We start from the raw sequence: 57,671 nt of genomic DNA, 5'->3' as shown, positions 1-57,671 counted from the left end.
GCCGCCGGTCATGTCATTCACCTTCTTTGCAAAGTCATTTGCGTACTCATGAAAAATGTCTTTGCTCGGCCAGGTACTCTGGAATCGGAACTGGGTTGGTGTTTGTGCCGTAGCGATCATCGGCATAGCTAGCGCTGTCGTGCCGGCGGCAGCAGTTCCAAGAAAGCGGCGACGTGAGGGGGCTTGACCGGGTTTCTTACCGTTCTTCATGCTGTGTCTCCTGTTTTAGCTTTAGGTTATGAATGTCGTCCTTAGCGCCGGGAAGCATTGCGCGGCGCATGTGACGAACCCTACAAGATTGCGCCGCCTATATCCGATGTCAAGCCGCATTGCAACATTGAATTGCCGTTACAATAGTAAGCTTGGCTGTTCAAATCGATATGCCGAGAAACGCCGAGGTCGGCAATCCTGCTCACCACGGCATGGGACCACAAGACGACTTCCAAGCGCTGTTGAAATGATGTATTACAGAATTGGTTTGCTGTTCCGCACTTGCGGGAAACATCGGTAAAGTCTGGTCCTAATGGGGTGGAAGCGAGTCGCCTTACTCATCATCGTCGCCCATCAGTCCTCCCAACGCACCAAGGCCACCAAGCCCGCCTAGTGCCCCGGCACCGAGCAATGCGCCATTGCTGGATGTGGTGGTCGTCGATGCCGCAGCCATCAGGCGATTTGCCAAGCGCGACAGGGGCAGCGATTGCAACCAGACCTTTCCCGGTCCACGCAGCGTGGCGAAGAACAGGCCCTCGCCGCCAAAGAACGCGGATTTGATCTTTCCGACGAACTTGATATCGAAATCGACTTGCGGCTGGAATGCGACGACGCACCCCGTATCCACACGCAGCACCTGGCCCGGCGCCAGTGTTTTTTCAATCAGTGTGCCGCCGGCATGCACGAACGCCCAGCCATCTCCTTCGAGCTTTTGCATGATGAAACCTTCGCCGCCGAAGAGGCCTGCGCCTAGCCGGCGCTGCAGCGCGATCCCGAGCGAAACGCCCTTGGCTGCACAGAGAAATGAATCCTTCTGGCAGATCAGGCTCCCGCCGATCTCGGCCAGATGTACCGGCACGATCTTTCCGGGATAAGGAGCCGCGAAGGCTACACGGGACTTGCTTCTGCCCTCGTTATGGAAAACCGTGGTGAACAGGGACTCGCCTGTTAGCAAACGCTTTCCCGCGCCCAACAGTTTGCCGAACACGCCGCCCTGTTGCGAGCCGTCACCGAAGACCGTATCCATGTCGATACCTTCTTCCATGAACATCATCATTCCCGCTTCGCCTATCGCCGCCTCGCCTGGGTCGAGTTCAACTTCAACGTATTGCATATCGGTGCCAAAGATCTGATACTCAATGTCGTCCATTGCCATATGGTCCTCGCTTTCGTCGTTAGAGTCTGATTGTCCGTGGACCCAGGAGAGCTCACGGAAACTGTTGCTTGCTCACCGGCTTGTTCATGCTTCACACGCCGATGGGAAACTGCGGTCATGGATTGCAGGTCTACAGCTATTGTAAAGCGATGCCTTGGTTTTCAAGCCATAACCTGATGACACAGCCTGAGAGGAAGCATAATGGAGACCGGTCCTGATTTCGAATTGCTGAAAGACGCTTATGCGATCATCGATGGCATTCCCGAGAATGCCATTTCGCTTGAAAAGCTTCAGACTACACGCGGTGAAACGCTTGATCATGGGACCATCTGTTCGCCCCCAGGCTGGCTGGCGCTGCATCCCAGATTCAATGAACTTGGGTTGTCGATGTCGGATGACGGCGAGCATCTGATGCTGAACGGAAATATCGTGGACGATGCATCGCCAGGCCTCGTCATGACGCAATTATTCGGCCTGCCGCCAAGCGATGCTGAACATCTCTTTGGCAAGCGGGATACCTATACGCTGGGGGATGATTCGGGCTTGAGCGACAAGCGGCTTTGGCAACGTGAGCTGCGCGACTATCTCAAGTCGCACGGCCAGCTTGACTCGGATTTTGAGGAACGGCTTGAGACCAGAGGGCCATTTGCCGACCCGGTAAATCCGTCGGAACTGCGGGCGCTGTAAGGCGATTGCATGGCTGACGTGCCGGCGATACCATGCGCCGCAGCCAATCATAGCTGGCAATAAACTTCGCTTATCACCTTGTCGTCGCGCCGGTAATCCGGGCGCGCGATAAACGTTGTTTCGGTCAGGTGCAGGACTACCGCGTCCCGCACCTTCAGCATTTTCCAGCCGGCCCGTTCCCCGCTCGCGCTGCCGCCGGCAAGCTGGTAGCAGCGCACCAGCTCATCGCCGTGTTTATCCCTTCCATAAATGTGCGGCTCGACGATGCGCGAGAAACCGTGGTAGCGCAGTTCTACCACTCTTAACTCGCGGATTGCCTGGCAGATTGTTTCGTTCATCTCGAAGACGTCCATTTCCGGTATAAGAAATTATCGGCAAGACCGAGGCGGCGGCATGACAGCACTGCGGGACTGTGGGCCATAGGTATCCGGTCTGCCGCTCGCCCGGCTTGCGTCACCAGAGCCCTTTGCCATGAGGGAAAGTGCCAATGCATATCGAGCCCAAGCACGCCACGTACCGGTTTCGGCACCAGGTGCACCGCGGCATTTAACAGAAAAGGCTGGAGCCTCGATAGTGGCGGCGGCAATAGCGGAGTTTTGGCCATAATGCTCAAAAACTCGTGAACGATGTCCGAAGATTCAAGGATCGGTAGTATGTTCTCGCAGAGCGCTTTACATGCAGCGTCGGATGACGGCGCATTGTTTGCTCCATAGAGTCTGGCGGAGGTTTTTCCTTCCGCATAGAACGCATCGCGCTGCGGGTCCCCGAGAGGGTGAACGAAGGCATGATAGGCTTCAAGAAAGCCGTAGGCAGCGGTCGCATGGACCCATGTGAGCAGATCCGGATCGTCAGCGCGATATTCCACTCCCGATGGAGTCACGCCCCGTATCCGGCGATGCATGACTCCGACAGCTGCGATCATTTCTTCAGCGCGGCTTCGCGCTGCATAGACGGTCACCATTGCAGCAAATCCTGTCCGCTGTATGCGTTGCCGGGGATGAGTACGAAAACTTGTATGCTCCCATACGCCGCTTCGGACTGAAGGATGCGCCAGTTCCAGCAACACGGCCGAAATTCCACCGATAAACAATGCGACTGGATTTTTAAAGATGTGCCACGATACCGAATCCGCGCTGACCAGCGCCGGCTCGCCAATCGGCGTCAGAAAGTAGTCCGCCGATGATGGTGCGGGATAGAGCAGTTGGCTTGCCTGGCCATCAAGCCAGTCTCGAAGTGAAGAAGGCAGCCATATCATCTTGCCGAAGTCCTTGCCATCGACTGCTTGCCGCACAATGTGCGCTAGGCCGGTTTGACCGGCGATGCCGGAACCGACTGTGTGCCCGTTCCGGTTATCTCTACCGCTTCAGCGGTTTCAGCAGGTTCTGTGGTTTCGGTCGATTCCGTCGAATCTAAAGGGCCGTTAGCTTGAACGGCCTCCGGCGTGACACCTTCCAGTTCGGCTTCACGCGCCAGATCAATCATCAGTTCATCCGCGATGACGAGCATCAGCTTGAGTTCGCGTGGACTCAGCGTGCGCGGTTTTTTATCCATTACGCATAAGCTGCCAATCACATGACTACTTTCGGTGCGCAGCGGGACACCGGCGTAAAAACGGAATCCATGGCCGCGCAAGAATTCATTACGGGCAAAGCGAGGGTCACGCGCAATGTCCTCGACCACCAACGGGGCATTGCTTGCGACAACATGGGTGCAGATTGATGAATCGCGAGAAGCCTGGCGAGACTTAAGCAACTCCTCCGAAAGACCAAACGCTCCTTTCCACAACTGCAACGAATCGTCAATCAGCGAGACAAGGCCAATAGGCATGTCCACGGCTTCGGCGACACTGCGGGCAATGCGGTCGAGCAGGGGAGTTTTATCCGCAGCAAGTACGCCACTCGCCTGCAATGCCTGCAGCCTTTCCATTTCTTCGGCGGGCAGGGGTGGAGGCACAGCGACCAGGGGGACCGCCGTTTGTTGCATGATGTCTTCGACGATATGGGCGGCCATATCGAGGTTCGTCGCGGCGGCATGTGCGCCGGTGTCGGCAGCAAGTTTTTCCGGCGTGCCGCTACCGTTGGCAAGGTTCCACAAGCCTAATACGATCTTGATATGGCCGATGCGTGGCTTCAGGCGGCGGCAGATAAAGCGTGCGTACGCTTTCGGCATGGGGTTCAGGTAGGACAGGCAAATCACATCCACCCCTGCGAGGTCAAGGTTATTGATGGCATCGAGCGCGATGGCCGACGCAGGCAAGACGCGTGTACCGATGCCACGGCTCTCCAGCGTATGCGCGAGTAGCAGTGCAGCCGCTGCATCAAGTTCTCCACGGCCTGCTATGCACAATACCGGCGTGCCCAGCCAGGGGCGCGTCGGCTCTTCCGACGTCTCCTCCGGCTTTGCCGTGAGCATGTCGTGCAAATCCTCGACGATCGCACGGAAGCCATCGGCTACGTTCCTGCGATCTTCTTTGGAGGCGCCGCGCTCGCGGGAGTTTTCCGCAAGGCGTAGTGTTTCCATTCCGACCTGGTCGTAAAATTCGAGCAGGGAATGTTCGGCCACCTCGGTTTCCGCAATCTCGACCGCTTCTTCAACATTGCCGGCAAGTAGGCGCTGGTACAGGCGCTCCTCGGGGGATAGTACCGGGTCGCTCCCCAGTAGCACGTCAATAAATGCCAGTTGTGGCACGTACCGTCCCATCACCACCATGCACACGGTGAGCGGGGTGGCGAGAAAAAGGCCCACGGGGCCCCAAAGAAGAGTCCAGAAAATTGCCGACAGAATGACCGCCATCGGTGTCATCCCGGTGCTCGACCCATATAGCCATGGCTCAATCAGATTGTTACTGATGAGTTCAAGAATGACGACCAGTGCGGCTGTCCATAGCAGCATGCTCCATCCCGGATCAACCGCGAAAGCCAGTGTCAGTGGAAATATGGCAGCGATGACCGGGCCAAGATAGGGGATGAACCGCAGCATCGTCGCCAGCAAAGCCCACAGGAACGCACCAGGTACGCCTATCAGATACAGTCCAAATCCGAGCGGCACGCCGTAGCTGGCATTCACGACAAGTTGCATCAGCAGGTAGCGGCTTACCCTGCTGGCGGCTTCATTCAATGCCTCGGTCGTACGGTGCAGGTCGCTCCCCGCGAGGCGAATGAAGCGATCGCGCAGATCGCTCGGCGCCAGCAGAACGAAGAATATAAATACAATCACCAGGCCAGCCGTACCCACCGGACCCAGCACGGAGCCAAGCACACTCTTGATGACATCAAGCGGCTGACGTTCGGCAGGTTCTATGCGGACAGGTAGCGGCTCCTTATCGCGTTTGCCATCGGTATTCTTGCTGTCGGTTCCCGTCGCTTCTGAGAGCTCTCGCCCGAGTGCCTGAATGACCGCGGTCGAGCGGTCGATGGCCCCGCCACCCGGCGCGGCAGCGCGGATCGACCGAATTTTGTCCTGCATGGTCTTCTGATAGGTCGGCAGGTTGTTGGCCAGACCGACAACCTGCGTTCCCACCAGAAAGGAAAGGCCTGTAATCACCGCCACCGCTGACGAGACGACAAGCAACACAGCCGCGGAACGCGGGAGATGCGTGCGCCGCAGCCAATTCACCGGCGGCGCGAGCATGAAACTAAGGAGTACCGCCAGCGCAAACGGAACGAATATCTCGCGCCCGAAGTAAAGCGCAACGATAGTTAGGACGACCGTCGCCGCTGTGTTGATCCCTGAACTGGATGGGGCTGAGGTTTCAGACACTGGCTTAAGAATGCATAAAGAAAAGACGACTATTGTGAAATGTCTTTCGCAACAATAAAGACATGAAATGCTTAATTTACTTATTGTCCAACGCAAGAACGGCACAGCCTTTTACTGTCATGCCGGGCGATACGACTACCTGACTCCTTGGTTAGGCAAGTCTGGGGACTTCGCGTTCCCCGTCCGCAATGGCATCGATTGCGCGATCACAACACGAAGTCGACCATGATCGTCATCGTCCAACCAACGAAAAAGGGCCCGCACAACAGTGCAGGCCCTTTGTGTCTCTTACTGATTGCCGTCAGAAAAGAGTCACAAACGGATAATAGGCTTTGCTTCTCGGTTGGCATTGAGGTTCCTCAAATTGCGCGTCGGTAATTGACTTCGCAATATCATTCCTCCTTGGCCAGCATCACGCCATACGTCATGCCGAGTTCTTTCAGCATGCGACGGTAGGCTGCAGAAAGGCGATCGGCGCGTTGAGGCACTTCAATCCCTGGACTCAGCGGCAGGCGCTTCGGGCGTTGCGACTCCAGGATTTCAAGGTCTTGCTTAAATATGTTGCCCTGGAATGCGCGCATCTGCTCATCGGTAGATACCGTGTCCGTCATCGCGAGGACGATCCACGCATGGCAATGTTCTTCATCAAGCGCCTGCACATGCAGGCTGATTGCCTCGGTATACTCTTGCGGTTCTTTAGGCAGTTTAGTCAGAATGGCGGACAGCGGACGTACCACGCGATACGTGTACTCCATCATGGAACCGCCCGATGCGAGCAGGGTGGATGCGGGTTGATAGGCGAGGCACTCGGTCGCGATAACGCCTTTCATCCCATGCTGGCCGAGACCATCGTCGAAGGTCGATACCTTGTAATCGGGCACCGCAGTAAACATTGGGTCGCCGAGTACGCCGACATGCACGAAACCTAAATGCGCCATGTCCAGAAAATTTTCAATAATGCGCGGCCCGCAGGCATTGACCGGATACGGTCCGCACAGGACCTTTCGCAGTGCCGGATCGGCGTATTCAGGGAAGGGGAAGAGCGATACGCCTGGTTTGCCTAGGCAAATCCAGACCAGGCCATAGGCTTCTTGCGCAAGAAAGCTGCGGGCACAGGCATTTCGGGGCGGTTTATCATGGGGATGCGCAGGTTGCAGCCGGCATTGTCCGGTCGCGTCGAATTGCCAACCATGATACGCGCAGACGACACGATCCTTATCGACGCGGCCGAGTGACAGGCGGGCGCCGCGGTGCGGGCAGCGATCGTCCCAGGCATGTACCTCGCCATCATTGCTGCGCCAGACGATCAGGTCCTGTTCCAGCAGTCGCACAGGTTGCATGAAGCCGGCTTCCAGCGATGCGGCACTGGCAACCGGATGCCAGTCATTCAGTAATAGTTTGTCCATGCTATTCATTGATGTCCAAAACGCCAGCGCTGCGGGCCATAGCTTGCGCCCAGCATCGGCCGCGGCAACTCGCTCGGGGTGCTGTCTCGGATCGTCTTCCGGTGGCATGGAGGGGTTGCGATGTCATAGGAGCGTCAGGACTAATGCCGGATTAGCCTGGATTCTGAACGAGTAAGCCGGTATCAGTGCGACCACAGCCGTAAAGAGGACGTTCCCTTCCACCGTCCTGTCAGTCCGGATACTGCCTGGCTGCCTCGGGCATCGACCCGATCTGGCCGAAGGAGGCGCTGAAGGCCGACTTATTGCGCTGCGCTGGCGTGCCTAGTCGGATGTGAAAGGTATTGGAGCGCGCTTCTTTTGCATACCGGAAAATTTCCGTATACCCCGGCGGGAAAACTATGTGCGTATCCGCATTTTTCCATGCTCACCCGAGCAAACGAGGACGTCTGCGGCATGTACCTCCATGTATCCATGGGCTCAAGGATGCAAGCACCTGTAAAGGTTCAACCGCACGAACAACCACCGCATATACTGGACCTCAGGCAATTACATCAACGCTTGTTCAATATGAGGACATGATCATGAAACATTCACTTATTTTGGCGTCCTTGCTCGCGACAACTGCTGCCGCTTATGCGCAGACCGGCACCCCATCGACGCCCTCCAGGACGGAGCAGCAGGGAACTGGTACGGAGAAACAAACGGGGATGCATCACCGTGGCCATGATGGCCGGCATGGCCGACCGGATGCAAAGAAAATGTCAGAGAATCAGGTGTCAACGCTGGACACCGACAAAGATGGCAAGGTTTCCCGTCAAGAATTTCTTGCTCGTCAGTCCGAAGCGTTTTCGAAGGCAGATACCAATTCGGATGGCTACGTGACGGCTGACGAGCTGGCGGCCCGCTACGAGAAGCATCATGCGGACATGCACGCAAAACGCGATGCAAGAAATAAGGCCAAACCTAATGAATCAGGGGCAGCACCCAATTCATCGGACGCAGCCACCCCTCAGGCGAAATAAGTCAGGTTGCTTCAATAACCGGGGCCGTGGATTTCAACGAGCCCGGTTATTGATGGAGGAATTTATGTGTCTGTTGTAAGGCGCTTTTAAATGCCGTTTCGCGCCAATTCTTTTCTACGATGAACTTGCCGGCAGGTCGAGGTGTATTGAGTGGGGCAAAAGAATGGCAAAGGAATGGCAAAAGAATGACTACGACTTCGGTACAAACCCAACCAGCTCTGCGTCCTGCAACAACACGATATTGTTATCCGCGGCATAGGCGCGGGCCTGGGCCGTTAACGTGCCAAGTGTCATGTAGACAGGACGAGCAGCCGCCTTCTGTGCCGCCGCGTTTAACGCCTTCAATGGTTCTATGCCAGTGCCGGCGGCCTTCCAGCGCTTGCAGGCGACCAGTGATTTGCCGTCACTGCCCGTGATTTCGAAATCGGCGGCATCGGTCGCACACCGGCTAACCGTATAGCCTCGCTGTTTATAAGCCTGCTCCACCGCCGCGGAAAAATCGCGCCATGACATGTCGGCGAACACCTCTCGCGCACGTGCCACACGGGACGGACTGGGAGCGCGCAACTGCTTCCATGCGGCGATCACACCGATGACAAAAAATGGGAAACCGGCGGACGGGGCCAGTATCGCGTACTGGCGCGGCAGCATCACGCTGGCGATCAGTGACAGCACGATGGCAATGACAAAACTGATCCACCAGCGCGAACGCAACAGGATGGCAAACAAGGATCTTTCCGCCATTTTCAGTTTCATGCGACACCTCGGATAGCCAGAGTCAATCGAGACGTTGTGGTAGATCGTATGCTGCTATGCATTGCTTGCTCCGGCGTGTGAATAGTGCCGGCATTTTACTGGCGTCGGACGTGCCGTGCATCAAATGCCGCCTCTTAAAGCGCCATATGCGCGAACCGCCCTTGTGTCGGCCTGGAAACCGCTGCTAGAGATTTATGCCGTGACAGCGTAAGATGCAGGACTTGCAACACGGACGAACCGGGCCGGCTGGATCAGCAAGGAACGGAACCGTGCCCTCAACTTACCCTGATTTCCTATGCCTCCACCCCAAGAAAACGTCAGCATGGCGCTGTTCTGTGATTTTGAAAACGTCGCCCTCGGAGTGCGTGACGCCAAATATGAAAAGTTTGACATCAAGCCGGTGCTTGAACGTCTACTGCTCAAGGGGAGCATCGTGGTCAAAAAAGCCTATTGCGACTGGGACCGCTACAAAGGCTTCAAGGCGACCATGCATGAGGCTAACTTTGAACTGATCGAGATTCCGCATGTGCGTCAGTCCGGCAAAAACTCCGCAGATATCCGCCTGGTCGTCGACGCACTGGATCTTTGCTATACCAAGTCCCATGTCAACACCTTTGTTATCATCAGCGGCGATTCGGATTTTTCGCCGCTGGTGTCCAAGCTGCGCGAGAACGCCAAGCATGTGATTGGCGTCGGCGTAAAGCAGTCGACGTCGGATCTGCTGATCGCCAACTGCGACGAGTTTATTTTCTATGACGACCTGGTCCGAGAAAGCCGACGCGCGGCAGCCAAACGCGATGCGCGGGCAACGTCGCCGGCGCCGAGACGTGCGCCGGATGAAGAGCACCGTCGGAAGGAAGAACTTGAGTCGCGTCGCAGCCAGGCAATCGATATGGCCGTGGAAACCTTCGAAGCACTGTTTTCCGAGCGCGGTGACAGCGGCAAGATCTGGGCGTCCGTACTGAAAGAAGCAATCAAGCGACGCAAGCCTGATTTCAGCGAGTCGTACTATGGCTTCCGCACTTTCGGCAATCTGCTTGAAGAGGCACAGAGCCGTGGCCTGCTCGAGTTTGGCCGTGACGAAAAGTCTGGCGCTTATGTGTACCGAAGCAACAGCGCCACACCGGTCCGCGAACCGGTTCCAGAGACACCAAAAGCCGCACCGATTGACCTGATGGTCGCGGTACCCGTGGACGCTCCTGTCATCGTGGCTCCGGCCATGGAGCCGGATTCTTCAGAGGAGACCGCCGGCAAGAGCGAGCCGCGCCGGCGCGGACGTGGGGGACGCAAGACCGCGGCAAAAAAGGCGGACACTGCATCGCCCGCAGCATCGTCGATGTCGCTGCCGCTTGATGCGATTCCTGAGGTGCCGGTACAGCCTGCCGTAGCTGTACCAGAGTCGGCGGCGAGACCAGAGGCACCAGAGTCACCATCGCGATCAGCTGCCGAAACGGTGCAATCACCAGGGGAAAATCTTGTGACATCCGATACCCCGGCAAAAACCCCAACCAAGCCGGCACGGAAAGCCACAACCCGCGGCAGACGTCCGCGCAAGACCGAAATTACAAACGGGAACGAATAAGCGCTGGGCCAGGGTACTGTTGAGGCGGCTGCATCGAGTAAGCCAAGCGGCGTCAACGTAAGGCGGACCCAGACAGCAGATAAATCAGTTGAGTGCTGCCACGCCAGTCGCACGCAGGGACAGCGCCTGTACCAGAAATTCCTCAAGCTCATGGGCAGCGAGTGGCCGTGCAAAGAGATAGCCCTGCGCCTCGTCGCAGTCGACCGAGCGAAGATACTGCAAAGTCTCTTCGCGTTCGACGCCTTCGGCCACCACCGACAGGTCAAGCGAATGCGCCATGTCAATGAAAGCCTTGATCACCCGGAAATTGCCATTGTCATTGTCCTGCTGATTGACGAAGGAACGATCCAGCTTCAGCACATCAAGCGGGAAATGGCCAAGATATGCAAGACCGGAATAACCAGTGCCGAAATCATCGACGGCAAGCGATATGCCCAGCTTTTTCAGTTCGCGAAAAGCGTCAGCCGATTGTTTCATGTCTTCAATCAGCGCGCTTTCCGTCAGCTCCAGTTCGAGCTGTGAACTATGCAACCCGGCATGCTGCAAGGCCTGAGTGACATGCTCGATTAAGTGTTTGTTCCTGAGCTGAATTGCCGACAGATTGACCGACACGCGCAACGCATGCCCCAGCTTGTTTGTAAGCCGCTGGGTTTCCATGCACGCATGTTCCAGTACCCATTTACCGATCTCATTGATCAGGCCGCGTTCTTCGGCGATCGGGATAAAGTCCAGCGGCGACACGCGCCCCAGGTGAGGATGATTCCAGCGTATCAGCGCTTCCATGCCCACTACAGTCATGGATTGGAGGTCAAGCCGCGGCTGATAGTGCAGTTCGAGCTCATTGCGCTCGAGCGCCCGGTACAGCGAGTTTTCCAGGGTCATGCGTTCCTTCGCCTGGATGCTCATTTCCTCCTTGAAAAACCGGTAGCAATTCCGCCCGGACGACTTGGCCTGATACATTGCGGTATCGGCATTTTGGCACAGTACTTCCTTGCTTGCGCCATCCTGTGGGTACATGCTGATGCCGATCGAGGCGCGCGCGAACACTTCATGTCCATCCACGTGAACCGGTTCGGCGAATGCGGAAATCAATTTTTCGGCGATGCGTGTTGCCGATACAGCGCCCTTGGTGCAGCGTGCCGCAACGACAAATTCATCTCCGCCGAGACGCGCGACGATGTCTCCCGGTCGCAAATTACTCCGGAGTCGTTGCGCCACCTCGCATAGCAGCATGTCGCCCGGTGTATGGCCAAGAGAATCGTTGATTTCCTTGAAGCTGTCGAGATCCAGAAAAAACACGGCAACCGTTCCGTTCTGATCGGCTATTTCCAGCATGTGCTGCAGCCGTTCATTGAGCAACGCGCGGTTGGGTAATCCGGTCAGCGTGTCGTGCGTGGCGAGTTGCTCCAGCCGCGACTCCACCTGTTTGCGTTCGGTGATATTGGTGACAAACGCGGTAATCGACCGTCCATTGCCTTGCGGGTCGCGATCGATGTTGGCATTGACCAGCACGAACACGTCGCCGCCATTCTTGTGACGGATGACGGCTTCCTTGGCATGAATTACCAACATGCCGTCGTGCGTCGACAACGCATTGCCAAACGGAGAAACCGGAAACAGCACGGAAATGTTGTGGCCGATCAGCTCAGCTTCCTGATAGCCGGCAATATCGCACAGTGCAGGATTGACGTCGAGGAGCGCACCTTCCGCGTCGGTCAGGATATAACCAGCCGGCGTCATTTCAATCACGTCCCGGAAACGCTGCTCGCTGGCGCGTATGGTGTTTTCGGCTTCGCGCCGTGCAGTGATATCGTGAAAGTACACCGAAATGCCGTCTTCATTCGGATATACGCGGATCTCTATCCAGGCATGGGAAGGTGGCCAATACGTTTCAAAGAATGCACGCTTGCCGGTTTCCATTACCTGCCTGTAGTAGGTCATGATGGAAGAATCCAGTACCTCCGGCACCACTTCCCATAATATCTGGCCAATCAGCTCATCTCGGTTGCGCCCGATGAAGCGCGCAGTTTTTTCGTTGACATAGATGGCGCGCCAGTTGCGATCGAGCGTGAAGAACGCATCGCCAATGCTTTCCACAATGGCCGCCAGGCGGTCCTTGGATTTTTGCAGTTCCCGCTGGGTCTGATACCGCTCGGTCACGTCACGTCCGGTCGCGTACATGAGCTTCTGGCGTTCCGACCATCGTACCGCGAGCGACAGGTAGCCGATGCTGCCATCCTTCTTTATCCAGCGGTTCTCGAAATCACGGACGGTGTTGTCGCCGGAACGCAGGCCGGCATCGATCAACTTGGTGAGGTCGGCGTCTTCCGGATGCAGGAACTCGCCATATTGCCGTCCTATCAGTTCATGAGGTTCGAATCCAAGTGCATCGCGTACCGCATCGTTGACGCGAAGGAAAGTGCCGTTCTCGTCAAGCAGTGCGAGGATGTCGAGCGAGTTTTCAATCAGCGCCTTGTTTTCTTCCGCCAATTGGGCAAGGCGGTTGGCAACTTCAATCTCGTCGGTGATATCGCGACCGATGCCGCGATATCCCTTGAAAACCTCATTCTCGAAAACCGGTTCGCCTGAGATGCTCGAGTGGCGCACCGCTCCCTTTATTGCGACAAAAGTAGAATAATGAAGATCTTTGAAGGGCTCTCGCCGGTCTACCCTTGCGCGATACTCAAGAAGCCCGGGTTGCGCGGGATCAGCGGCGCGTTCCGTCCGGGTTTTCCCGATCACGTCGGCGGGCAGTGTCCCCCAAAGGCGATACAAGCCATCCGAAATAAAGGTAAAACGGCCTTCTTCATCCGTTTCCCAATACCAGTCTGACGACAGTGCGGTCAGGCTGCGAAAGCGTTCCTCGCGCTTGCGGATGTCTTCTTTCGCCTGACGTTCAGCCGTAACATCGCGCGATACGGCCACTGCGCCCAGCTTGACGCCCGTCAGTGGATCGACCAGGACTTGCAGCGTTGTGCCGAACCAGCGGTAGGCGCCTGCCTTGTCCCGGATCCGGAATTCGACCAGGGCAACATCCGACGCGCCGAGTACCTGGCGGGCTACTTCATCACGAATGGTGTTGATGTCGTCGGGATGGACATAGTCGTAGACCTTGGTCCCCAGCATCTGCGACTGCCCATAGCCCAGGATCCGGGTTACGGAAGGCGATACATAAAGGTACTCTCCTGTATCGGCTGCGTGATGGCTGATGATGTCCGAACTGTTGTCCGTCACCAGGCGATAGGTCGCCTCGCTCTTGGCGAGCTTGGCAAGGCTTTCGCGCTGCGCAGAGATATCGACGATGGCTCCCATGTAGCCTTCGTAGACGCCGGTAGCGGAAATGCGCGGCGCTGCTGCATGCATCACCCATCGCACCGAACCGTCGCTTTTGACGATCCGGTATTCAAGCTGGTATTCCCTTTTTTCTTGCTTCGCACGGACAATCAGCGGGCTCAATCGCTGACGGTCGTCCGGATGCATGAACTGCGCCCAGATTCTCGTGGGAAGCGAGCACTGCTCACCCAAGACTTCGTAAGCGGACTGGTTGAGGTAGGTACAAACATCGTTGCAATCCGACATCCAAAACAGGATGGAGGCCGAATCTGCTAGCTGACGAAGACCGGCAGGGATGCCGTCCAGGTTCAAGGGGGCCATTTATTATAAGAATAGGAAATTGAACTGGCAGGGGCGATTTACAGTACCGGAACGGCGTTGTGGTTTCTGTACGGCAAGAATACCGCGCAGTGCAGGATTAATCCAGAAAAGTGGCGTAGAACAGACGATCTTTGGGGACGGGAGCCATTTGAATGACTGATTTACGACGGAAACAGCAGGGGAGTCAGAGAATATTAAATAACAGGCAAGGAAGGGCGTAAGGGAACACCGGATTGCCGTGCAGGTAGTCAAGCGAGGCGTGTCCGGCTCCTACTACGTACTACCGCCGGTACGCCTCGCCTTGCACTGCTTCAGGCAGCGCCGTAGATGGGCGCGATAGCCCCGCTGCCAAGTTGATTGGACGTCGATGCCAGAAACACGATAGTCGCAGCGATTTGCTCCGCTTTCGGCCACTGGCTGAAGTCTGCATCAGGCATGGCCGCACGGTTGGCTGGCGTGTCGATAATGGAAGGGGCCACAGCATTGACCAGGATGCGCGGGGCCACTTCGGCGGCCAGGGCTTGGGTCAGTGCAGCGACGCCAGCCTTGCTGGCAGTATAGGCAGTGGTGAATTTGCCCAGGCGCGGCTCCAGGGACTGCCGCGCCGCGACGTTCACAATTCGACCACTTCCGTCACCGAATGCCTTGATCGCTTCGCGACAGCACAGATAGGTGCTCACCAGGTTCATGTTGAGCATTTTCATTAACACTGCCTTGTCGGATTCCCCGATGGGCGCAAAGGCAAAGCCACCCGCAATATGAATGGAGGCGCTTAACTTTCCCGCAGCGGCATACAAGGCGGCGACCTGGGCTTCGTCGGACAAGTCGCAGGGTACGAGGCTGAGCCTGTCGTTGGCCCGCAGCGCCTTTGCTTCGGTTTCATTAATGTAGGGAATCACACAGCGTGCGCCGGCTTTCAGCAGGGTGTCGACCACCGCCGCACCCAATGCGCCGGTGCCGCCGGTGACAACGACTGTCTGGTTGGAAAAATCCATATAAAACCTCCGTCAAAATTTTGGGCTCCAAGCTTACTTGCTTCCGTTGTGCCCGGCAATTTGGAATTCCGTCTTTTTCACTTCATCGCAAATACGCAAGACATACGCCAGACGATTCCGAATGGCGACTCAGGATGCCAGCATGGCGTTGATCCGTCTGGCCAGCAAATCGAGTGCAAAAGGTTTGGTCACCAGTTCTGTGCGGCCTTCGAGTGCTTCTGTGCGCGCATCGGAGTCCTCGACAAAGCCGGTCAGATACAGCACCTTCAGATCCGGCCGGCGCACTCTGGCATGTTGGGCAAGCTGGCGACCGTTCATCCCGCCCGGCAGGCCAATATCGGTAACCAGCAGGTCCAGCGGCGCATCGGAGTCCAGCATGGCGAGGGCCGAAACCGTGTCTGCCATGGCTATTGGCGAATAGCCCCATTCGGCGAGCATTTCGGTAAGGACGTGTCGTATATCCTCTTCGTCTTCCACGACCATGATCCTGCCGCGACTTGCTATCGGAGGCGTGGGCTCAGCACCGGCAGGGATCGCCGTTTGGGGAAGTGCATTACCCAGGTAACGCGGAAGGTAAAGCTTTACCGTTGTGCCGGTGTCGGGCGCCGAGTCGATACGGACGTGGCCGCCCGATTGCGTGACAAAGCCATAGACCATCGATAGTCCGAGTCCGGTGCCCTGACCTTGAGGCTTAGTGGTAAAGAATGGGTCGAAGGCACGGCTGAGAACGTCGGGCGGCATCCCGCTACCGTCGTCGATCACGCTCAACATGACATATTGGCCGTCAGGGACAGTATTCGGTAAGCCTGCGACCGCGCTTTCCCTGGTGACATTGGCAGAAGCAATCGTGAGCAGGCCGTTGCCAGCCATGGCGTCGCGCGCATTGATGACCAAATTGAGAACGGCACTTTCCAGTTGATTCGCGTCGCATAATGTGGGCCATATGTCTTCAGTCAGCTCGGTACGCATGACGATGCCGGGGCCGACGGTACGCTGAAATAAATCTTTCAGCGAGCCCACCAGTTGATTGACCGATACGGGCTTGGGCGCAAGAATTTGCTGGCGTGAGAATGCCAGCAGGCGCTGCGTCAGTGTTGCAGCCCGGTCAGCTGCACTCTGCGCGCCCTCAATGTAGCGGGTCAGGTTATCCGTCTGGCCCTGGTCGAGGCGAAACTGCAGGATCTCCAGGTTACCCACCAAGCCGGCAAGCAGGTTATTGAAATCGTGAGCGATGCCACCCGTCAGTTGTCCAACAGCTTCCATTTTTTGTGCCTGACGCAAGGCTTGTTCAGTATGTTGCAGGGTCTCGGCCTGCCGCTTCTGCTCGGTGATATCGCGAGCAAGCGCATGGATGAACGACGCGTCCGGAACAGCAGTCCATGACAGCCAACGGTAAGATCCGTCGCGATGGCGGTAGCGATTTTCAAAACGTAGTGTTTTGATGCCATGTGCCAGTCGTCCAGCCTCCGCCAGCGTTGCGTCGAGGTCGTCCGGATGAATCAGCTCCATGAACGGGCGGCCTTTGAGCTCATGCTCCTCCCATCCGAGCAAATCAAACCATGCGGGATTGGTTGACATGATGGTGGAGTCGAATCGGGCAACCAGCATGATATCGGTTGACAAGCGCCACATGCGGTCGCGATCCGCAGTGCGGTAGGCAATCTCTTTTTCAAGATGGGCATTCAGGTCCGCCAGTTGCTCGGAACCGAGCTTTTGCTCGTGCACATCCGTGTTGGTTCCGATCCAGCGCGTGATACGTCCGACGCTATCACGCAAGGGCAGCGCGCGTGAAATGAACCAGCGCCACTCTCCGGTCGCCCCTTCCCGAAGCCGATATTCGTTCTGGTAGGTAGTGCCACGGTTTAACGCCATTTGCCAGTTGGCCAGCGTAGCGGGGTGGTCGTCGGGATGCACCACCTTGATCCATGTATTGCCGTCGAGTTCACCGGGCACGACCCCGGTATATTCATAAACACGCTGGTTAAACCAAAAAATATTGCCATCGCTGTTGGCGACCCACGCGTGGTTTGGCATGGCTTCGGCCAACGTCCTGAATTCCCGCTCGCGCGCGGCGAGCTCTTCCAGTGCCTGCTTCAGGTCGTTGATGCTCTGCGTGGTTCCGTACCATTTCACGATCTTGCCGGACGGGTCCCGGCGCGGATATGCACGTGAATGCATCCAGTAGTAAGCGCCACCAATCATGCGGATACGCAGTTCGATGTCGTAAGGTGCGCCGGTTGACAAGGCGGTGTTCCAGGCTTGTAATGCGCGATCACGGTCGTCGGGATGCGTAGCGTTGTGCAAGGATTGCCCCAGACCCGAAGTGCCGGTCCAGTCGTACCATCGCTGTGAGATCCGGTCCAGTTGACCGTCAGGAAGCGCAGTCCACTGGACGTGAGGATTCAGTTCGACCGTATGCCGGTAGTGGTCCTCGCTGTCGCGCAGCTCGGCTTCCGCGCGGTCGCGCGCCTGCTCTGCAAGGACTTGCGCCGTTGTCTCCGTACAGATGCAAATCACGCCGGCAAACTGTCCGGTATCATCGCGCACCGGCGAATAGGAAAATGTGAACCAGGTCTGCTCCGGGTATCCGTTGTGCGTCAGTGTGACCGGCATATTCTCGAAGAAAGCGGATTCTCCCTGCATGGCGCGTTGAATGATCGACATGATTTCCGAGTCAACCAGTTCTGGCCAGACGGATGTAAATGACTGACCCAGCGCCTCGGGATGACGGGGGCCGAGTATGGGGCGATAGGCATCGTTGTACACATAGAGGAGTTGCTCTCCCCACAGCACGAACATCGGAAACTGCGATCCCAATATCAGTTGGACTGTATTGCGGAGCGCTCGCGGCCACGTGTCGGGCCCGCCAAGCGCAGTTTTGCACCGGTCAAGATCACGGCCAAGGGCGTCGATCTGGTCGCTGGCGCGGGAAAACGGATACTGGAGAGATTGTTCTGCCATGGCGGGCCGCAAGCGTGCGAATGATTGCCTATTGCTGAGAGAACGCCAATCATGCCATACCTTTAACCAGGCACCGCGCAGGCCACACCTTCGAAAACGGAGAGATTTAAAGAGAGTTCGTTGCTTAATGACAACTTGAAGCGGATTGTACTGTGCCGCGCCTGTCTTTTTCACTACGATGAGGTATGTCCGCCGTGCCCTGAGCACTGCGGCTGAAGGAATTTCAGTCTGCTGCGGTCAGGCGCGATAGCGCTCTCATGGTCAAGAGGAGAAGTGAAAATGCTTAAACTGATTTGCTTGTTGTGGGGCCATGCAAGACCGATGGAAACCGTCGACACCATGATTGAAATGGCGCTCTCGAATAGTTATCAATGCGAACGATGCAAGAGCGTGGTGCATATACGCGGGTAGCCGAACCCCTTGGGACCAGCCATGACCGGAGCCAGCCTTATTTGATGCATCAGGTGCCGTAACATCGGCAACAACGCTTCGCGGAGCTTCCGCGCACCGGAAGCTCCGTAAGCACGATTGCTTTGCTGTAAGAAGATCCCATTCAGGTCACGCTGATCTGTATCTTCTTCGGCTGAGCGTGCGCTGCTTTGGGGATGCGCAGCTTCAAAACTCCATGGTTGAATTCTGCAGCCGCGTTTTCCGCGTCAAGTTCTTTCGACAGAGTAAATGACCTGCGATAGCGCGGTACCTTGATTTCGGCGTGGCTCGACTGCATGTTCTCCGGTGCATCGATCGCAACCTCACCTTCGATGATCAGGCTATCGGTGTCGAGCTGGAGATTCAGCTTGTCTTTTGGCACACCGGGCAGGTCGGCAAACAGCGTGATCCCCGAAGCATCCTCAATTACATCGACGGCTGGAGTCAGGGCCGGTTCCTGCCGCGCCGCAACGCGCGCGTCATTATTGGCATTGCTAGTGTTGACGGCGTTGGTGTGCTCGCCGTTGCCTGTCGTAATACTGGTATTTTCAGCCATGATCGTCCTCCATGTTCAATGTACCGAAATGCGCCGAGGCTGCGCTGCTTCGCGCCGTTTCACACTGATGCGCAGAACACCGTCAACATAACGGGCAGATACGCCATCGGGGTCGATATCGTCAGGCAAGCTTACCACTCGCTTAAATCGACCAGCGAAACGCTCGTTGATATGCACGGTGGCTTTCTGCTCCTCACTTGATAAGCTGTCCGTGCGCTCGCCGGCGACTGTCAGCACGCCGCGTTCGAGATTGACTTCAATCGAAGCCGGATCCAGGCCGGGCATGAACGCAAGCATTTCTACCGACTGTGGTGTGGTGCCGATATTCAATGCCGGAAATCCGCCCCTGCCAATGCCGCGTATGCTGGGTTCAATATCGAAAATCTGCTGGACTTCCCGTTGCAGGCGATCCATTTCAGAGAAAATATCGCGTGGGAACATTGATCTGTAAAGCATGCTGTCCTCCATACGGTTGAATGAATGTGGCTCAGACAAAAGCCCGTCACTGGCATGGGCTCGTATGCCTACTTTATGGTGTTCACACAAAAATTTTTCAAGCCCTTTGAATCTTAAAAATTCATGGTTCAGAGCCTAAGAAAACTGGAGGGTGTATTGAATGGTGCAGGCTTTTCTCAGGGAAAACCTGGCGGCGCAGAAGGTGCTGTAGAAGGACGCAACCGCTTGCCAAGAATAATAGCGAGGCCTATGCACCAGGCCAGCGAAGCTGTCCAGCCGGCGAGTACATCCGAGGGGAAATGCACACCGAGATAGACGCGTGAAAGACCGACCAGCGCGACGAAAGCCGCACCAAGCAAGAGTCCTGCTCCTGCGCCGCGCCGATGCCAGACAATCACCATCAGGGCGGCTACAAAAGCCATCGATTGCATCGCATGACCGCTTGGAAAGCTATAGGAAGTTTCCGGTGCAATGGACACCCACAGGTCCGGCCGAGTGCGTGCGAAAACTTGTTTGGCGGTTATGTTCAGAAGGAGAGCGCCGCCAAAGCCCAGCACCCAGTAGGTCAGACGTGCCCAGTGACTGCGGACGATCAGGTAGCCGGCCAGCGCCAGCGCGCAAGGTCCCAGCATGCGAATCGACCCGGCCTGTGAAAAGAACAGCATAACGTTATCGAGCATCGGCGTAGCATGGCTTTTCATGAACAGCAGGATAGGGCGATCAAATGAAAAAGTTTCCTTCTCAAGAACGTCTTCGGCCAGTTCGCCAAACAGGAAAAGGGGTGCCAGGACACCGGCAAACAGCAAGGCCATCTGCAGCCAGCGGCCATGCATCAGTCGTTGGATGGAACGCACTGCTCTGCGTGATTTGTTTTCCATGAAAATCGTTCTGGATAAAGGACTAGAAATTATGCGCTCGCCGGCTTAAGCAGGAAAAGCGGTTCGGGAGCCACGGTAAAGCGTAGCGGCGCCCGCAGCCAGAAAATTTCGCCATCGGTGGCGACCTTGGTCCATGCGGACAGAGCAAACCGTGGCTTGACCGTCAATTCTTTTGCGGCAAAACTGATGATGCTGTCGGCGTCATCCAGTTTGCCGAAGGCGCCGCGCAGTAAAAGACCGAGCAGCGTCAGTGTGCCAACAGGCCGCAGTGTGACCACTGCAAGCTGGCCTTCTGCGAGCTGTGATGCCAGCGGAATGCCGACCTGCTCTAGCTGCAAAGCGTTGTTACCGACAAAAACGGTCTTGGTCAGGATATCCCGCGCTTGTCCGTTTTCATCAATGCGTACACGCAGTGTCCTGTGATTCTGCCACAGGGTTACAAAGGCCGACCATAAGGCGACGAGCCGACTGCGTCCCAGTTGTTGCTTGTATGCTTCGCGGTCCTGCAGCAGCTTGGGATATAAACCCATACTCGCATTGACCAGAAAGATCCGATTATTAAGCAGGCCCACCTGAACCGGACAGACCTTCGCAGTCAGCAAGGCGCGTGTCGCATCGGCAAGGTCCTCTGGTATGCCATGCGTCCTGCCGAAATAATTAAATGTACCTTGTGGCAAGACACCGAAGGCGCAACCACTTCCCAGCACGGCCTGTGCGACAGTATTGATACTGCCGTCGCCACCGGCAATGATGACTACGCCAGAACCCTGGCGGGCGCGTTCAACCGTGCGATGGGCAGTTACATGCAAGGCCTTGGCGTCGTCGACGACCTCCAGGGTGTAATCGCGACCTGCGGCTTCCAATACACTGCGGATGATAGTGCATTTGGTCTCGGCATCCGTCCTGCCCGAACGGGCATTCACGATGACATGAAAGCAGGAGTTGTTACCTGGCGCTGAGGTCATGCGTTTGGAAAGTCTTTGCGTCTCCCGGCGGCATCATTTTTCACGCAGTATGGTAAAACTGGAGTACGCAGGGTAGCCATGTAGTCCATATTAAGCCTGTGCCAGGTTCGCAGCATATTGCGGTCGGTCAAGTCGATCCCAAAGTTTGGCTTGAACATCGGGAAAGGACGGATCTATCGCGGTTTTCCGAATACCTGCGTCCAGTAAATACCGGCATCGCTGGTTTGACTGATGGCAAACGCCGCGCCCATCTCGGAAAAATCGGGGTCCATGATGTTGGCGCAGTGGCCGGGACTGGCCAGCCAGCCCTTCATTGCTTCTTGTGGTGAGCCCTGACCGGCAGCGATGTTCTCTCCGATGCGTTGCCACCGATATCCCGCTCGCCGTGACCGTTCGGCGGCGGTGACGCCTTCTTTATCCTGGTGCTGGAAGTAATTTTGTTTTGCCATATCACTGCTATGCATCAAAGCCGCCTTCGCCAGTGTGTCGTTCCAAGCAAGCGGGCGTGCGGCGGGATACCGCTTGTCGCCGCAAACACGCGGTTTTGATCTCACCGCATTTACCAGATCGAGGACTTTTCTTCCAGCCTGCGCACTGGTGCCCATCGTTTCTGACAGCAAAGGTCGTGCAAGGATAATGCGCCATGTACCGGCCTCGTGCGACACGCCGATCAGCGTGTATTCAGGTCTTACCAGGGCTTCACAATATTTGTTCTTGATGGCGTTCATGGCTGCGTCAGCGTTTTGCGGACCGGACACCATAATGGCTTCGGCGCGCGCCATTCTGATACCAGCCTGTCTCAATGCATGATCCAGTTGATTGCCGCGTGATAAATTGAGTTGTGCGAGAGAGGGAAGTGATGTCAACGCATCGGCGTGTAGGGCCGGTCGCCCTTCACATGCTGGTGACGAAGCGCGATAGCGATTAATCAAGTTCTCCAGCTTGCTGGTTTCTTGCGGATTGGCGAAGGCACTGGATGGGCCAAGAGCGGCAACTAGCAGCAACGCCAACGAAGGAGCATATGGCAGGGTGATGCTGGTACTGGTTTTCATGTTCCCGTCTTCCTCTGTTCGTTGGGCCGCCCCAATATGCATAGCCTGTTGTGTTGGCAATCGTTGTGACAACCGTGCGAGGCCTTATGTTTCCTTCAGCAATTCGGCACCGATCTTCGAGCGGCGCTTTTTCAGCAACGCGAGGAAGGTTTCCGAAGCTACCGGCAGCGGACGGTCACGCAGGCGAACCACGTAAATGGTTCGGACAATCTCTGGATCCTTCAGGGGCCGTACTACAAGATGCGGGAGTGAAAACTGGAATAGTGCAAGGTAAGGGATAATACTGATTCCGACATTATTGGCGACCAGAGAAGCGACCGAGGCCAGATGGGCGACTTCCATGATGCCGTTGATTCTTGCCGGATGCAGAGCAGCGTCCAGCAGTTGTCGCACGCTGCTGTTGTGCGTCAGATGAATGAAGGGTTGCTGCTGCAGGTCTGAAGCCGACACCACCTTTTTGCTGGCAAGCGGATGGCTGTCATGCATCACGACATAAAAGGTATCGGTGCATAGTGGCTCAGCTTCCAGGCCCGCCATTTCGACGCCGGCCGCACACAATGCAAAGTCAGCACGGCCTCGCCGTACCAGTTCGAGACACTCGTCGGAGAGTGTGTCTGTGAGTTCCGTTGTCACCCCGGGATAGAGCTCACGGAATTCCTTGAGGACGACAGGCAGCCATCCGGCGGCGAGCGAGGGAAGCGCGGCAACGGCGACCCGGCCTTTACGCTTATCGACCAGATCCTTTAGCTCGCTGTGTACCAGTGTCAGCTCGGTCAGCAGACGCTTGGCCGATTCCGCGAAGACCCCACCCTCTGCCGTCAATTCGACACGCCGCGTACTTCGCGCAAACAGTTTGACGCCCAGTTCTGCTTCCAGCCCCTGTATCAACGCGCTGAATGCGGATTGCGACAGGAAGCATTGTTCGGCGGCACGCGTAAAGTTCTTCTGTTCCACCAAGGCGATAAAGGCGCGCAGGTCACGTGCCGAAATATTCATGATTAGCTTTCCGCATCATTGCTGTCGTGAATTTTATCCTGCATTTCAGATAAATCAATTGAAATTATCCGTAAATCGGATGAAATCGCTTGCCTATAATTGCTTTATCAGAAACGACATCGTGTGCCCGCCCTATGAACAATCTGCTGATTGGATCCGCCGCAGGATTTTCCGGCGATCGCACCGACGCCGCGCAAGCTGTTGTTGAGACATTGATACGGCGTGGCAAACCTGCCGCGCTTATTTTCGAAACGCTTGCCGAAAGGACACTCGCCCTTGCCCAGCTTGCACGGCGCGATAATCCGGCAATGGGTTATGAGCCCCTGCTTGCCGAACTGCTGACGCCGGTGCTGGCAAAATGCCTGGCGCACAAGATCGCGATCATCAGCAATTTCGGTGCTGCCAACCCAGTGGGCGCCGCGCGAAGAATTCAGCAGATTGCCGCAGAACAGGGGCTTCCCAGACCACGGATTGCAGTCGTGACCGGTGATGAAATCGCCGACGAAAAAGGAAAGGAACTCCTGCGTGGGCAGCTAGGCGACCACTTTGATCAGGATCGCTTTGTCTGCGCCAACGCCTACATCGGCGCCACTGCCATTGCGGACGCGCTGCGTGCAGGCGCTGACATTGTCGTCTGTGGTCGCGTTGCGGATCCTTCGCTGACACTTGGACCGGCCCTGGCCCACTTCAACTGGGCACTTGATGACTGGAACCGCCTGGCGCGGGGGACAATGGCGGGGCATCTGCTCGAATGCGGTGCCCAGGTGACGGGCGGATATTTCGCCGACCCCGGTTTCAAGGATGTGCCCGATATCGCGCATGTCGGCTATCCGATTGTCGAGATCGATGGCGACGGCAACATCGAGGTCAGCAAGTCAGAACCTACAGGTGGCATTGTCGATACGCGCACGGTCAAGGAACAATTGCTTTACGAATTGCACGACCCTGCCGCATACCTGACTCCTGATGTGGTTGCCGATATATCGAATGCGGAAGTGCATCAGGCTGGCGAGAACCGCGTGCGTGTCACTGGCGTAACCGGACATGCGCGACCGGAGCAACTCAAGGTGAATATCTTTTATGAAGGCGGATGGCTGGCTGAAGGCGAGATCTCTTATGCGGGTCCGCGTGCCGGCGCACGTGCGCGGCTGGCAATGCAGATACTGAAGGAGCGCCTGCCGCAATTGAAAATACGCTTCGACCTGATCGGTGTTGTCAGCGTGTTCGGCGACGACGACGGCATGCTTCTGCGGAAAACGCCCAGCGCCGGAATTGCTGACGCCGAAGACGTCAGGCTGCGTGCGGCCTGCACACATGAAAACAAGACAATTGCCACCAGTCTGCTGCGAGAGGTGAACGCTTTGTATACCTGCGGCCCGGCGGGTGGAGGGGGAATACGCACAGCCTTGCGTGCACGCCTGAACGCGACATCCTGCCTGGTGCCACGCGAGGTGGTCACGGAAACCTACCATTTCGTGGAATAGCGAGATTCCCATGACCCTACCTGTTCAAACTCCGCTTTATACGCTGGCGCATGCACGCACCGGTGACAAGGGTGATCGCTCCAATATCAGTGTCATCGCCTACCACGAGCAATTGTTTCCGCTGCTTGCAGATCAGCTGACGGAAGAGCTGGTCGCCCAACTGTTTGCGAGCCGCCGGCCACGCGCAGTACATCGCTACCTGCTGCCTCGACTAGGTGCAATGAACTTCGTCCTTGATGGCGTGCTGGACGGCGGCGTCAACGACTCGCTCAACCTTGACTCGCATGGCAAATCGCTTGCCTTTGTTCTGCTGCAGGCAGTCATCGATGTGCCTGGGCAATGGCAGGATTTGATTCTCCGTCCGGCCAACGGCACGACTATTACCGTATAAATCGACGATGTAAATACCAATCCAATTCAAAAGGAGACACCGCATGAAACTGTTCACCCTGCCAACCATCGTCTTGTCCGCCGTCTGCCTGCTGGTATCGACGGGCGCCGCCGCCGAGTATCCTGAAAAGCCGATCCGCTTTGTCGTGCCGTTCGCCTCGGGCACTGCGACCGACCAGATTGCACGCGCCATGGGGCAGGCGATTACTGCCGAAACCAAGCAGCAAGTCATTGTCGAAAACAAGCCGGGCGCCAATGGCTTTCTCGGCGCAAGTGAAGCGGCCAAAGCCGCTCCCGATGGCTATACGGTTTTTATCACTACAAACACCACCCACGCTGCCGCAGAACATCTGTACAAAAAGCTGCCCTATGATCCGGTCAAGGATTTTGCACCCATTACCGGCCTCGGCAAGGGTGGTCAGATCATGGTCGTCAACAATCAGTCGCCCATTATGAACGTCAAGGAGTTCATCGCGGCCGCAAAGAAAAATCCCGGAAAACTCAGCTTCGGCAGCGGCAGTTCCTCCAGCCGTATTGCCGGCGAAATGCTGCAACAGTTGGCCGGGATACAGATCCTGCACGTCCCTTATAAGAGCAATACTTTCGCAGTCACCGATCTGCTCGGTAGCCAGATCGACATGATGATCACCGACACGGCGACTGGTCTGCCACATATCAAGAGCGGCAAGCTGCGTGCGCTCGGTGTGTCCACCAAGAAGCGCTCAGCCCTCGCACCCGACGTCCCGACCATAGAAGAGGCCGGCGTGCCGGGCTACGACATGGGGTACTGGTTCGCAGCCTATGCGCCGGCAAAGACGCCGCCAGCCATTGTCAACAAGCTCAATGAATTCTTCGCCAAGGCAGCGAAGAGCCCTACAGCCAATACCTTCTATACCAATGCTGGCGTTGACCCGTTCATTACCACACCAGATGAGCTTGCGAAGTTCCAGACTTCGGAATCGAAGAAGTGGGAAGAAATTGTGAAAAAGGCTGGAATCGAAAAGGAATAATTGTTCACGTGAAGGTTTCCAGGAAGACGAATGCGGGGTAACGTAACGTGCCCCGCAGACGCTTGGCAAACCAAACCAAGCTTTTTATCCCAACTATTTTTTATACACCGCTAAGCTGAATCCAGCGGCGTGTCATCAGGGTGGCAACAACAGCAAGGCCGGTAGCCAGGCCGAGCCAGATGCCGACTCCGCCGAGGCCTGCTGCAAAAGCCAGTACGCCGCCAAGAGGCAAGCCAATGCCCCAGTAGCCAAGCGCAGCAAGCAGCATCGGCACACGCGTATCGTGAATGCCTCTCAACATGCCGGCGCCCACCGCCTGCGCGCCATCCACAAGCTGGAATAACGCCGCTAGACCCAGGAATACCATAGCCGTCCTGACGACATCAGCATTCGCTGGAAGATCGATATCAAGAAATGGGCTAATCATTATCTTAGGTGCAAGCAGCATGAACAAAGCCGTGATTCCCATGAAGCCAACCCCAAGAATATACGCGCTCCAGCCGGCACGCCTAGCTGCGGCGTAGTCTGCCGCACCGTGCGCGCGTCCGACCCTTATCGTTGCAACCTGTCCGAAGCCTAGCGGTACCATGAAGCCCAGCGATGCAATCTGCATGGCGATCGCATGCGCGGCAAGCGGTGTAGGACCAAACTGGCCCATCATCATTACCGCGGCATAAAAGATTGAGCTCTCGAATGCGAACGTCGCCCCAATCGGCAAACCGAGCCGCCAAAAATACAGCAGTTGGTCCCAATGAACTTGCCAGAGTTTGCTGAACAGGTGATAACGGCGGAAACGCGGATGAAAACTGATTACCAGCGCAAGTCCTGCAAACATCAGTATGCTTGAACAGGTGCTCGCGATGCCTGCACCCTGCAAGCCCATGGCAGGAAATCCCAGTTTGCCAAAAATCAGGCACCACCCGATCAGCGCGTTGAAAGCAATGGCAATGCCGGCAATTAAGAGCGTCCACAGCGGGCTCTCTTGCGCGTTCAAAAACGAACGCAACACGACATATGCGAGGTAGGGAAGAAGCGCCCATTGAAGTCCGTGCATGAATTGCATGGAACGCGCCGCAGTTTCGGCTGACTGTCCCATCAGGACAAACAATACGTCGGCGTGCCAAAGCAATATCCATACAGGAATACAGATCAGCAGTGCTGACCATAGGCCGTGGCGCACGGTTGCCCTTATTTGCTTGATCGCATAGCGGCGGCCACCGAGATAAGTGGCGATGATCGGAACCGCCGCGGACATCACCCCAAGGCTGAAGATCATCAGTGTGTGATATAGGCTGGCAGACAATGCGGCAGCGGCGAGTTCGGCAGCCCCTAGGCGCCCGATCAATGCCAGGTCGGTGGCGGTTAATGCGGTCTGGGCGAGGTTGGTCAGGATAAGTGGCCAGCCAAGAAAAAGAGTTGCGCGGATGTCCGATACCCAGGCTGATGTTTCAACTGAAAGGAGGCGCCTCGTGCTTGTGCTTGCGTTTGTCATAAAAGATTTCTACTGATACTCTTGATCGCGGCTATGGCGCTATGCACCATGAATTGTCTAAATATCCAGTTCGGTACCGTGCAAAGCTACAAGGTTCGCAGCATAATCGTGGCTGCAATATGCCGCAAATCTTACGACCGGTATAGGGTTCTGCTTATATACCGTAGCGGCAATAGCTATTGACATTGCACTACGTGCCCATGTATAAATTGAAGCTGTAAGTGGGTAGAAGCGGTCGATTGAACAACCCGCGGTGCAACGCCGCAACAGTTCAGTTGGAGATTGCTCACTGGCGGAGTACTCGTCAGTGGGATTCAATGAAAGACCGACCCTCCTGACAGTCCTCCAGAAAGCAGAACGCAAGTCCCGCAAAGACCTGCGCCTCCCTAACCTGAAGCACTGCGAGGAGAAACCCTCATGATTATCGACACCAGCTGTTATCCGACCAATCTTGTCGACCTGGCATGGCGCCACGACGGCGAGCCATTTACAGGGGAGCGGCTCATCCAGATGATGGACGGACCGTTCACGATTAACGGCAAGCCACGCCGCATCGACAAGGCATTCATCCAGCCCCCGCAAGGCAACACAATTTATACCTACACTGACGGTGAAAAGTCAGGCAGCGAGTCTATCGACGCCTACATGGCTTACACCGTTGAGATGGTCAAGAAATATCCTGACCGTTTCATCGGCTGCTTCGTGTACAACCCCCGTTGCGGTGTACAGAACGGCGTAAACGCCATCGAGCACTACGTAAAGAATCTCGGATTCAAGATGGTACAGTTCCAGGCAAATATGCATGCATATCGGCCGGACCGTGCGCTCGACTGGCTGCGGCCGGCATTGCAGAAGTGTGCCGAGCTCGGCGTACTGGTCAAGCTGCACACTGGCGATGGCCCGTACAGCATTCCGACAGAGTGGGTCCCGATGATCAAGGAGTTCCCAACCGTCAACTTCATCATGGCTCACTTCGGCGTGCAGACTGGCGGCGTATATTGCTTCGAACCGTTCCAGCTCGCGATGGATTTGCCGAACGTCTATTGCGAATCGGGCTGGTGCCTGCAATCGCGTATCGTCGAATTTGCCAAGGTCCTGCCGACGCACAAAATTCTCTTCGGTTCCGACACGCCGCCAAACGAACCTGGCATGTGGCTGCGCCTGCTCGAAGTGCTTTGCATGGAGCCGCCGCAGGGACTCAATCTTGACGAAGATACGCTGGAAGACTACCTCGGCAACAACGTCGCCCGCATGATTGGCCTTGAGCCAACACCGGTGCCGCGTAGTCTCGACGAGGCAAAAGCCCGTCTGGCAAAGGCTGCCTGAGACCAGCGCGCTCACGCGATTCCTTTCTGAATTCGGAGAAATTTAATGATTATCGATACACACCTGCACCCGACCAACCTCGTAGACGAGGCATGGCGTCACACTGGCACCCCATTTACCGGCGAACGTATGCTCAAGATCATGGACGGTCCATACATGATCAATGGCAAGCCGCGCCGTATCGACATGGGCTTCATCCAGCCTCCACCAGGTAACACCGGCTACCGTGACGGCAACCGCCGCGGACGTGAAGGCATTCGTGACTACATGTCCTACATCGCCGAACTTTGCCAAAAATACCCGGACCGTTTCATCGGCAATTTCACCTTCAATCCACGTTGGGGTCCGGAAGAGGGCGCGCTCGAACTCGAACATCATGTCAAGGAATATGGCTTCAAGATGCTGAAGCTGCACGCCAACATGCACGGCTATCGTCCGGACCGAGCATTGGACTGGCTGCGTCCTGCGATGAAGATGTGCGCGAAGTACAACGTGGTCGTGCTGATCCACACCGGTGACGGCCCGTATACCATTCCCACGATGTTCTATCCGATCATCCGCGAGTTCCCGATGGTCAACTTCATTATCGGGCACTTCGGCATCCAGACCGGCGGCAATTATTCGTTTGAAGCATTCTGGATGGCGATGGACACACCGAACGTCTATTGCGAATCAGGATGGTGCTTCCAGTCGCGTATCGTCGAGTTTGCAAAGCAGCTGCCACGCAACAAGATCGTGTTCGGCACGGATACCCCGCCGAATGAGCCCGGCATGTGGTTGCGCGAGCTCGAAATGCTGTGTGGTCCCGCTCCTCAGGGCATGGACCTCGATGAAGATGGTCTGGAAGACTATATGGGCAACAATATCGCACGTCTCATCGGTCTCAAGACCACGCCGCCGCCGCGCGACGCGGAGGATGCAAAAGCCCGTTTGACCGACACTTACGCCGGCGTCAAGTAAGTTAGGTAACTGTGCTGTGGGCGGCACGCGGATGAACTATGCGTGCCGTCGAGCCGATTTAAAGAGAAAACAAAATGACTCTGTCAACTTCTCCAGGCCAACAGGATTTTCATGAATTCCTGCAGCATTACCGGGACCGGTATTCCGACGACGTACTTACCATTAAGGAAGAAGTAAGTACTGATCAAGACGCTACCGCCATCGTCTGGGAACTTGCATCGCAAGGACGGCACCCCCTCCTGGTATTTGAGAACGTCAAGGATCTCGGTGCCCAGCTGGTCACCAATATCTTTGCGTCGCGCGAAAGAATTGGCCGCATGCTGGGCGTCGATGCGGCAGGTATTCACCAAGAGTATCAGGCACGCAGCCGCAGGATGATGCCGCCACGCCTGGTCGAGAACGGCCCCATCCTTGATACCGTCGAACAGCGACAAATCGATCTGACGACGCTGCCGATCATCAAGCATTTCGCAACAGACCGTTGCCCATACATCACCAATTCCATTCTGGTGGCGGAACATCCTGATACCGGTGTCGGCAACGTCAGTTACCATCGTTCGATGCTGCATTCAAAATCGGAGATCGCAACCAGCCTGCATTCGCGCGGTCATTTGTGGCGCTTGCTGCAGATCGCAAAGGAGCGTGGAAAACCGTTACCGGTCGCGATGGTTATCGGTGCGCATCCGTTGTTCATGCTCGCAGGCGCGGCGCGTCTTCCCTTTGGCGTTGACGAGAGAGATGTCGCGGGCGGCCTGTTCGGTGCTCCGCTGGATGTGATTCGGACACCCAAGTATGGCATTGCCGTACCGGCCTATGCCGAGATCGTGCTGGAAGGCGTGATCGATCCGGACGCGAAGGTGGAAGAGGGGCCGTTCGGAGAATTTACTGGCTACTCGTCGGATCGTTCGACAAATAATCTCTTCCGCGTCGAATCCGTTCTACGGCGGCGTAACGCAGTTCTGGTGGACGTAGTAGGTGGAAATTCTGCCGAGCACCTCAATCTCGGCCGGGTGCCGCGCGAGTCCGAGATGGTTGAAAAGCTGAAGGAACGCTTCCCCGGGGTTACAGCCGTCCATTATCCCAGTTCGGGTACACATTTCCACGCCTACGTCGCATTGAAGCAGATGCGCGCTGGTGAGGCTCGCCAGGTGATGCTGGGCCTGCTTGGCTGGGACCCTTACCTGAAGACGGTTATCGCAGTCGATTCAGACGTCGATATTACCCGTGACGAAGAAGTGCTGTGGGCGGTAGCGACTCATCTGCAACCGCATCTTGATGTCGTCATCGTAGACGGACTGCCGGGCAGCGCGCTGGACCCTTCTGCTTCGGGCGCCGGAACGACTTCACGAATGGGACTGGACGCCACACGCGGGCCGAATTTCGATGGCATACGTGCACAGATTGGTCCGGAAAAGATGCAGCGGGCGATGCAAATACTGTCACGCATGAAGATGTGATTTAGTTTGCTGGACAATGAATGAGCCGCGGTGTCGATAACTTGACACCGCGTTCGAAGACAAGGACATCCTGGCAATGACGCACTATCGTCAATTGTCACGATGTCCTTTTGTACGACATCGATCAATTTCCCAAACGAGGCACATTGGTTTGCAAAGCAAGGCCTAGCAGCCTGCACGGATTACAAGTATTACAGATTGCGGATGTTGTTTTGAATCTCCGGGATTTGCTGCAGTAGCGCAGGATCCGTTATGGTATGAGGACCACGTTTACACGTGGTATTTGCTTTCTACCGATGTAGCAATCGACGCGCTATTGAGCAGTCAGGAAGTAAATGATTGAGGCGCGTATTGATACTTTCGACCCCACCCTACGCCGGGCGCCCCTAGCCCTCCCCCTGCCCGGGGGAGGGAACACGGCCCCTTCCCCCTGGCAGGGGGAAGGTTGGGATGGGGGTTGAGTGCGTCAAGTATCTACTTAATTTTCAATAAGCGGATGGAATCGAACGGACTGCCAAAACACGGCGTAACGATCCGTTCAAATCAGGTTTGAATCTAGAGCGCGAGTGCCCTCTATAGAAATGCCGTGCACGCCGTGTGCGTCTGGATCTTGTTGGACCGTGCGGCCTTAAATGTCTCGCCTGAAACGCTGCACCGCTGCCCAGTCGACATCCGGAACGGCTTGCATACCGCCATTCACCATTGCTTCATAGCGGCGCGCTTTGACTGCATAGATGGCCTCAACCAGGAAACTGGCATCGTAGGCGGTAAGCAAATGCGACTGATGGGTTTGCAGATAGATCCGAACGCGTTCTTTTTCACATGAATGGCGACGGAGTTCATGATACGTTTTATCGTCCCAGTGCCATCTCAGACCTAATTCGTCGAAAGCGGCATTGAAAGCACTGAGGTGCAGTCTTTCCGTGGTATCGCCAACATGTTGGTCGATTATCCCGTTCGACATTGCATTACTCCTGTGTCGTAAATATGGCTCTCCAAAGACATTGGAGAGCGGTGAGGTATTGGTGGAATTGGCAGTAGCGTAGACCGCAGGTCTGTCCTGTAGCCGGACGCGTATCGTTATCCCTTTAGGGAACGACCATACACGTCCGGCATCGCGAGGCAGCTATGCTTTGGCGCCCGGTACAAACCTAGGCGGTGTGATTTTGCTCTTTCAACTCTGCCAGAGCATTCAGGACCTGTTCCGGCTTGATCGGGTAATGCCGGAAACGCACGCCAATTGCGTCGTACACCGCATTGGCGATAGCCGGGCCGATAGCGACGATAGGGTCTTCGCCGACGCCTTTCGCGCCAAAAGGGCCACCCGGGTCCGGTGCGGTTTCAAGAATCACGGTCTTGATCGGCGGCATGTCCATTGCCAGCGGCATCTTGTAATCGACGAAGTTGGCGTTGAGCGAGCGGCCGGTGCGCATATCGATCTGGTAATCCTCGTACAGCGTATGCCCGATGCCTTGTTGAATACCGCCTTCGATCTGGCCGGCGGCGGCAACAGGATGGATTACCTTACCGATTTCATGAACCGGGATGACCTGTTCGACCGTAATGTAACCGGTCTCCGTATCGACACGAACTTCAACAAAATGTGCGGCGAACGAGTAGGACTTCGTCGGATGATAAGTCGCGGTGCCGACCAGCTGTGCTGCGGGAATACCCATCTTCGGCATCACGGCTTCTCGCACGGTCATGCCTCGGCCAGGGCGCTCGCGCACGGTGATTTCGCCGTCGGCCACCAGGAGGTCTTCTATCCTGGCGTCGAGCTGCTCGGCCGCACGCTTCAGCATCTGCTTCTTCACTTCGGCCGCAGCCATTTGCGCGGCCCGGCCACCCATATAGGTGGTGTGGCTCGCGAATGCGCCGATGTCCCAGGGAACCACATCGGTGTCACCATGGACTACCGACACGTCCTCGAATTTCAAACCGATTTCTTCTGCAACGATTTGCGCCAGGGCCGTATGTGCGCCGGTGCCCAGTCCCGCGGTACCGGTCAATAGTACAGCGGTACCGTCTTCATTCATCTTGACGATAGCGTTGCCTTGCTCCTTGATGCCTGGGTAAGCGCTGCTACCGTGCATTTCGCAGCCGATACCCCAGCCGTAACGGATCGGACCTTCTGCCTTGCGCGGCTGACGGCGCAGATTACGCCAATCGGTCAACTCCATGCCTTTCTTTATGCAGGCTTCCAGCCCGTGGCCGATCAGGGGATGATTGGATGGTGCGATGTCGCCTTCGCGCACCGCGTTCTGCAATTTGAGCTCCGCCGGATCCATCCCGAGCTTCACTGCCGCCTCATCCATCTGGATGTCGAGCGCATAATAGGTTTGCACGACGCCATAGCCGCGGAATGCGCCGGCGATTGGGCTGTTGGTGTACACGCAACGGCCTTCCAGGTGCACGTTCTCACAGCGATATAAGGAAACCAATGCCGACGTGCCGACGTTGGTGACGCCCGGGCCATGGGAACCATATGCCCCAGAGTTGAATACCACACGTGCCTGGCGCGCGGTGATCGTGCCGTCTTTTCTGAAGCCCTGCTTAAGCCAGATTTTTGCCGGATGCCGGGTGCGCCCGCCGAGGAAAGTCTCCTCGCGCGTGAACTCCATCCTGACCGGACGCTTGGTTTCTTTCGCCAGCAGCGCGCATAAGAACTCGTGCTGGAACAAATCCTGTTTCGCGCCAAAGCCGCCACCCATATGGTCGACCAGTACACGGACCTTGTGCAAAGGCAGCCCGAGCACTTCCGCCATGATGCCACGCACCATGAAGGCTGTCTGGGTCGAAATCCATACTGTCAAGTTGCCATTGCCATCCCATTGGCAGGTGCAGACATTCGGTTCCATGTAAGCAGGTGTCGGACGGCCGCCCTCATACTCGCCTTCGAGAATGAAATCAGCTTCAGCAAACCCCTTTTCCACATTGCCCCGCGTGAAAATGGCGGGCGGCAGCACGAGATTGCCGCCGGGTTCGCGGTCATGGATCAGTGGTGCATCCGGACGCTGTGCCTCTTCTACCGTAAATACGGCCGGAAGCTCTTCATATTCGACCTCGATTAGGCCAATGGCCTTCTCAGCGATCTCTTCGCTGACCGCGGCGACAACCGCAACGCCTTCACCCCAGTAACGTACCTTGTTGTCGAGTATGTACTGATCGCAGGTAACCGAAGCAGAGCGTGGGTGAGGAGAACCGGCGTGCAGCACACGGGGAACGTTTTCGTGGGTCAGCACTGCCTTGACACCGGGCAGCGCGCGTGCCTTGCTGACGTCGATGCGTTTAATCTTCGCATGGGCAACGTTACACCGCTTGGTTTTCCCGAACAACAGGCCGGGCATGTGCATGTCGGCCACATATTTGGCATCGCCCGTGACTTTTGCCAACAGGTCGGTGCGCTTGACGCTAGTGCCGATAATCGAATGTGTCATCGTGTTTCCCCCTGTGTGGTTTCATTCATCTGGCCGGCGGTGCGGTCGATCGCTTCGATGATCTTTGTATAGCCGGTGCAACGGCAGATATTGCCGGCAATGGCGAAGCGGATTTCGTCCGTGGTCGGGGCCGGATTTTCGTCCAGCAGTGCTTTTGCCATGACGATGAATCCAGGAGTACAAAAGCCGCATTGTGCAGCGCCGCATTTCATGAAGTTGTCTTGCAGCGGATGCACTTCGTCGCAGGAGCGCTGGATACCCTCGATGGTGGTGATCTTGCAGCCGTTCACTTCGCCGGCCAGAACCAGGCAGGAATTCACCGGCTTGCCGTCGAGGATGACGGTACATGAGCCGCATTCACCGACATCGCAGCCTTTCTTGGTGCCGGTTAAACCTGCGTCGTTACGCAAGGTATCGAGCAGCGTCCGATTCGGTTCGATCGCGAGTTCCCGCTGCTCGTCATTCAAGGTGAGGGAGATAATCTGTTTCATTGTGCTTCCTTCATTGCCTGTTCAATGGCTCTCTTTGTTAGGACGCTGACCATTTGCCGCCGGTAGGCATCACTGCCGCGCACGTCGCTGATCGGCCGCGCTTCTTCTTTGGCGGCAAATGCAGCGGCGGCGATTGCTTCCTGGTCGATGCGCTTGTTGCGCAGCATTTGTTCGGCACGTTTGGCCCGGATCGGCGTTGGCGCCACCGCGGCCAGCACAATGCGGACTTCGCTGCAGGTATCGCCGTCCATCGTCAGGCTGACGGCCACGCCGACGGTGGCCAGCTCCATCGCGATACGGCGTCCGTGCTTGATATAGACCTTGCCGGTATGCGGTAAGGGTGGCGGTATCATGATGTGCGTAACGATCTCGTCAGATCCGAGCACGGTTTTGCCGGGACCGGTGAAAAAGTCCTCCATCCGTTCAATGCGACGACCTTTCGGGCCGTAGACCTGCAGTGTCGCGCCATCCGCAATCAGTGGCGGCAACGTGTCCGCAGATGGGGAAGCGCGGCACACGTTGCCGACCACCGTTGCACGATTACGGACCTGGATGGAGGCGAAGTCAGTCGTGGCGCGCGCAAGACTTGCATAATGCTTTTGTACAATCGGCGACGTTTCTACGGCACGTGTGGTGGTCAGCGCGCCAATCCGCAGCCCGTTTTCCGGATCGAAGTGCAGATCGTCCATGCCGGGGATTTTCTTGATGTTGATAACTTGATCGGGGTGCCGCATATGTTCCTTGATCTGCACAAGGAGGTCGGTGCCACCGGCGATCAAGCTTGCCTTGCCGTTGCTGCTCTGCAGCAGCGACACTGCATCAGATAGCGTTACAGGTTCAAAGTACTGAAAGTCTTTCATCTCTATTCCTTAAGTGATCGTGGTAGCCACGACGACGCGTGCTTTGCCGGCATTCATATTTGCAGATGCTGACTAGCCGCCGGTCAACGTGATAATCTCTGTTTGAAAGCAATCGGTAAATAGGTGCAATCCTATTTATTAATCGTGTTACCCTATGAATTGCGCCAATTGGATGCCTGCCAATTGCACTTAGGCCGTGATCTTGCCCGCTATGACGGGAGTGCCGAAACCAACTAAACCTTTGGTGATCCCGGAGTTTTTTGCTTCATGAAAAATCTCGCCAACATGAACGTTTCCTTGCGCCAACTGCGAGCGTTTATTGCAGTCGCAGCGGAAGGGCACTTCACCCGTGCCGCCGACAAGCTGAATTTGTCGCAGTCATCCGTCAGCGCTCTAGTACATGAACTTGAAGCGAACCTTGGCCTCCGCCTGTTCGATCGTCACACGCGTTTATTACAAATCACGCAAGCCGGCGCCGAACTATTGCCGCTGGTAAAAAAGGCGGTCGCAGACATCGATAGCGTTATTGAAAATTCAAGCGAGCTGAGAACGCTCGGACGGGGTCGCGTATCGATTGCCGCGTCGTCGGTCCAGGCAGCACTGATGCTGCCGCGATTTATCCGGCAGTTTTGTATCGAATACCCCGGGGTCAAAGTGGAGTTGCACGACGTTGCGGAGCATGAAGTTCCACAAATGGTGCGCTTGGGCGAAGTCGATTTCGGCATAGGAACGGAGGCTGACAGCAAGCTGGACCTCGGGGCGCATTTGTTGTCTTCCGATGCGTTTGTCGTCATCATGCGTTCGGATCATCCACTTGTACGCAAGCGTGAATTGCGGTGGCAGGATCTTGCCGATATGCCCTTGATCGGCCCGCGGCATGGCAACCCGATCCGCGAGCGCCTCGACAGTGCCTTGCTGATGGAAGGAATAACGCTCTCGCGCCTGCATGAAGTGTATTTGCCACTGACCATGGTTGGCATGGTGGAGGCCGGTCTTGGAATTGCCGTGATGAGTACGGCGGTGAGCAGGCTCGCAGCCGGGCTTGGGCTGGTGGTTAAAACCGTGACCAATCCTGTCATCCGACGCGAAGTGTCCTTGCTGTTTCATGCAGGGCGCTCGCTTTCTCCACCGGCACAGCATTTTCGTGATCTGTTGATCCGCAACAAACAAGAGCTTGCCGAGCAGTGAGAGCTAGTGGCATCTAGGCTATGCCGGCATCTGTATATCATGTATACGATCAGTTAAAGTCACTCATCGGATAATACGATTGATAAATTGGTCTTTGCGTATTTACCCGTAATAGATCAGCTGGCATTCTCAAGGTGCACATAGCCGATGCGAGCGTATTTCACCGTATAGCTCCCCCAGTCGGTCTGGGGAACCATAGGAGACAGCATGTCCAGTACTGAAAAAGTCCACCCGGTCGACGAAGTTCTTCCCGTATCGAAACTTACTGCACTTGGCTTGCAGCATGTGTTAGTCATGTACGCTGGCGCCATTGCGGTACCGATGATTATCGGCGGCGCACTCAAGCTGCCCAAAGACCAGATTGCGCTCCTTATCGCCGCTGACTTGTTTTGCTGCGGTTTGGTCACGTTGATACAAAGTGTCGGCATCTGGAATATCGGTATTCGCCTGCCCATGATGATGGGAGTAACGTTCACTGCTATTGCACCGATCATCGCTACCGGGTCCAATCCTGCACTTGGCATGCAGGCAGTGTTCGGTGCTGTGATGGTGGCCGGCATTTTTACCTATCTGGCGTCCCCCTACGTCAGCCGCCTCGTAAAATGGTTTCCGCCCGTTGTTACTGGCACAGTTGTCCTGGTGATCGGTATATCGTTGATGCGGGTCGGCATTAATTGGGCGGCCGGTGGAAATCCGACCATCTCAGGCCCATCAGGCCCGATGCCAAATCCGAACTATGGTTTGCCAGTCAATCTGGCGATCTCTGGAATGGTCTTGCTGACTGTCTTGCTCCTGGTCGCTTTCGCCAAGGGTTTCATCGCCAATCTTTCTGTTCTGCTCGGCATTATGGTCGGCTTCCTGATTGCGCTTTCACTCGGCAAGGTCAACTTTGATGGCGTCGCTTCGGCGAGCTGGTTTTATCCTATCCTGCCTTTTCAATTTGGCCTGCCTACATTTGATGTGATGTCGAGCATTACGCTGTGTATCGTCATGATGGTTATCATGGTCGAAGGCGTTGGCCAGTTTCTCGCTGTTGGCGAAGTTGTCGGCAAACCGATTACACGCACCGATATCGCCCGTGGGCTGCGCGCCGATGGCGTCGGCGCTATCCTGGGCTCCATATTCAACACGTTCACCTACACGTCGTATGCGCAGAACATTGGACTGGTTCAGGTAACGGGCGTACGCAGCCGGTGGGTGTGTGCTGCCGCTGGCGGTATCCTCGTCGTTCTGGGATGCTTGCCGAAGCTTGCCTATTTTGCTGCTTCCATTCCCCAATATGTGCTCGGAGGCGCTGCCCTCGTGATGTTTGGCATGGTCGCCGCCACCGGTATCAAGATATTGATGCATGTCGATTTCACCAGGAACAATAAGAATCTGTACATCGTCGCAGTCAGTCTTGCACTGGGAATGATACCGCTGGTGGCCGACAAGTTCTTTGTACAGTTGCCCGAGCTGCTGGCAAAGTTCTGCCAGAACGGCATTCTGCTTGGCACGCTTACTGCACTGCTGTTGAACATCCTGTTTAACGGAGCCGGCAAAGAAAACGAAGTGGCATTCGCAATTGCAGAAGAACCGACTGCAACTGCGTCCTGATTGACAGTAAGACCTCGACCGAGAAATGCATGATGAAATGGTTTTACGACTTGAAAATCGCGGCGAAGCTGGTCGTCGCGGTTGCCGCAGTGTTGTGCCTGACCGTTTTGCTTGGTGCTTTTGCCATCTACAAAATGGGCAGCATCAACCAGGCGTCCGGCGAACAAGTTAACAAGTGGCTGCCTGGCGTAAAAACCATTCTTGTCTTGCGTGGCAATCTCGGCGAGTTCCGCCGCTGGGAGTTGTCGCATCTGATCAATACGACAGAGCCAACGATGGCGTTTGCCGAAAAGCGCCTTGCTGATCTTTCCAAAGCATTGAAACGCGATCGCGACATTTACGCAGGGTTGATATCCTCGCCGGAGGAACGAGCGTTGTATGCGGAGCTGACAACGATGTTCGACCAGTTCATGGTAGAACATCAAAAGTTCCTGGTGTTATCACGCCAGAATGCCAAAGAGGAGGCCAAAACATTCATTGTTGGAGAATCTTCCCGACTACTGGGCGAGATGTCCTCGCGTATCAACAAGCTTGTTGATATCAATGCCGAAGGCGGAAACCTTGCATATCAGCAAGCGCAGGAAACCTACGCGACATCACGGATCTGGATGCTGTGTCTGATCGGTGCCAGCGTGGTGCTCGGTATTCTGCTTGCATTATGGATTGCGTACATCATATCCAGGCCGTTGAATTTCGCTGTCGCTACAGCTAAACGGGTTGCCAGTGGTGACCTGACGGCAACCATCGAGGTCAGGTCAAATGATGAGACCGGCCAGCTAATACGAGCGTTAAAGGATATGAACGACAGTCTGGTGCGCATGGTGGGCGATGTACGTGCATCGACCAATACCATCGTGACCGCCTCGGAAGAGATAGCATCAGGGAACTTTGATTTGTCGTCCAGAAGTGAACAGCAGGCCAGTTCGCTCCAGCAAACGGCGTCGTCGATGGAGCAGCTCACCGTAACCGTGAAACAGAATGCCGACAATGCGACACAGGCAAGTGAGCTGGCCGTTACGGCATCGGACGTCGCGGGACGAGGCGGCGAAGTCGTATCGCAAGTAATTGAAACAATGGCGTCGATAAACGATTCATCCAAAAAGATCGTCGACATCATCAGCGTAATCGATGGCATCGCGTTTCAGACTAATATTCTTGCACTGAACGCAGCGGTGGAAGCAGCCCGTGCCGGCGAGCAGGGAAGGGGATTTGCCGTGGTGGCGTCTGAAGTGCGTAGCCTGGCGCAAAGGAGTGCCGGAGCGGCCAAGGAGATCAAGACATTGATCGATGATTCAGTCAGTAAAACCGCGGCAGGCAGCAGGCTGGTCGAACAGGCCGGCAAGACGATGGATGAGGTCGTGGACAGCGTGCTACGTGTGACTCACATCATTGGCGAAATTACGACCGCAAGCCGCGAACAGCGAACCGGGATCGAGCAGATAAATCAGGCGGTCGCGCAGATCGATCAGGCGACACAGCAAAACGCGGCATTGGTCGAGCAGGCATCGGCGGCCACCGAGGCGATGCAGGAGGAGGCAGGCAAGCTGATGGGCGTCGTCAAGGTATTCAAGCTGGACGATATCGGACTGATGCAGGCATCAGGCTCATCGCGTGCACTGGTCACGCAATAACGACGAAGGCGCCTGGTGGTCGCAGCAGCAGGCTTTTTTTCTCCCGCGCACTGACACATGCCGACATGTCCACCTATATGAACAAGATTATTCCAATCATGGACCTGCGTCTGCTCAACGCCGTTGCAGCGGCAGAGCAGCGGCCGGTAGTAGCGGACACCGGCAATACGCCAGCCGCCGGCCGACTACACGCGATAACCGACAAGCTTGATCGCCCGCTGCATGACCTGCGCATCTCCGTGATAGACCGCTGCAATTTCCGCTGCGTGTATTGCATGCCCAAAGAGGTGTTCGACAATCGCTATGCCTACCTGCCTCAAGACGCCTTACTCTCCTTCGAAGAAATAGTGCGGATTGCAAAACTGTTCATTGCCCAGGGCGTTCGCAAGATCCGTCTCACCGGCGGAGAACCGTTATTGCGAAAGGATATTGAGCGTCTGGTTGCCATGCTCAGCACACTTCGGACTGCCGACGGTACGCCTGTGGAACTGACACTGACCACCAATGGATCGCTTCTTGCGAAAAAAGCGCGTGCGCTAAAAGAAGCCGGACTGACACGCCTTACCGTTTCTCTCGACGCACTGGATGACGCGCTGTTCCGGAAAATGAATGATGTCGACTTTGCCGTGGCCGATGTTCTGCATGGCCTGGATGTCGCACATCAGGTTGGTTTCACGAATACCAAAGTTAACATGGTCGTCAAAGGTGGCACCAACGACAGCCAGATTGTGCCGATGGCCCGTTATTTCAAAGACTCTCCCTTTACACTACGATTTATAGAGTACATGGATGTCGGATCGTCCAATGGGTGGAAGCTGGATGAGGTCATTCCGTCTGCAGAAGTCATACGGCGTATTGATGCCGCGTTTCCCCTCCGTGAGATGGTGCCCAATTATAGAGGCGAGACAGCTGGTCGGTGGAGCTACGTGGATGGTGGCGGCGAAGTTGGCGTAATCTCCAGCGTGACGCAGGCATTCTGTCAAACCTGTACGCGAGCACGCTTGTCGACAGATGGAAAGTTGTATACGTGCTTGTTTGGCACGCAGGGATATGACTTAAGGGCATTACTGCGGAACGGTGACACAGATGAAGTCTTGTTGACGGCGATTGCACAGCGCTGGCAGCAACGCAGCGACCGATATTCGGAACTGCGGACCGCCATGACGCCAGTGCTCGCAGCGTCACGCAAGGTAGAGATGTCTTACATCGGCGGCTAAGCGCAACAACTAACCCAAACCATTGCAATGCGTCAGGCGGTGGCTTGTAAAGTAACCACCTGAGCGCATCAGGCGCCTGGGAACATCAGTCGAAGGGAGTAAAGGCTTTTATTCCCTGATCATATCGATGTCGCGCTCAGCGAACGCTGGCGACGCTTTCAATCCTTGCCATCGGGTTACCAGTCCGGTGTGCTTGACGTCGAACAAATCAAGTGCGCGACCCACCGTATGATTAACGATATCATCGACCGTCTCAGGATGATTGTAGAACGCGGGCATGGGCGGCAGCACGATTGCGCCAAGCTCGGTAACCGCAGTCATGTTACGCAGATGCGCCAGGTTAAACGGCGTTTCCCGTGCCAGCATCACCAGTCGACGCCGCTCTTTTAACATCACATCGGCAGCACGCGTCACCAGATTGTCGGCCATGCCATGTGCAACTGCAGCCAGAGTGCGCATTGAGCAAGGGGCGATGACCATTCCATCACACTGGAACGAGCCACTTGCGATCGATGCACCAATATCGCGTACATTGTGTACGACGTCGGCAAGCTTCTCGATATCAGGGCGACGCATGCCGAGTTCATGCGCCGCAGTCAATGCACCGGACGACGAGAACACCAGGTGGCTTTCCCAGTCATCGAGCGTTGACAGCACCTGCAGGATGCGCACGCCGTACACGGCGCCACTGGCACCGGTTATGGCAACCACCAAACGTTTTTTGCTTGCTTGCATGATGCTCTCAGCTTTCACATGATGAATTAGTCGGCGCCAGCTGCCAAGCGCGCTTAGCATTCTCAATGCGTGCAGCATCAAGCAAGGGCACACCGTTTTTTACGGCAGTCATTTCGGCAAGGATGGAGATGGCGATTTCCGACGGTGTCTTGCTGCCGATATACATGCCGATCGGGCCATGCAGTTTAGCCAACTGCTCCTCGGTGACGTCAAACTGAAGGAGGCGCTCGCGACGTTTTGCGTTGTTCAAGCGAGATCCGATGGCACCGACATAAAAGGCATCGGAACGCAATGCCTCCATTAACGCCAGATCGTCCAGCTTCGGGTCATGTGTCAACGCAATCACCGCACTACGGCTTTCAAGTTGCATCTCCAGTACAAGGTCGTCCGGCATCGCATGAACCACTTCGACGCCATCTACATGCCATCCTTCGCGGTATTCTTCACGGGGATCACAGACTGTGACATGGTAGTCCATGCCGACTGCAATCTGCGCCAGAAAGCGTGACAGCTGGCCTGCGCCTATGATCAGTAGCCGCCAGCGAGGACCAAAGACGCTAGTCAACGTGGTGTCGGAAAGCTGCAGGCTCATTCCACTGGAAGCTTGCCCTAATGTCACCTTGCCGGTTTGCAAATCCAGCTCGCGAGCTACCAGTCGATGTTGGGAAAGTTGCTGCAGAAGCTCAGCAATGGCACTTTTTTGCGAGAGCGGTTCAATCGCAAGCTGGATGGTGCCGCCACAGGGTAATCCAAAGCGATGCGCTTCGTCCGCAGTAATGCCATAGGTGACGATCTCCGGCCACTCGCGGGTGATACCGTTCTTGCGCACGCGATCGATCAGGTCATCCTCGATGCAGCCACCGGATACCGATCCCACTACTGTTCCATCTTCGCAGATCGCCAGCATGGCACCTTCCGGGCGGGGACTCGACCCCCATGTCTTGATCACCGTGACGAGCTCGCATCGGCGGCCACGGGAAATCCATTGTTCGCAGGATTTCAGAACCTCAAGATCAATGCTATCCATATTTGCTCCGGCGCGAGAGTGTAGTCATCCATGCCGCCCTGGCGGTATGGCACTTATCCGAGCCACATTTGCCGACGCAAATCGCTAACGGGTAAATCATTCTGTCATTAATCATGAAAGAAATCTCTGACTCTGTTTAACAAAGATTTTGATAGTCCTTATATCGGTATTCTTATAGTGCCTATCCAGGATGGGGCGTTTTATGGCTAAGGTTTTAAGGCTGATCGTGTGCAATACATTCCGTTTGACGCGGCTTCCCATTGAGGTTGCGGGCAGTCCATATGCCAGGAAACGGCAACGGTACCCGAGAAAATGCACTTTGATCAGTTTTTGAAATACTGTCTGCCTCCTCAATTGGCTGTTGACATGCATTGAAATACAAAATATAAATGTAGCCGTGAGTGGGTAGAAGCGATCAGCTGAAAATTTGACGGCGCAATGCTGTGAATATTTGGTGGGAGATTGCTCACTGGTGATGCTCTCGTACGATTCGCCTGTCGAAAAGGCGGGTTGGACGAGCCACAGTGAAGTAATCTTCGCCGAGAGCTGCAATGCTGAACTCATTCGTCTGCCATAGCAACAAGCCTGTAACCAAACAGGCTTTTATCCCGGCATCGTTAATTTCCTTATCTGGCTCTTCCTTCAAGGATATGGCCACGCCGCAGAACAATTGGTGTGCCCGTACCACGTCCGTCAGTCATTACTCGGCACTGCCCGTTCAGCTCGACCAGAGCCTCTATTTCGACATGGTGCGGCCGGCGCTTTCGGCCACGCTGACGTTTGCGCAAACCGCCACACCGCTTTATCTGAAATTCGCACCACACATGACTGTCACCTGCGCTGACTCAGTCACTACCCCCTGTCCCTGAAACGGGATATTTAAACATTGTCGGAGGAAACATGACAGACACTACAACCCTCACCAATTACGATTCGGCCGTAACGAAGCAGGTACCGGTCACGATCCTTACCGGATTTCTTGGTTCCGGCAAGACCACCTTGCTCAACTATATCCTCACGCAAAAGCATGGGCACCGCATTGCCGTCATTGAAAATGAATTTGGCGAAGTCGATGTCGATTCGGATCTGGTGTTGACATCGGACGAGGAAATTTATCAGATGACGAACGGCTGCATTTGCTGTGTCGTCGATGTGCGTACCGACCTTGTCCGCATCCTCCAGAAGCTGCTTTCGCAAAGCGAAAAATTTGACCATATCCTGGTTGAAACGAGCGGCCTGGCCGACCCTACGCCGGTCGCTGCAACCTTCTTTATGGACAATGATGTGGCACGCCAGGTTAGTCTCGATGGTGTTGTTACCCTGGTTGATGCAGTCCACATTGAAAGCCATCTGGATGATCCGAAGCTTCAGGGAATGGACAACCAGGCTGTCGATCAGATTGTGGCAGCCGACCGCATCATCATCAACAAGACCGACCTGGTTGATGCGGCGACTGTAACCGCACTCGCGGAACGTATTCGCAAAATTAATGAAGGTGCGCAAATTCTGCGTTCAAGCCATGCGCAGGTCGACCTGACCGCAATCCTCGGGATCGGTGGTTTTTCATCCTCATCGCCCGTCATAGCGGACCCGCATTTCCTTGATGAGCACGAGCATGTCTGTGACGATGCGTGCGGCCATGATCATGACCACGGCGACCCACACGGACATGTGGACCACGGCCATATGCACGATCCATCGGTAGCATCGGTATCGCTGGTATTCGATCGGCCATTCGATCGTCAGAAGCTTTCTGATTACTTGCACGCTTTGGTGGCGGAGCATGGCGATGACATCTTCCGCATGAAAGGCATCATCGAAATCGAAGGTGCAAGCAAGCGCTATGTGTTGCAAGGGGTACACCGTATCCTGGAGCTTAAGGCGGCAGATGCCTGGGAAACCGGCGCGCGCTCCAGCAAGTTCGTCTTTATCGGTCGCAATCTGGATCGCGACGAGCTGCGTTCGGCACTGCAGGAATGCATCGATAGCGCAATCGTAACAATCTAAAAAACAACCTAAAAAGGTCGGACGGCACGCTCAGCGTGCCGCTAAAGAACCGGGTTTCGAGGAGATAAAGTGAACGAAGAGAACAAGGAGCCGCGCCTGCTGTTACGCGGCATATCAAAGGTGTATCCATCGGTTGTCGCCAACGATGGTATCGACCTCCGCGTGATGCCGGGTGAAATTCATGCGGTTCTCGGCGAGAACGGTGCCGGAAAATCGACGTTGATGAAGATTATCTACGGCGTCACACGGCAGAGCGCAGGAGAAATGTTCTGGGAAGGCCAGCCGGTTCAAGTCGAAAGCCCTGCGCATGCACGCGCTTTAGGGATTGGCATGGTGTTCCAGCATTTTTCCCTGTTCGAGACGCTCACTGTGGTGGAGAACGTTGCGCTGTCCCTGCCAGGCAAGCCGGACTTGTCGTATCTGGCGCGCCGGATCGAAAAAGTATCAGAGCGTTATGGTCTTCCGGTAGATCCTAATCGCATCACGCATGCACTATCGGTCGGCGAGCGGCAGCGGGTCGAGATCATCCGCTGCCTGCTGCAGAATCCAAACCTGCTCATCATGGATGAGCCAACCTCGGTACTCACGCCGCAAGCGGTTCGCAAATTGTTTGAGACCTTGCGCCAGCTCGCAGCCGAAGGACGCAGCATTCTGTACATCAGCCACAAACTCGATGAGATCCAGGAGTTGTGTCACACGGCCACGGTTCTGCGCGCCGGGAAAGTCACCGGTTCATGCATACCATGCGACGAGACGCCGAAGTCCATGGCTCGACTGATGATCGGAAAAGATCTTCCGGTGTGCGAGCATGGCCCCAGCAACCATAGCGGCGAGATCCGGCTGCGTATCAATCACCTGTCGCAGCCGTCTGACGATCCTTTCGGCGTCGATCTCAATGACATTGAGCTGGATGTGCGTGCGGGCGAAATCGTCGGCATTGCCGGGGTATCCGGAAACGGCCAGCAAGAGCTGCTCTATGCGCTGTCAGGCGAATCCCCAATGCGTGATAAGGCGGCCGTACAGATCTGTGGTGTGCCGGCGGCTGACAAGACGCCAGACCAGCGTCGCAAGCTTGGAATGTGCTTTGTACCTGAAGAGCGGCTTGGCCGGGGTGCCGTGCCGCGCATGTCGCTTGCCGAAAATGCGTTACTGACGGCCTACGACCATGGAATGCTGAATCGAAATCTGATCCGCACCGACGTGATGCAGGCTTTTGCAAAGGAATGTATTGCCCGCTTCAACGTCAAGTGCGGTGGCCCAGATGCCCAGGCGCGTTCGCTGTCGGGGGGGAATCTTCAAAAGTTCATCATGGGGCGTGAAATCATGCAGAAACCCAAACTGCTGATCGTATCGCAACCGACCTGGGGCGTAGATGTAGGTGCGGCAACCTTTATCCGCCAAACTCTGATTGACCTGCGCAATGAAGGCGTCGCAGTGCTGGTGATCTCGGAAGAACTGGATGAACTTTTCGAGGTCAGCGACCGGATCGCCGTCATCGCCGGTGGCCGTTTGTCACCGACGACACCGACACGCGAGACCAACGTCGAAGAAATCGGAATCTGGATGAGCGGCATGTGGCCAAGTGCTGCCGGAGCTGCTGGTATCAATGCCGATATCGGCACGAGAGAGGTGAAACATGTTGCTTAAACTTGAAGCCCGGCCCGAGGCGTCGCAGCGCATGCGATATCTGTCGCCGTTGATTGCGGTGGCACTGACGCTCGCTGGCAGCCTCGTGTTGTTCGCATTGCTCGGCAAAAGTCCCTTAGAAGGCTTCAAAGTCTTTTTTATTTATCCGATGCGTGACCTGTATAGCATTTCGGAAGTCTTGCTGAAGGCGACACCATTAATGCTGATCAGCGTTGGTCTGGCTGTAGGGTACCGCGCCAATGTATGGAATATCGGTGCGGAAGGGCAATACATTCTAGGTGCAATTTTTGCAACCGGGGTGGCGCTGTACTTCCAGGGCGTTTCCAGCATGTGGGTATTGCCGATGATGCTGGTCGCCGGCGCGCTTGGCGGTGCGTTATGGTCGGCAATACCGGCGCTGCTGCGGACCCGATTCCGGGCGAACGAAATCCTGGTCACGCTCATGTTGGTCTACATTGCGCAGCTGACGGCTTCATGGCTGGTTCACGGGCCATGGAAAAATCCGGACGGGTTTAATTTCCCGGCCACGTATATGTTCGACGACTCGGCATTATTGCCAATACTCATCGAAGGTACACGTTTAAACATCGCCTTTCTCATCGCTTTAAGCGCCTTGTGTGTCGGCTATGTGTTTGTGCAGCGCAGTTTCTATGGCTACCAGATGCAGGTGGCAGGACAGGCTGAAGCCGCTGCTCGCTACGCCGGCTATTCAGCCAAGCGCACGATCTGGATCGGCCTTCTGGCAGGAGGCCTGGCAGCAGGAATCGCCGGGATGACCGAAGTCGCCGGGCCGATGGGGCAGCTTACCGAGAGTATTTCGATGAACTACGGGTTTGCCGCCATCATCGTTGCCTTCGTCGGCCGGCTGAATCCGGTCGGTATTTTGTTCGCCAGCATACTCATGGCGATGCTGTATCTCGGTGGTGAGCAGGCCCAGCAATACATGAATCTGCCATCGTCGATATCCAAGGTTTTCCAGGGCATGCTGCTGTTTTTCCTGCTCGCGGCAGACCTGTTCATCGGCTATCGGCTGCGCTTCAGCAATAACCTAATTTTTGGAAAGTCATCATGGAAAGCCAGCTGATTACCTCGATCATCTCGGCCACGATTATCTGTGGCACCCCATTAATCATAGTTGCGATAGGCACGTTGGTCGCGGAAAAATCTGGTGTATTGAATCTGGGTGCGGAAGGAATGATGTCGGTTGGAGCGATCGCTGCATTCGCGGTCGCGTTCTCCGGTGGAAGCCCATTCTTTGCGGTGCTGGCGGGCATGGCGGCCGGGTGTGCGATGTCGCTGCTGTTCGGCTTCCTTACCTTGACAATGCTGGCTAACCAGGTTGCTTCCGGTCTGGCACTGGCCATCTTTGGTGTTGGGCTGTCCGCTTTTATCGGCAAGCCGTTCGAGTCGGCGCCGATCGATATTGTGCCGTCCATCCGGATCCCGTTCCTTGCTGATATTCCGGTGATCGGCCCGGCGCTGTTCAATCACCAGTCGCTGGTCTACTTTTCGTGGTTGCTGGTCGCTGCGGTGATCTGGTTCCTCTACCGAAGCCGCTGGGGACTGGTACTGCGTGCGGTCGGCGAGTCGCCGACGGCAGCGCATTCGGTGGGTTACAAAGTGAACGTGCTGCGGTATGCGGCGGTCGCCTTCGGCGGTGCCATGGCGGGTATCGGTGGCGCCTACATGTCGGTGTACTACACCCCGCTCTGGGCGGAAGGCATGGTCGCAGGACGTGGCTGGATTGCTTTGGCGCTAGTGGTGTTTGCGACATGGCGCCCAATGCGTGTGGTGCTGGGTGCATATCTGTTCGGTGGCGTCATGATTTCTCAACTGTTTGTTCAGGGCTCGGGATTAAAACTCGAGGTTCCTGCGCAGTTCCTGTCCGCACTGCCGTATGCCGCAACCATCATCGTCCTGGTGGTGATTTCGCGAAATGCCAATACGATTCGGCTCAATTCGCCGGCGTCACTTGGACAACCATATCGCGCAGATAGTTAAGTACCGATTTGCTTGGCGTCAAGGCGATCACTGGACGCACCTGGATTGGCGGGCACGATCGCTGTATTCGAGTCTTTGGTTTGTGTCATTCACATTTTTAACGATAAGAAAACAGGAGATAACATGTCATATGGTCACCCCCACGCACGTCGTTTCTTTACCAGCCTTTTCGCAGGTCTCGGCATTGCGGCTTCCGCAATGGCTGACGAGCCGCTGAAGACGTGCTTCCTCTACTCGAATCCGATCGGCGAAAGCGGCTGGACCTATCAGCATGAACTGGCGCGCAAGGAACTGGTTGCGGCAGTCGGTAATAAAATTACAACCAAGTACGTAGAAAATATTGCGGAAGGACCGGATGCAGAACGAGTGATCCGTAATTTCGTGCAGGAAGGATGCAAAGTTATTTTTACGCCATCGTTCGGCTTCATGGAGCCAACGGTCAAGGTTGCACGCCAGGCGCCGAACGTCATTTTCCTCAACGGCAGTGGCTATAAAACCGCATCGAACCTCGGCGTATATAACGCCCGTTATTACGAAGGCCGTTATCTCGAGGGCGTTCTGGCGGGCGCGATGAGCAAGAAGGGTGTGGTCGGCTATGTCGGTGCGTTTCCGATCCCGGAAGTGCTGCAAGGTTTGAACGCGTTTGCACAGGGAATGCGCAGCGTGAACCCGAACGCGCAAATCAAACTGATCTGGGTGAATGCCTGGTATGACCCAGGCAAGGAGCGCGACGCGGCGAATACGCTGATGAAGTTGGGCGCCGATGTGATGGCTTATGCAACATCCGGTGTTTCTATTGTGACTGCGGCAGAGGAAAAGGGCGTTTATACGCTGGGTTACTACTCCGATATGTCGAAGTTCGGACCGAAGACCAACCTGACCTCCATCATGCACACCTGGGGACCGTATTACGTCAAAGTGATCGAAGACGTGCTTGCCGGTCGCTGGAAGTCTGGCAACGTGGTCGGTGGATTACGCGAAGGCATGATCCGGATGGCACCTTTAAACCCGGTTGTTCCTGCCGATGTGCGTGAGCGTTTCGTGCGTGCAGAACGCGACCTGATCGAAGGGAAACTGCATCCGTTTGCCGGTCCGGTTATTGATCAGGATGGCAAGGAGCGTGTTCCCGCAGGTAAGGTATTAAGTACGGAAGAACTTAACACCATGAACTACCTGGTACAGGGAATTGATGGAACAGTCCCGAAAAAATAATCGTAACTTTTAAACACTTTTTAAGCACTTTATTTCACCACATGCCGCGTGGGTACACGCGGCAGCAATGGCAACATCACCCTGCGCTTCGCTTTGCTTTGTCTCACGAGCGCAGGGTGTCACAGGATAATTGATATGACGAACAGTATTCTCATCAAAAACGCAAACTCGATTCTTACTGGAATGCGCGGTGACGACGCGCGCAGCAAGGCCACGGATTTGCGGATTGAACAGGGCGTCATTACGGAAATGGGCCGCAACCTTTTACAACGGCCTGGAGACAGAGTTCTCGATGCAAGCGACTGCGTAATTTACCCCGGCTGGATAAACACTCACCATCACCTGTTTCAGTCCCTGTTAAAGGGCGTCCCGGCGGGGATCAATCAAACGCTTAGCCCATGGTTACAGTCCGTGCCGTTTATTTACCGTCGCTACTTCAACGAAGAACGACTTCGGCTGGCAGCGCGCATAGGCATCATTGAATTGATGCTTTCCGGATGCACGACCATTGCCGATCACCACTATATATATTATCCCGGTATGTCTTATGACGCGTCGGCGGCACTGTTCGACGAGGCCGAGGCGCTTGGCGTACGATTTATGCTCTTGCGCGGAGGCGCGACGACGACCCGGAAGCTGGAGGCTAACGACCTCAACTATGTTGAACCCGAGACGCTGGACGGGATGATTTCCGAAGTTGAACGCACGGCTTCGCGTTTCCATCAAAGCGGATTGCGGCCGCAAACACGCGTCGCCATGGCGCCCACCACTGTAACGGTGTCACTGCAGCGTCCCGAACTCAAACTGGTGGCCCGTGCCGCGAGAGAGATGGGCATCCCGCTGCATACCCATATGTCGGAAACAGTGTCCTATATGGAACATTGTCGCGAGGCGTTTGGTTGCCTGCCGATCGAATATCTGGCGGAAAACGAATGGGTAGGTCCAGACGTGTCGCTGGCGCATCTGGTACACCTGACCGACGTCGAACGCAACATCCTTGGAACGACCGGCACAGGTATGGCACATTGCCCGCAAAGCAATGCACGTCTGGCCGACGGAATTGCACCTGCACCGGCACTTGAACGTCTCGGTGCCGCCGTATCGATCGGTGTCGACGGCGCTGCGTCCAATGAGGCTGCGGACATGATTAGCGAAGTGCACTTCTGCTGGCTCGTGCACCGGGCACATGCTGGCGCTGCTACGTTGCCGCGTCCTCAAGGCGAAGGCGAAAGCGGTGCGGACAGTACGACCGTCGAACAAGTGATCCACTGGGCCACTGCTGGTGGCGCCCGTACGCTTGGCTTCGATGGTGTCGGCACACTCGCAATTGGCCAGGCGGCCGACCTCGCCATCTATGATCTTGATTCGCCACGCTACTTCGGTTTGCACGATATGGCCATCGGTCCGGTCGTGAGTGGCGGGCGCCCGAGTCTGAAATGGCTGATCATTGGCGGACGTATCGTCGTGGAAGACAACGCTATTCCCGGTGTCGACATGGCGGCGCTGCGCGCCCAAGCCCGTACTGATGTTATGCGCATGGTCGGAGATATCTGAACCATTTAAGCGCGACTGATTTTGATTTTGAGGAGGCACTGGTCCAGGTGACGGTACCTCCTAACCGCGGTAATGCCGTCACCGTTGCCGTACGCGGTCAGCATGACGGCGGGTACCACTCACAGTGTCGAGGTAACCATGTTCACCTTGCCGGCCCATTTAGATATTCATTTGATCCGGATTCTGTACATGCTTCTTTGCGAGAGAAATGTCTCGCGCGTTGCGATGAAGCTGAATCAGCCGCAGTCGTCCATCTCGGTCTCGCTGCGGAAGTTGCGCGAACTCACCGGCGATCCCTTGTTGGTACGCAATGGCAGAGGTATGGTGCTGACGCAGCATGGGGAAAGTCTGCTGCATCCGGCACGACATATCCTGGAACAGACCGACCGCCTGTTCAAGCAGAAAGGTCCGTTCGTGCCGGAACAGGATGCACGCACCTTCCATATTGCGGCGCCGGATTACCTCGACAGTAACTTTCTGCCAAGTATTGTCGCCAATGTTTTGCGGTCGTCACCGAAAAGTAAGATCATCATCCATAGCCTGGCACCGGAAATGGATTACGTTCGCTTGCTATCGGACGGTAATCTTGACCTTGTTATTGCAAACTGGGAGGAACCGCCGCTGCATCTGCATGTGTCGAAGCTGTTCGATGATGAGATCGCTTGCATCATGCGTGGAGACTGTGCATACGCCTTGCGTACCGCCCATGATGGCATGACCGTTGACGACTATTTGAGCTTGCCGCATGTAGCACCGTCGCGGATGCTGCCCGGTTATGCCGGTGTTATCGAATCATTTCTCACCAGTCAAAATTTAAGCCGCAACGTCGTGGTGGAGTCGGCTTACTTTGCTTTGATTCCTTCCATGCTAACCCGTACGGACCTCGTACTCACGACAGGCCGGCAGTTCATGAAGTCATGGGAAAAGAAGCTGCCGCTCAAGAGCTTTATCGCGCCGGTAAAATTTCCCGTGATGCAGTTTTATCAGATGTGGCACGAGCGGGTACAGCATAGCCCCGAACACAAATGGCTGCGCGAGCTGGTTCGGACTACCGCAAAAGCGCTTTCCGAGAAGAAGCCGGAAGCTGAAAGGTGCTTGGTGAAAAATGAATATGCATGATATATCGATATCAGCACAACGGTCGCCATATGATGGGCCTACTTGCTTACCGGATCTCAGCATGATGCGGCGCGAAAAACCTTCGGATATGGTTGTTACGCTCGATCAGCTGAATGCGTGTGATCAGACGACCTTTGTGACGCTCCTTAAGGATGTATATTCACGTCACGACTGGGTAGCCGCACGAGCGGCACTACAGCGACCGTTCCCCACACTGTCTGCCTTAAAGCTTGGCTTGCAGCGGGTGGTAAACAATGCGACCCACGAAGAAAAAATCGAGCTGCTGCGCGGCCATTCCTATTTCGCAAAAGCCGGCGATAGAGCAGAAAAACAGGGAGGTGAGATCTGCGATGGCGGAGAGCTTGAACAGCTTAACTACAGTTATTGCGCGCGTTTTGATTTCCCTTTCGTGCTTTCGCCTGAGGGGGAGAGGTCGACCGGGCGTCGCGATGTCGTTGCCATCATCAAACGCCGTCTGTCAAATCAACGCGATGATGAAATCGCAGAAGCCTTGCATCACATCGGTAGATCCGCCGAGCTGCGTCTGAACTATCTGTTCAATCATGTGCCACATGTCGGCCATCTCGTCCTGGATTGGAGCGACACGCTGGGTACCTGGAGCGATGATGAGAACTGCCTGACCTGCGCATTCATGACAACCGCGCATCGCAAGACTGCGGTGCAACTGGCTGCCTGGATGCGCGAGTGCGGCATGGAAGTCAGCATAGACACGGCCGGAAACGTTATCGGGCGCTACGTATCCGCCGACCCGGCCGCAAAGACATTGATGATCGGATCCCACTATGATACCGCGCGCGATAGTAGCAAACTAAAGGGCCGCCTCGGCATACTACTGCCTATCGCCGTCGTCCGTCACTTGCATAGCCGTGGCGTGAAACTACCGTTTCACCTGGAAATAGTTGGTTTTTCCGACAGCATGGGGTTGCGTTTCAATAGCCCTTTCCTGGGAAGCAAGGCTTTGGCCGGACGTTTCGACATGCGTGCGTTGGATAATGTCGATTCCGAGGGATTGACGCTGCAAGCGACATTGCATGACGCCGGATACAACGCACAGCTAATTCCGCAAATTGCGCGTCGACGTGAGAATCTATTGGGTTTCGTCGAAGTGGCGATGGAAAATGGCCCGATATTACGCGGGCGAGGCGTGCCAGCCGGTGTCGTCTCTTCAATTGCGGGTAGCAGCCGTTACATGATCGAGCTGACGGGAACTGCCTGCCATGCGGGCAACGCACCGATGTCAATGCGGCGGGATGCCGCAGCGGCGGCGGCAGAAGTCGTTCTTCTCGTGGAAAGGTGTTGTAGCGGCACGGTATCGTTGTCCGGCACGGTCGGTGAGATCGAGATACCAAATGGCGCAGCTAGTGTAGTTCCAGGCGGCTGTCGTCTGATCCTGGAAGTCCGTGCCGCAAATAATGCAACGCGCGACCGGGCAGTGACTTCCATCATGGTTGGTATCGATGCGATTTGCTATCGACGCAATATGGACGTCAGCATTCAATGTGTGGAGCGGGTTGCTGCAGTCAACTGTGACGCCGGGCTACGCCGTCAGTTGGGTGAAGCGGCGATGCTCGTTGGCGTTACGCCGGCTGAACTTGCTGCCGGTACAGCCCATGATGCAATGGAAATGGCGGGTGTGACCGATGTCGCCATGTTGCTTATGCGTTGTGACAACGAAGGATCCGGCGAAGCTGCTTGTGAAAGCGTGTCGGCCGATGACATTGAAACTGCATGGGAGCTCATGCTTGCCTTCATACGTAACTTTGATCCGCAATCGTAGGCGACATCGCGCACAAGCTAAGGTTTGATGCGATGTGACGTGAAGCAAAGGATGCTTGAAAGGAAGGCAGCTGGATAAGCCGCCCACCTCGCAATCTGCATCCGCTCCATGGTGACCGAGAGGGGCACCAGCCGGATCAGAACCTGTGGCGCACTCCCAGGCCAAAGCTATTGCCGTTGTTCTGGCGTGTGATCCGATCGTTCATTGCAACCGCATACACGTCTGTTCGTTTGGACAAATCGTACACGTAGCCAACTGAGGTCGTATTGCGCTTCTGGTCCGCGCCGACGGCAATGCCGCTACGTTTAGTCTGAGCCCATGCAGCAAGTATCCGGCCTGTGCCAACGGGCGCACTCGCGCTCAGTGATGTCGTCTTGTCGTCGAAATCGATATTGTGTGACGTTTGCCCATAGGTTGCAAAGACCTTGACTATCTTGAAGTCATAGCTACCGCCGAGCATCCAGGCTTTTTGCCTTGCGGCAAACGCGCCGGAAGGCAATGGTAGATTGCCAGCCGGTTGCACATTGCCGACCGTAGCATTGAGCGGATTGTTCACTTCAACCTGATGATAAAACGCGGTCAGGCCGAGATCCCCAGCTGTGTAAAACAGGTTTGCACCGACGTTGTTAACGCCATTATCACCTGCGATTTCACCGAACTGGTAGTGAACGTTGGCACTCAGGCCGCCGATATTCGGAGTACTGTAAATGATCTCGTTGCTCCAGCCGGTGTCGCCCTGCACTGAGTTCGTCCAGCGCGAGGCATTGAACAGTGGTACATCCATATGCAAGATCAGCGGCGAAAAGGTAAACGAATCGCCGAACGCATTAAACTTGGCTGAAGGCAGAAAATTTGGTGCAAGGCCGCGTCCGAGCAACACTGAGCCAAATCCTCCGGATAACCCCACGCTGGCATCACGCGCCCACATGGTGTCCGATGCAAACCGCCCTACGGCGCCGGTATCGGTTTTAAAAAAGCTGGTCAGCGCAAACCGGGCGGTCAGGCCGCCGCCAAGGTCTTCAGTGCCTTTGAATCCGAACCAGGAGGTTGTCATGCCGCTACTGTTGACCACCGAACGACTTGCCGGATCGCCGGCATAGCGCACCTTTCCGGCGTACGCATCGACGAGTCCCCTAACGGTAACATTGGTTTGGGCCGCAGCAGTGCCGGTGAACGCATTCCCTAATACAGCCAGCAGCATGAGTTTTTTTAGTTTACCTCGGCTTTGTTGCATGACGTCTCCTGTTGTAATACAAGTTTTAATTTGCCGGGTCGCGTCCCGGCGCCGTAAAAAACGACTGAAGTGCGGAACGTTTTATCGATACGATCACGCGCTGGGATTACGGTGTAGTTCGCGTACTGCGTCGACCGCGCCCAGAATGGCTTCCGAGGTGGCGGGAGCGTTCAGCGGCGGGTTGACTTTGTAATCGGCGACGCTGGCAATCGCATCACGGATTGCAAAAAATGCGGAGAACGACAGCAGCAGTGGCGGCTCACCGACCGCCTTTGACCGGTGAATGCTGGCGGCTGCATTGCGGTTGTTAAACAGCGCGACACGGAAATCTTCCGGGCAATCGGAGATGCCGGGAATCTTGTAGGTCGATGGTGCATGCGTCATCAGCTTGCCGGACTTGTTCCACCACAGTTCTTCGGTGGTCAGCCAGCCCATGCCCTGGATGAATGCGCCTTCGACCTGGCCGATATCGATGGCCGGATTCAGGGAATTGCCAGCATCGTACAGTGCGTCGGCGCGCAGCAGTTTCCACTCGCCGGTCAGGGTATCGACCACGACTTCGGATACCGCAGCGCCGTAGGCGAAGTAAAAGAACGGATGCCCTGTCATGGTCTTGGAATCCCAGTACAGTCCGGGTGTGGCATAAAAGCCATCCGACCAAAGTTGAATGCGGGCGTTGTACGCATCTTGGACCAGGTCTGTGAATGCAATGGAGTGCTTCGCTGCATGCACCATACCGTTCGCAAAGCTTACGGACGGTATCGGGACGTTATGCCGCTGCGCCATGAAAGCCGCAAGGCGATATCGAATCTGGCGGGCCGCATCCTGAGCGGCCTTGCCGTTGAGGTCGGCACCGGTCGAGGCTGCGGTTGCCGAGGTATTGGCCACCTTGCTGGTATCGGTCGCCGACACCCGCACCCGGGACAGGTCGACCCCCAGTTCATGCGCCACCACCTGCGCCACCTTGGTATTGATCCCCTGGCCCATCTCGGTGCCGCCATGGTTGACCAGCACCGAACCATCCACATACACATGCACCAGCGCACCAGCCTGGTTCAGGTGGCTCACATTGAACGCAATGCCAAACTTGACCGGCGTGATCGCCAACCCTTTCTTCAGCACCGGACTGCCTGCATTGAATGCCCTGACCACTTCCCGCCGTGCCCGGTAGTCGCTGCTCGCTTCGAGCTCACCGACCAGTTCATGGATCACGTTGTCAACCACCTTCTGCCCGTACTGGGTGACATTGCGCCCCTCGGCATCGTTGCGGCCGTAAAA

At 55.9% G+C, this 57,671-nt stretch carries 47 protein-coding genes (1 of these 47 running past the window's edge); 22 read left to right on the top strand and 25 right to left on the bottom strand.

Annotated features, from left to right (window positions below; genetic code table 11):
• Together ACFQUU_RS23490 and ACFQUU_RS23485 are read right to left on the bottom strand one after the other, a co-directional pair.
• Window positions 1-210: the 5' portion of a TRAP transporter substrate-binding protein gene (locus tag ACFQUU_RS23490; RefSeq protein ID WP_382250549.1), read on the bottom strand. It extends 930 nt beyond the left edge of the window; only the first 210 of its 1,140 coding nucleotides appear in the window; it begins with the start codon at window positions 208-210; its stop codon lies off the left edge, out of view.
• Window positions 211-544: 334 nt separating this feature from the next.
• Entirely contained in the window at window positions 545-1,366 is an 822-nt protein-coding gene (locus ACFQUU_RS23485) for a TIGR00266 family protein (protein WP_382250548.1), read from the bottom strand.
• Between the two features lie 201 nt (window positions 1,367-1,567).
• Here ACFQUU_RS23485 and ACFQUU_RS23480 point away from each other — a divergent pair, with 201 nt between their 5' ends.
• The gene (locus ACFQUU_RS23480) at window positions 1,568-2,053 is read left to right on the top strand and encodes a hypothetical protein (protein ID WP_382250547.1); all 486 of its coding nucleotides are present in this window, start codon (window positions 1,568-1,570) and stop codon (window positions 2,051-2,053) included.
• Window positions 2,054-2,100: 47 nt separating this feature from the next.
• Here ACFQUU_RS23480 and ACFQUU_RS23475 read toward each other — a convergent pair whose 3' ends face one another.
• The 4 genes from ACFQUU_RS23475 to ACFQUU_RS23460 all read right to left on the bottom strand — a co-directional run bounded on the left by ACFQUU_RS23475 (window position 2,101) and on the right by ACFQUU_RS23460 (window position 7,218).
• Window positions 2,101-2,391, bottom strand: coding sequence for a hypothetical protein (locus tag ACFQUU_RS23475; RefSeq protein WP_382250546.1), 291 nt, complete (start codon window positions 2,389-2,391; stop codon window positions 2,101-2,103).
• Entirely contained in the window at window positions 2,388-3,344 is a 957-nt protein-coding gene (locus ACFQUU_RS23470; protein ID WP_382250545.1) for an oxygenase MpaB family protein, read from the bottom strand. Before ACFQUU_RS23470 ends, ACFQUU_RS23475 begins: the two co-directional genes overlap by 4 nt.
• A gap of 8 nt (window positions 3,345-3,352) precedes the next feature.
• A complete protein-coding gene (locus ACFQUU_RS23465; protein ID WP_382250544.1) occupies window positions 3,353-5,812 on the bottom strand; it encodes an AI-2E family transporter in 2,460 nt (819 codons plus the stop codon).
• Between the two features lie 392 nt (window positions 5,813-6,204).
• Entirely contained in the window at window positions 6,205-7,218 is a 1,014-nt protein-coding gene (locus ACFQUU_RS23460) for a Rieske 2Fe-2S domain-containing protein (protein WP_382250543.1), read from the bottom strand.
• Between the two features lie 581 nt (window positions 7,219-7,799).
• Between ACFQUU_RS23460 and ACFQUU_RS23455 the strand changes: the two genes are divergently transcribed.
• On the top strand, window positions 7,800-8,240 hold the full coding sequence (locus tag ACFQUU_RS23455) for a hypothetical protein (RefSeq protein WP_382250542.1): 441 nt from the start codon (window positions 7,800-7,802) through the stop codon (window positions 8,238-8,240).
• A gap of 189 nt (window positions 8,241-8,429) precedes the next feature.
• Here the strand turns inward: ACFQUU_RS23455 and ACFQUU_RS23450 are convergent, their stop codons facing one another.
• Window positions 8,430-8,996, bottom strand: coding sequence for a restriction endonuclease (locus ACFQUU_RS23450; RefSeq protein ID WP_382250541.1), 567 nt, complete (start codon window positions 8,994-8,996; stop codon window positions 8,430-8,432).
• Window positions 8,997-9,291: 295 nt separating this feature from the next.
• On the opposite strand from ACFQUU_RS23450, the gene ACFQUU_RS23445 reads away from it, so the two are divergent.
• Window positions 9,292-10,578 (top strand): NYN domain-containing protein, encoded by a 1,287-nt coding sequence (locus ACFQUU_RS23445; protein WP_382250540.1) that lies wholly within the window; start codon window positions 9,292-9,294, stop codon window positions 10,576-10,578.
• 84 nt (window positions 10,579-10,662) lie between these two features.
• On the opposite strand, the gene ACFQUU_RS23440 is transcribed toward ACFQUU_RS23445, so the two are convergent.
• The 9 genes from ACFQUU_RS23440 to ACFQUU_RS23400 all read right to left on the bottom strand — a co-directional run bounded on the left by ACFQUU_RS23440 (window position 10,663) and on the right by ACFQUU_RS23400 (window position 23,520).
• On the bottom strand, window positions 10,663-14,232 hold the full coding sequence (locus tag ACFQUU_RS23440; RefSeq protein WP_382250539.1) for a PAS domain S-box protein: 3,570 nt from the start codon (window positions 14,230-14,232) through the stop codon (window positions 10,663-10,665).
• A gap of 311 nt (window positions 14,233-14,543) precedes the next feature.
• The gene (locus ACFQUU_RS23435; RefSeq protein WP_382250538.1) at window positions 14,544-15,227 is read right to left on the bottom strand and encodes an SDR family NAD(P)-dependent oxidoreductase; all 684 of its coding nucleotides are present in this window, start codon (window positions 15,225-15,227) and stop codon (window positions 14,544-14,546) included.
• A gap of 129 nt (window positions 15,228-15,356) precedes the next feature.
• Window positions 15,357-18,188 carry a PAS domain-containing protein gene (locus ACFQUU_RS23430; protein ID WP_382250537.1) on the bottom strand — a complete coding sequence of 944 codons (2,832 nt, stop codon included), beginning with the start codon at window positions 18,186-18,188 and terminating at the stop codon, window positions 15,357-15,359.
• A gap of 553 nt (window positions 18,189-18,741) precedes the next feature.
• Window positions 18,742-19,173: an Hsp20/alpha crystallin family protein gene (locus ACFQUU_RS23425; protein ID WP_382250536.1), complete on the bottom strand. Its 432-nt coding sequence runs from the start codon at window positions 19,171-19,173 to the stop codon at window positions 18,742-18,744.
• Window positions 19,174-19,188: 15 nt separating this feature from the next.
• Complete coding sequence (locus ACFQUU_RS23420) at window positions 19,189-19,629, bottom strand: Hsp20/alpha crystallin family protein (protein WP_382250535.1); 441 nt, start codon at window positions 19,627-19,629, stop codon at window positions 19,189-19,191.
• Window positions 19,630-19,805: 176 nt separating this feature from the next.
• Entirely contained in the window at window positions 19,806-20,507 is a 702-nt protein-coding gene (locus ACFQUU_RS23415) for a phosphatase PAP2 family protein (RefSeq protein WP_382250534.1), read from the bottom strand.
• Between the two features lie 29 nt (window positions 20,508-20,536).
• Window positions 20,537-21,472 (bottom strand): diacylglycerol/lipid kinase family protein, encoded by a 936-nt coding sequence (locus tag ACFQUU_RS23410; RefSeq protein WP_382250533.1) that lies wholly within the window; start codon window positions 21,470-21,472, stop codon window positions 20,537-20,539.
• Window positions 21,473-21,645: 173 nt separating this feature from the next.
• Window positions 21,646-22,524 (bottom strand): CAP domain-containing protein, encoded by an 879-nt coding sequence (locus tag ACFQUU_RS23405; protein ID WP_382250532.1) that lies wholly within the window; start codon window positions 22,522-22,524, stop codon window positions 21,646-21,648.
• Between the two features lie 84 nt (window positions 22,525-22,608).
• A complete protein-coding gene (locus ACFQUU_RS23400) occupies window positions 22,609-23,520 on the bottom strand; it encodes a LysR family transcriptional regulator (RefSeq protein WP_382250531.1) in 912 nt (303 codons plus the stop codon).
• A gap of 134 nt (window positions 23,521-23,654) precedes the next feature.
• Here ACFQUU_RS23400 and ACFQUU_RS23395 point away from each other — a divergent pair, with 134 nt between their 5' ends.
• The 3 genes from ACFQUU_RS23395 to ACFQUU_RS23385 are packed head-to-tail and all read left to right on the top strand — an operon-like array spanning window position 23,655 to window position 26,404.
• A complete protein-coding gene (locus ACFQUU_RS23395; RefSeq protein ID WP_382250530.1) occupies window positions 23,655-25,004 on the top strand; it encodes an acyclic terpene utilization AtuA family protein in 1,350 nt (449 codons plus the stop codon).
• A gap of 10 nt (window positions 25,005-25,014) precedes the next feature.
• On the top strand, window positions 25,015-25,395 hold the full coding sequence (locus tag ACFQUU_RS23390; protein ID WP_382250529.1) for a hypothetical protein: 381 nt from the start codon (window positions 25,015-25,017) through the stop codon (window positions 25,393-25,395).
• A 43-nt stretch (window positions 25,396-25,438) separates the two neighbouring features.
• The gene (locus ACFQUU_RS23385; RefSeq protein ID WP_382250528.1) at window positions 25,439-26,404 is read left to right on the top strand and encodes a Bug family tripartite tricarboxylate transporter substrate binding protein; all 966 of its coding nucleotides are present in this window, start codon (window positions 25,439-25,441) and stop codon (window positions 26,402-26,404) included.
• A gap of 100 nt (window positions 26,405-26,504) precedes the next feature.
• On the opposite strand, the gene ACFQUU_RS23380 is transcribed toward ACFQUU_RS23385, so the two are convergent.
• Entirely contained in the window at window positions 26,505-27,896 is a 1,392-nt protein-coding gene (locus ACFQUU_RS23380) for an MATE family efflux transporter (protein ID WP_382250527.1), read from the bottom strand.
• A 417-nt stretch (window positions 27,897-28,313) separates the two neighbouring features.
• On the opposite strand from ACFQUU_RS23380, the gene ACFQUU_RS23375 reads away from it, so the two are divergent.
• From ACFQUU_RS23375 to ACFQUU_RS23365, 3 genes are all read left to right on the top strand, one after another.
• On the top strand, window positions 28,314-29,222 hold the full coding sequence (locus tag ACFQUU_RS23375) for an amidohydrolase family protein (protein WP_382250526.1): 909 nt from the start codon (window positions 28,314-28,316) through the stop codon (window positions 29,220-29,222).
• Between the two features lie 45 nt (window positions 29,223-29,267).
• Window positions 29,268-30,182 carry an amidohydrolase family protein gene (locus ACFQUU_RS23370; RefSeq protein ID WP_382250525.1) on the top strand — a complete coding sequence of 305 codons (915 nt, stop codon included), beginning with the start codon at window positions 29,268-29,270 and terminating at the stop codon, window positions 30,180-30,182.
• A gap of 74 nt (window positions 30,183-30,256) precedes the next feature.
• Window positions 30,257-31,639 carry a UbiD family decarboxylase gene (locus tag ACFQUU_RS23365; RefSeq protein WP_382250524.1) on the top strand — a complete coding sequence of 461 codons (1,383 nt, stop codon included), beginning with the start codon at window positions 30,257-30,259 and terminating at the stop codon, window positions 31,637-31,639.
• Between the two features lie 628 nt (window positions 31,640-32,267).
• On the opposite strand, the gene ACFQUU_RS23360 is transcribed toward ACFQUU_RS23365, so the two are convergent.
• The 4 genes from ACFQUU_RS23360 to ACFQUU_RS23345 form a co-directional block, all read right to left on the bottom strand.
• Window positions 32,268-32,603 (bottom strand): hypothetical protein, encoded by a 336-nt coding sequence (locus tag ACFQUU_RS23360; protein ID WP_382250523.1) that lies wholly within the window; start codon window positions 32,601-32,603, stop codon window positions 32,268-32,270.
• A 187-nt stretch (window positions 32,604-32,790) separates the two neighbouring features.
• Entirely contained in the window at window positions 32,791-35,076 is a 2,286-nt protein-coding gene (locus ACFQUU_RS23355; RefSeq protein ID WP_382250522.1) for a xanthine dehydrogenase family protein molybdopterin-binding subunit, read from the bottom strand.
• On the bottom strand, window positions 35,073-35,567 hold the full coding sequence (locus tag ACFQUU_RS23350) for a (2Fe-2S)-binding protein (protein WP_382250521.1): 495 nt from the start codon (window positions 35,565-35,567) through the stop codon (window positions 35,073-35,075). Before ACFQUU_RS23350 ends, ACFQUU_RS23355 begins: the two co-directional genes overlap by 4 nt.
• On the bottom strand, window positions 35,564-36,427 hold the full coding sequence (locus ACFQUU_RS23345) for an FAD binding domain-containing protein (protein WP_382250520.1): 864 nt from the start codon (window positions 36,425-36,427) through the stop codon (window positions 35,564-35,566). The genes ACFQUU_RS23350 and ACFQUU_RS23345 overlap by 4 nt, the downstream gene beginning before the upstream one ends.
• 267 nt (window positions 36,428-36,694) lie before the next feature.
• Between ACFQUU_RS23345 and ACFQUU_RS23340 the strand changes: the two genes are divergently transcribed.
• The 4 genes from ACFQUU_RS23340 (at window position 36,695) to moaA (ending at window position 42,059) form a co-directional block, all read left to right on the top strand.
• Window positions 36,695-37,615 (top strand): LysR family transcriptional regulator, encoded by a 921-nt coding sequence (locus ACFQUU_RS23340; protein WP_382250519.1) that lies wholly within the window; start codon window positions 36,695-36,697, stop codon window positions 37,613-37,615.
• Between the two features lie 207 nt (window positions 37,616-37,822).
• Window positions 37,823-39,211, top strand: coding sequence for a nucleobase:cation symporter-2 family protein (locus tag ACFQUU_RS23335; protein WP_382250518.1), 1,389 nt, complete (start codon window positions 37,823-37,825; stop codon window positions 39,209-39,211).
• A 29-nt stretch (window positions 39,212-39,240) separates the two neighbouring features.
• Complete coding sequence (locus ACFQUU_RS23330; protein WP_382250517.1) at window positions 39,241-40,842, top strand: methyl-accepting chemotaxis protein; 1,602 nt, start codon at window positions 39,241-39,243, stop codon at window positions 40,840-40,842.
• Between the two features lie 65 nt (window positions 40,843-40,907).
• Window positions 40,908-42,059, top strand: a complete 1,152-nt coding sequence (gene moaA, locus ACFQUU_RS23325) for a GTP 3',8-cyclase MoaA (protein WP_382250516.1) — start codon at window positions 40,908-40,910, stop codon at window positions 42,057-42,059.
• 108 nt (window positions 42,060-42,167) lie between these two features.
• Here the strand turns inward: moaA and ACFQUU_RS23320 are convergent, their stop codons facing one another.
• Entirely contained in the window at window positions 42,168-42,794 is a 627-nt protein-coding gene (locus ACFQUU_RS23320; protein WP_382250515.1) for a UbiX family flavin prenyltransferase, read from the bottom strand.
• A gap of 7 nt (window positions 42,795-42,801) precedes the next feature.
• Complete coding sequence (locus ACFQUU_RS23315) at window positions 42,802-43,821, bottom strand: XdhC family protein (RefSeq protein ID WP_382250514.1); 1,020 nt, start codon at window positions 43,819-43,821, stop codon at window positions 42,802-42,804.
• Window positions 43,822-44,372: 551 nt separating this feature from the next.
• On the opposite strand from ACFQUU_RS23315, the gene ACFQUU_RS23310 reads away from it, so the two are divergent.
• From ACFQUU_RS23310 to ACFQUU_RS23270, 9 genes are all read left to right on the top strand, one after another.
• A complete protein-coding gene (locus ACFQUU_RS23310; RefSeq protein WP_382250513.1) occupies window positions 44,373-44,690 on the top strand; it encodes a hypothetical protein in 318 nt (105 codons plus the stop codon).
• A gap of 31 nt (window positions 44,691-44,721) precedes the next feature.
• On the top strand, window positions 44,722-45,828 hold the full coding sequence (locus tag ACFQUU_RS23305; RefSeq protein ID WP_382250512.1) for a CobW family GTP-binding protein: 1,107 nt from the start codon (window positions 44,722-44,724) through the stop codon (window positions 45,826-45,828).
• A 69-nt stretch (window positions 45,829-45,897) separates the two neighbouring features.
• Entirely contained in the window at window positions 45,898-47,475 is a 1,578-nt protein-coding gene (locus ACFQUU_RS23300; protein ID WP_382250511.1) for an ABC transporter ATP-binding protein, read from the top strand.
• A complete protein-coding gene (locus tag ACFQUU_RS23295) occupies window positions 47,465-48,559 on the top strand; it encodes an ABC transporter permease (protein WP_382250510.1) in 1,095 nt (364 codons plus the stop codon). Before ACFQUU_RS23300 ends, ACFQUU_RS23295 begins: the two co-directional genes overlap by 11 nt.
• Complete coding sequence (locus ACFQUU_RS23290; protein WP_382250509.1) at window positions 48,544-49,476, top strand: ABC transporter permease; 933 nt, start codon at window positions 48,544-48,546, stop codon at window positions 49,474-49,476. The genes ACFQUU_RS23295 and ACFQUU_RS23290 overlap by 16 nt, the downstream gene beginning before the upstream one ends.
• A gap of 123 nt (window positions 49,477-49,599) precedes the next feature.
• Window positions 49,600-50,688 carry a BMP family ABC transporter substrate-binding protein gene (locus ACFQUU_RS23285; RefSeq protein WP_382250508.1) on the top strand — a complete coding sequence of 363 codons (1,089 nt, stop codon included), beginning with the start codon at window positions 49,600-49,602 and terminating at the stop codon, window positions 50,686-50,688.
• Between the two features lie 135 nt (window positions 50,689-50,823).
• Window positions 50,824-52,242 (top strand): amidohydrolase family protein, encoded by a 1,419-nt coding sequence (locus ACFQUU_RS23280; RefSeq protein ID WP_382250507.1) that lies wholly within the window; start codon window positions 50,824-50,826, stop codon window positions 52,240-52,242.
• Between the two features lie 138 nt (window positions 52,243-52,380).
• Entirely contained in the window at window positions 52,381-53,361 is a 981-nt protein-coding gene (locus ACFQUU_RS23275; protein WP_382250555.1) for a LysR family transcriptional regulator, read from the top strand.
• A 61-nt stretch (window positions 53,362-53,422) separates the two neighbouring features.
• Window positions 53,423-55,159, top strand: coding sequence for a hydantoinase/carbamoylase family amidase (locus ACFQUU_RS23270; protein ID WP_382250506.1), 1,737 nt, complete (start codon window positions 53,423-53,425; stop codon window positions 55,157-55,159).
• 136 nt (window positions 55,160-55,295) lie between these two features.
• Here the strand turns inward: ACFQUU_RS23270 and ACFQUU_RS23265 are convergent, their stop codons facing one another.
• A complete protein-coding gene (locus ACFQUU_RS23265; protein WP_382250505.1) occupies window positions 55,296-56,393 on the bottom strand; it encodes a porin in 1,098 nt (365 codons plus the stop codon).
• A gap of 93 nt (window positions 56,394-56,486) precedes the next feature.
• A partial coding sequence (locus ACFQUU_RS23260) for a molybdopterin cofactor-binding domain-containing protein (RefSeq protein ID WP_382250504.1) occupies window positions 56,487-57,671 on the bottom strand: 1,185 nt, incomplete at its 5' end.

Origin of the sequence: Herbaspirillum sp. GCM10030257 (genome assembly GCF_042666555.1) — a bacterium.
Taxonomy (GTDB): Bacteria; Pseudomonadota; Gammaproteobacteria; order Burkholderiales; family Burkholderiaceae_D; genus Noviherbaspirillum.
The sequence above is the reverse complement of the archived record's forward strand: the minus strand, read 5'-3'. Positions and strand labels throughout refer to the sequence as shown.

Excerpts from the sequence above, each read along its gene's own strand:
- ACFQUU_RS23370 (WP_382250525.1), top strand. The coding sequence starts at position 29,268 with ATGATTATCGATACACACCTGCACCCGACCAACCTCGTAGACGAGGCA.
- ACFQUU_RS23410 (WP_382250533.1), bottom strand. The coding sequence starts at position 21,472 with ATGACCTCAGCGCCAGGTAACAACTCCTGCTTTCATGTCATCGTGAAT.
- ACFQUU_RS23395 (WP_382250530.1), top strand. The coding sequence starts at position 23,655 with ATGAACAATCTGCTGATTGGATCCGCCGCAGGATTTTCCGGCGATCGC.
- ACFQUU_RS23360 (WP_382250523.1), bottom strand. The coding sequence starts at position 32,603 with ATGTCGAACGGGATAATCGACCAACATGTTGGCGATACCACGGAAAGA.
- ACFQUU_RS23315 (WP_382250514.1), bottom strand. The coding sequence starts at position 43,821 with ATGGATAGCATTGATCTTGAGGTTCTGAAATCCTGCGAACAATGGATT.
- ACFQUU_RS23340 (WP_382250519.1), top strand. The coding sequence starts at position 36,695 with ATGAAAAATCTCGCCAACATGAACGTTTCCTTGCGCCAACTGCGAGCG.
- ACFQUU_RS23310 (WP_382250513.1), top strand. The coding sequence starts at position 44,373 with ATGCTGAACTCATTCGTCTGCCATAGCAACAAGCCTGTAACCAAACAG.
- ACFQUU_RS23285 (WP_382250508.1), top strand. The coding sequence starts at position 49,600 with ATGTCATATGGTCACCCCCACGCACGTCGTTTCTTTACCAGCCTTTTC.
- ACFQUU_RS23415 (WP_382250534.1), bottom strand. The coding sequence starts at position 20,507 with ATGGAAAACAAATCACGCAGAGCAGTGCGTTCCATCCAACGACTGATG.
- ACFQUU_RS23385 (WP_382250528.1), top strand. The coding sequence starts at position 25,439 with ATGAAACTGTTCACCCTGCCAACCATCGTCTTGTCCGCCGTCTGCCTG.
- ACFQUU_RS23350 (WP_382250521.1), bottom strand. The coding sequence starts at position 35,567 with ATGAAACAGATTATCTCCCTCACCTTGAATGACGAGCAGCGGGAACTC.
- ACFQUU_RS23480 (WP_382250547.1), top strand. The coding sequence starts at position 1,568 with ATGGAGACCGGTCCTGATTTCGAATTGCTGAAAGACGCTTATGCGATC.
- ACFQUU_RS23405 (WP_382250532.1), bottom strand. The coding sequence starts at position 22,524 with ATGAAAACCAGTACCAGCATCACCCTGCCATATGCTCCTTCGTTGGCG.
- ACFQUU_RS23455 (WP_382250542.1), top strand. The coding sequence starts at position 7,800 with ATGAAACATTCACTTATTTTGGCGTCCTTGCTCGCGACAACTGCTGCC.
- ACFQUU_RS23265 (WP_382250505.1), bottom strand. The coding sequence starts at position 56,393 with ATGCAACAAAGCCGAGGTAAACTAAAAAAACTCATGCTGCTGGCTGTA.
- ACFQUU_RS23330 (WP_382250517.1), top strand. The coding sequence starts at position 39,241 with ATGATGAAATGGTTTTACGACTTGAAAATCGCGGCGAAGCTGGTCGTC.
- ACFQUU_RS23365 (WP_382250524.1), top strand. The coding sequence starts at position 30,257 with ATGACTCTGTCAACTTCTCCAGGCCAACAGGATTTTCATGAATTCCTG.
- ACFQUU_RS23305 (WP_382250512.1), top strand. The coding sequence starts at position 44,722 with ATGACAGACACTACAACCCTCACCAATTACGATTCGGCCGTAACGAAG.
- ACFQUU_RS23450 (WP_382250541.1), bottom strand. The coding sequence starts at position 8,996 with ATGAAACTGAAAATGGCGGAAAGATCCTTGTTTGCCATCCTGTTGCGT.
- ACFQUU_RS23420 (WP_382250535.1), bottom strand. The coding sequence starts at position 19,629 with ATGCTTTACAGATCAATGTTCCCACGCGATATTTTCTCTGAAATGGAT.
- ACFQUU_RS23320 (WP_382250515.1), bottom strand. The coding sequence starts at position 42,794 with ATGCAAGCAAGCAAAAAACGTTTGGTGGTTGCCATAACCGGTGCCAGT.
- ACFQUU_RS23390 (WP_382250529.1), top strand. The coding sequence starts at position 25,015 with ATGACCCTACCTGTTCAAACTCCGCTTTATACGCTGGCGCATGCACGC.
- moaA (WP_382250516.1), top strand. The coding sequence starts at position 40,908 with ATGTCCACCTATATGAACAAGATTATTCCAATCATGGACCTGCGTCTG.
- ACFQUU_RS23435 (WP_382250538.1), bottom strand. The coding sequence starts at position 15,227 with ATGGATTTTTCCAACCAGACAGTCGTTGTCACCGGCGGCACCGGCGCA.
- ACFQUU_RS23355 (WP_382250522.1), bottom strand. The coding sequence starts at position 35,076 with ATGACACATTCGATTATCGGCACTAGCGTCAAGCGCACCGACCTGTTG.
- ACFQUU_RS23425 (WP_382250536.1), bottom strand. The coding sequence starts at position 19,173 with ATGGCTGAAAATACCAGTATTACGACAGGCAACGGCGAGCACACCAAC.
- ACFQUU_RS23430 (WP_382250537.1), bottom strand. The coding sequence starts at position 18,188 with ATGGCAGAACAATCTCTCCAGTATCCGTTTTCCCGCGCCAGCGACCAG.
- ACFQUU_RS23335 (WP_382250518.1), top strand. The coding sequence starts at position 37,823 with ATGTCCAGTACTGAAAAAGTCCACCCGGTCGACGAAGTTCTTCCCGTA.
- ACFQUU_RS23270 (WP_382250506.1), top strand. The coding sequence starts at position 53,423 with ATGATGCGGCGCGAAAAACCTTCGGATATGGTTGTTACGCTCGATCAG.
- ACFQUU_RS23345 (WP_382250520.1), bottom strand. The coding sequence starts at position 36,427 with ATGAAAGACTTTCAGTACTTTGAACCTGTAACGCTATCTGATGCAGTG.
- ACFQUU_RS23380 (WP_382250527.1), bottom strand. The coding sequence starts at position 27,896 with ATGACAAACGCAAGCACAAGCACGAGGCGCCTCCTTTCAGTTGAAACA.
- ACFQUU_RS23460 (WP_382250543.1), bottom strand. The coding sequence starts at position 7,218 with ATGGACAAACTATTACTGAATGACTGGCATCCGGTTGCCAGTGCCGCA.
- ACFQUU_RS23485 (WP_382250548.1), bottom strand. The coding sequence starts at position 1,366 with ATGGCAATGGACGACATTGAGTATCAGATCTTTGGCACCGATATGCAA.
- ACFQUU_RS23445 (WP_382250540.1), top strand. The coding sequence starts at position 9,292 with ATGCCTCCACCCCAAGAAAACGTCAGCATGGCGCTGTTCTGTGATTTT.
- ACFQUU_RS23290 (WP_382250509.1), top strand. The coding sequence starts at position 48,544 with ATGGAAAGCCAGCTGATTACCTCGATCATCTCGGCCACGATTATCTGT.
- ACFQUU_RS23375 (WP_382250526.1), top strand. The coding sequence starts at position 28,314 with ATGATTATCGACACCAGCTGTTATCCGACCAATCTTGTCGACCTGGCA.
- ACFQUU_RS23275 (WP_382250555.1), top strand. The coding sequence starts at position 52,381 with ATGTTCACCTTGCCGGCCCATTTAGATATTCATTTGATCCGGATTCTG.
- ACFQUU_RS23440 (WP_382250539.1), bottom strand. The coding sequence starts at position 14,232 with ATGGCCCCCTTGAACCTGGACGGCATCCCTGCCGGTCTTCGTCAGCTA.
- ACFQUU_RS23295 (WP_382250510.1), top strand. The coding sequence starts at position 47,465 with ATGTTGCTTAAACTTGAAGCCCGGCCCGAGGCGTCGCAGCGCATGCGA.
- ACFQUU_RS23400 (WP_382250531.1), bottom strand. The coding sequence starts at position 23,520 with ATGAATATTTCGGCACGTGACCTGCGCGCCTTTATCGCCTTGGTGGAA.
- ACFQUU_RS23280 (WP_382250507.1), top strand. The coding sequence starts at position 50,824 with ATGACGAACAGTATTCTCATCAAAAACGCAAACTCGATTCTTACTGGA.
- ACFQUU_RS23475 (WP_382250546.1), bottom strand. The coding sequence starts at position 2,391 with ATGAACGAAACAATCTGCCAGGCAATCCGCGAGTTAAGAGTGGTAGAA.